At 71.1% G+C, this 52,967-nt stretch carries 64 protein-coding genes and 4 pseudogenes (1 of these 68 running past the window's edge); 35 read left to right on the top strand and 33 right to left on the bottom strand.

Going from position 1 to position 52,967, the window contains the following annotated elements:
* Positions 1–1,105: the 3' portion of a hypothetical protein gene (locus AB0H81_RS15990; protein WP_358374758.1), read on the top strand. 347 nt of this gene lie to the left of the window's left edge; 1,105 of the gene's 1,452 nt are visible here — the last part of the coding sequence; its start codon lies beyond the left edge, outside the window; it ends in the stop codon at positions 1,103–1,105.
* Between the two features lie 12 nt (positions 1,106–1,117).
* On the opposite strand, the gene AB0H81_RS15985 is transcribed toward AB0H81_RS15990, so the two are convergent.
* Entirely contained in the window at positions 1,118–1,927 is an 810-nt protein-coding gene (locus AB0H81_RS15985; RefSeq protein ID WP_358374755.1) for a TetR/AcrR family transcriptional regulator C-terminal domain-containing protein, read from the bottom strand.
* A 102-nt stretch (positions 1,928–2,029) separates the two neighbouring features.
* Positions 2,030–2,629 carry a TetR/AcrR family transcriptional regulator gene (locus tag AB0H81_RS15980; protein ID WP_358374752.1) on the bottom strand — a complete coding sequence of 200 codons (600 nt, stop codon included), beginning with the start codon at positions 2,627–2,629 and terminating at the stop codon, positions 2,030–2,032.
* Positions 2,630–2,712: 83 nt separating this feature from the next.
* Here AB0H81_RS15980 and AB0H81_RS15975 point away from each other — a divergent pair, with 83 nt between their 5' ends.
* The gene (locus tag AB0H81_RS15975; RefSeq protein WP_358374750.1) at positions 2,713–3,558 is read left to right on the top strand and encodes an alpha/beta fold hydrolase; all 846 of its coding nucleotides are present in this window, start codon (positions 2,713–2,715) and stop codon (positions 3,556–3,558) included.
* 106 nt (positions 3,559–3,664) lie between these two features.
* On the opposite strand, the gene AB0H81_RS15970 is transcribed toward AB0H81_RS15975, so the two are convergent.
* Entirely contained in the window at positions 3,665–4,177 is a 513-nt protein-coding gene (locus AB0H81_RS15970; RefSeq protein WP_358374748.1) for a MarR family transcriptional regulator, read from the bottom strand.
* A 59-nt stretch (positions 4,178–4,236) separates the two neighbouring features.
* Here AB0H81_RS15970 and AB0H81_RS15965 point away from each other — a divergent pair, with 59 nt between their 5' ends.
* From AB0H81_RS15965 to AB0H81_RS15955, 3 genes are all read left to right on the top strand, one after another.
* Positions 4,237–4,776 carry a GNAT family N-acetyltransferase gene (locus tag AB0H81_RS15965; protein ID WP_358374745.1) on the top strand — a complete coding sequence of 180 codons (540 nt, stop codon included), beginning with the start codon at positions 4,237–4,239 and terminating at the stop codon, positions 4,774–4,776.
* Between the two features lie 180 nt (positions 4,777–4,956).
* The gene (locus AB0H81_RS15960) at positions 4,957–5,208 is read left to right on the top strand and encodes a hypothetical protein (protein WP_358374743.1); all 252 of its coding nucleotides are present in this window, start codon (positions 4,957–4,959) and stop codon (positions 5,206–5,208) included.
* Positions 5,209–5,239: 31 nt separating this feature from the next.
* Positions 5,240–5,371, top strand: a complete 132-nt coding sequence (locus tag AB0H81_RS15955; protein WP_358374740.1) for a hypothetical protein — start codon at positions 5,240–5,242, stop codon at positions 5,369–5,371.
* A 36-nt stretch (positions 5,372–5,407) separates the two neighbouring features.
* Here AB0H81_RS15955 and AB0H81_RS15950 read toward each other — a convergent pair whose 3' ends face one another.
* Entirely contained in the window at positions 5,408–5,860 is a 453-nt protein-coding gene (locus AB0H81_RS15950) for a MarR family winged helix-turn-helix transcriptional regulator (protein WP_358374738.1), read from the bottom strand.
* 95 nt (positions 5,861–5,955) lie between these two features.
* Here AB0H81_RS15950 and AB0H81_RS15945 point away from each other — a divergent pair, with 95 nt between their 5' ends.
* Both AB0H81_RS15945 and AB0H81_RS15940 read left to right on the top strand, forming a co-directional pair.
* Complete coding sequence (locus AB0H81_RS15945; RefSeq protein ID WP_358374735.1) at positions 5,956–6,882, top strand: NADP-dependent oxidoreductase; 927 nt, start codon at positions 5,956–5,958, stop codon at positions 6,880–6,882.
* An 8-nt stretch (positions 6,883–6,890) separates the two neighbouring features.
* Entirely contained in the window at positions 6,891–7,505 is a 615-nt protein-coding gene (locus tag AB0H81_RS15940) for a hypothetical protein (RefSeq protein WP_358374733.1), read from the top strand.
* Positions 7,506–7,809: 304 nt separating this feature from the next.
* Here the strand turns inward: AB0H81_RS15940 and AB0H81_RS15935 are convergent, their stop codons facing one another.
* From AB0H81_RS15935 to AB0H81_RS15925, 3 genes are read right to left on the bottom strand one after another with little or no spacing between them, the layout of a single operon-like run.
* Positions 7,810–8,682 (bottom strand): aldo/keto reductase family oxidoreductase, encoded by an 873-nt coding sequence (locus AB0H81_RS15935; RefSeq protein WP_358374730.1) that lies wholly within the window; start codon positions 8,680–8,682, stop codon positions 7,810–7,812.
* Between the two features lie 33 nt (positions 8,683–8,715).
* Positions 8,716–9,375, bottom strand: coding sequence for a response regulator transcription factor (locus AB0H81_RS15930; RefSeq protein ID WP_358374727.1), 660 nt, complete (start codon positions 9,373–9,375; stop codon positions 8,716–8,718).
* Entirely contained in the window at positions 9,372–10,529 is a 1,158-nt protein-coding gene (locus AB0H81_RS15925) for a sensor histidine kinase (protein ID WP_358374778.1), read from the bottom strand. Before AB0H81_RS15925 ends, AB0H81_RS15930 begins: the two co-directional genes overlap by 4 nt.
* A 74-nt stretch (positions 10,530–10,603) precedes the next feature.
* Here AB0H81_RS15925 and AB0H81_RS15920 point away from each other — a divergent pair, with 74 nt between their 5' ends.
* Positions 10,604–11,590 (top strand): carboxymuconolactone decarboxylase family protein, encoded by a 987-nt coding sequence (locus AB0H81_RS15920; RefSeq protein ID WP_358374775.1) that lies wholly within the window; start codon positions 10,604–10,606, stop codon positions 11,588–11,590.
* A 117-nt stretch (positions 11,591–11,707) separates the two neighbouring features.
* Here the strand turns inward: AB0H81_RS15920 and AB0H81_RS15915 are convergent, their stop codons facing one another.
* The gene (locus tag AB0H81_RS15915) at positions 11,708–11,881 is read right to left on the bottom strand and encodes a hypothetical protein (RefSeq protein WP_358374724.1); all 174 of its coding nucleotides are present in this window, start codon (positions 11,879–11,881) and stop codon (positions 11,708–11,710) included.
* Between AB0H81_RS15915 and AB0H81_RS15910 the strand changes: the two genes are divergently transcribed.
* Positions 11,871–12,074 (top strand): hypothetical protein, encoded by a 204-nt coding sequence (locus AB0H81_RS15910; RefSeq protein WP_358374721.1) that lies wholly within the window; start codon positions 11,871–11,873, stop codon positions 12,072–12,074. The two genes, AB0H81_RS15915 and AB0H81_RS15910, sit on opposite strands and share 11 nt — an antisense overlap.
* 39 nt (positions 12,075–12,113) lie before the next feature.
* On the opposite strand, the pseudogene AB0H81_RS15905 reads toward AB0H81_RS15910, so the two are convergent.
* Positions 12,114–12,539, bottom strand: a pseudogene (locus AB0H81_RS15905) (transposase); the annotation flags it as partial.
* A 153-nt stretch (positions 12,540–12,692) separates the two neighbouring features.
* On the opposite strand from AB0H81_RS15905, the gene AB0H81_RS15900 reads away from it, so the two are divergent.
* Complete coding sequence (locus AB0H81_RS15900) at positions 12,693–13,097, top strand: type II toxin-antitoxin system PemK/MazF family toxin (protein ID WP_358374718.1); 405 nt, start codon at positions 12,693–12,695, stop codon at positions 13,095–13,097.
* Between the two features lie 668 nt (positions 13,098–13,765).
* On the opposite strand, the gene AB0H81_RS15895 is transcribed toward AB0H81_RS15900, so the two are convergent.
* The gene (locus AB0H81_RS15895; protein WP_358374715.1) at positions 13,766–13,960 is read right to left on the bottom strand and encodes a DUF4236 domain-containing protein; all 195 of its coding nucleotides are present in this window, start codon (positions 13,958–13,960) and stop codon (positions 13,766–13,768) included.
* A gap of 82 nt (positions 13,961–14,042) precedes the next feature.
* Positions 14,043–14,246, bottom strand: coding sequence for a DUF4236 domain-containing protein (locus tag AB0H81_RS15890; RefSeq protein ID WP_358374713.1), 204 nt, complete (start codon positions 14,244–14,246; stop codon positions 14,043–14,045).
* 222 nt (positions 14,247–14,468) lie between these two features.
* Between AB0H81_RS15890 and AB0H81_RS15885 the strand changes: the two genes are divergently transcribed.
* The 3 genes from AB0H81_RS15885 (at position 14,469) to AB0H81_RS15875 (ending at position 16,265) form a co-directional block, all read left to right on the top strand.
* Positions 14,469–14,816 (top strand): hypothetical protein, encoded by a 348-nt coding sequence (locus AB0H81_RS15885; protein ID WP_358374710.1) that lies wholly within the window; start codon positions 14,469–14,471, stop codon positions 14,814–14,816.
* Between the two features lie 2 nt (positions 14,817–14,818).
* Positions 14,819–15,289 (top strand): hypothetical protein, encoded by a 471-nt coding sequence (locus AB0H81_RS15880; protein ID WP_358374707.1) that lies wholly within the window; start codon positions 14,819–14,821, stop codon positions 15,287–15,289.
* 112 nt (positions 15,290–15,401) lie between these two features.
* Positions 15,402–16,265 (top strand): SMP-30/gluconolactonase/LRE family protein, encoded by an 864-nt coding sequence (locus AB0H81_RS15875; protein WP_358374704.1) that lies wholly within the window; start codon positions 15,402–15,404, stop codon positions 16,263–16,265.
* 227 nt (positions 16,266–16,492) lie between these two features.
* On the opposite strand, the gene AB0H81_RS15870 is transcribed toward AB0H81_RS15875, so the two are convergent.
* On the bottom strand, positions 16,493–18,001 hold the full coding sequence (locus tag AB0H81_RS15870) for a right-handed parallel beta-helix repeat-containing protein (protein WP_358374701.1): 1,509 nt from the start codon (positions 17,999–18,001) through the stop codon (positions 16,493–16,495).
* Positions 17,947–18,117 carry a hypothetical protein gene (locus AB0H81_RS15865; RefSeq protein WP_358374698.1) on the bottom strand — a complete coding sequence of 57 codons (171 nt, stop codon included), beginning with the start codon at positions 18,115–18,117 and terminating at the stop codon, positions 17,947–17,949. Before AB0H81_RS15865 ends, AB0H81_RS15870 begins: the two co-directional genes overlap by 55 nt.
* A gap of 59 nt (positions 18,118–18,176) precedes the next feature.
* Between AB0H81_RS15865 and AB0H81_RS15860 the strand changes: the two genes are divergently transcribed.
* Complete coding sequence (locus AB0H81_RS15860; RefSeq protein WP_358374695.1) at positions 18,177–19,121, top strand: TetR/AcrR family transcriptional regulator; 945 nt, start codon at positions 18,177–18,179, stop codon at positions 19,119–19,121.
* A gap of 161 nt (positions 19,122–19,282) precedes the next feature.
* Here AB0H81_RS15860 and AB0H81_RS15855 read toward each other — a convergent pair whose 3' ends face one another.
* Positions 19,283–20,398 (bottom strand): S1 family peptidase, encoded by a 1,116-nt coding sequence (locus AB0H81_RS15855; RefSeq protein ID WP_358374692.1) that lies wholly within the window; start codon positions 20,396–20,398, stop codon positions 19,283–19,285.
* A gap of 356 nt (positions 20,399–20,754) precedes the next feature.
* On the opposite strand from AB0H81_RS15855, the gene AB0H81_RS15850 reads away from it, so the two are divergent.
* The 3 genes from AB0H81_RS15850 (at position 20,755) to AB0H81_RS15840 (ending at position 24,016) form a co-directional block, all read left to right on the top strand.
* The gene (locus AB0H81_RS15850) at positions 20,755–21,984 is read left to right on the top strand and encodes a DUF418 domain-containing protein (RefSeq protein ID WP_358374689.1); all 1,230 of its coding nucleotides are present in this window, start codon (positions 20,755–20,757) and stop codon (positions 21,982–21,984) included.
* 39 nt (positions 21,985–22,023) lie between these two features.
* Entirely contained in the window at positions 22,024–22,713 is a 690-nt protein-coding gene (locus AB0H81_RS15845) for a TetR/AcrR family transcriptional regulator (RefSeq protein WP_358374687.1), read from the top strand.
* A gap of 91 nt (positions 22,714–22,804) precedes the next feature.
* Positions 22,805–24,016 carry a cytochrome P450 gene (locus AB0H81_RS15840; RefSeq protein ID WP_358374684.1) on the top strand — a complete coding sequence of 404 codons (1,212 nt, stop codon included), beginning with the start codon at positions 22,805–22,807 and terminating at the stop codon, positions 24,014–24,016.
* Positions 24,017–24,099: 83 nt separating this feature from the next.
* On the opposite strand, the gene AB0H81_RS15835 is transcribed toward AB0H81_RS15840, so the two are convergent.
* On the bottom strand, positions 24,100–24,417 hold the full coding sequence (locus AB0H81_RS15835; protein WP_358374681.1) for a helix-turn-helix domain-containing protein: 318 nt from the start codon (positions 24,415–24,417) through the stop codon (positions 24,100–24,102).
* Positions 24,418–24,589: 172 nt separating this feature from the next.
* Between AB0H81_RS15835 and AB0H81_RS15830 the strand changes: the two genes are divergently transcribed.
* The 9 genes from AB0H81_RS15830 (at position 24,590) to AB0H81_RS15790 (ending at position 30,752) form a co-directional block, all read left to right on the top strand.
* Positions 24,590–24,934, top strand: coding sequence for an STAS domain-containing protein (locus AB0H81_RS15830; RefSeq protein WP_358374678.1), 345 nt, complete (start codon positions 24,590–24,592; stop codon positions 24,932–24,934).
* Between the two features lie 25 nt (positions 24,935–24,959).
* A complete protein-coding gene (locus AB0H81_RS15825) occupies positions 24,960–25,337 on the top strand; it encodes an STAS domain-containing protein (RefSeq protein ID WP_358374675.1) in 378 nt (125 codons plus the stop codon).
* Positions 25,338–25,504: 167 nt separating this feature from the next.
* Positions 25,505–25,918, top strand: a complete 414-nt coding sequence (locus AB0H81_RS15820; RefSeq protein WP_358374672.1) for a hypothetical protein — start codon at positions 25,505–25,507, stop codon at positions 25,916–25,918.
* Between the two features lie 149 nt (positions 25,919–26,067).
* The gene (locus AB0H81_RS15815; RefSeq protein WP_358374670.1) at positions 26,068–26,829 is read left to right on the top strand and encodes a TSUP family transporter; all 762 of its coding nucleotides are present in this window, start codon (positions 26,068–26,070) and stop codon (positions 26,827–26,829) included.
* A gap of 48 nt (positions 26,830–26,877) precedes the next feature.
* Entirely contained in the window at positions 26,878–27,894 is a 1,017-nt protein-coding gene (locus AB0H81_RS15810) for a YafY family protein (RefSeq protein ID WP_358374667.1), read from the top strand.
* Positions 27,891–28,103, top strand: a complete 213-nt coding sequence (locus AB0H81_RS15805; protein WP_358374664.1) for a hypothetical protein — start codon at positions 27,891–27,893, stop codon at positions 28,101–28,103. The genes AB0H81_RS15810 and AB0H81_RS15805 overlap by 4 nt, the downstream gene beginning before the upstream one ends.
* A gap of 46 nt (positions 28,104–28,149) precedes the next feature.
* Entirely contained in the window at positions 28,150–28,761 is a 612-nt protein-coding gene (locus AB0H81_RS15800; protein ID WP_358374662.1) for a helix-turn-helix domain-containing protein, read from the top strand.
* 111 nt (positions 28,762–28,872) lie between these two features.
* Positions 28,873–29,712 (top strand): prephenate dehydratase, encoded by an 840-nt coding sequence (locus AB0H81_RS15795; RefSeq protein ID WP_358374659.1) that lies wholly within the window; start codon positions 28,873–28,875, stop codon positions 29,710–29,712.
* Positions 29,713–30,221: 509 nt separating this feature from the next.
* The gene (locus AB0H81_RS15790) at positions 30,222–30,752 is read left to right on the top strand and encodes a hypothetical protein (RefSeq protein ID WP_358374656.1); all 531 of its coding nucleotides are present in this window, start codon (positions 30,222–30,224) and stop codon (positions 30,750–30,752) included.
* Positions 30,753–31,013: 261 nt separating this feature from the next.
* Here the strand turns inward: AB0H81_RS15790 and AB0H81_RS15785 are convergent.
* Both AB0H81_RS15785 and AB0H81_RS15780 read right to left on the bottom strand, forming a co-directional pair.
* Positions 31,014–31,513: pseudogene (locus AB0H81_RS15785) on the bottom strand (response regulator transcription factor).
* The gene (locus AB0H81_RS15780; protein WP_358374655.1) at positions 31,510–32,652 is read right to left on the bottom strand and encodes a histidine kinase; all 1,143 of its coding nucleotides are present in this window, start codon (positions 32,650–32,652) and stop codon (positions 31,510–31,512) included. The pseudogene AB0H81_RS15785 and the gene AB0H81_RS15780 overlap by 4 nt, the downstream one beginning before the upstream one ends.
* A gap of 288 nt (positions 32,653–32,940) precedes the next feature.
* Here AB0H81_RS15780 and AB0H81_RS15775 point away from each other — a divergent pair, with 288 nt between their 5' ends.
* Complete coding sequence (locus AB0H81_RS15775) at positions 32,941–33,267, top strand: DUF4158 domain-containing protein (protein WP_358374653.1); 327 nt, start codon at positions 32,941–32,943, stop codon at positions 33,265–33,267.
* 33 nt (positions 33,268–33,300) lie between these two features.
* Here AB0H81_RS15775 and AB0H81_RS15770 read toward each other — a convergent pair.
* Both AB0H81_RS15770 and AB0H81_RS15765 read right to left on the bottom strand, forming a co-directional pair.
* A pseudogene (locus tag AB0H81_RS15770) lies at positions 33,301–34,298 on the bottom strand (alpha-amylase family glycosyl hydrolase).
* Positions 34,299–34,495: 197 nt separating this feature from the next.
* Positions 34,496–35,266, bottom strand: a complete 771-nt coding sequence (locus AB0H81_RS15765; protein WP_358374651.1) for an SDR family oxidoreductase — start codon at positions 35,264–35,266, stop codon at positions 34,496–34,498.
* A gap of 232 nt (positions 35,267–35,498) precedes the next feature.
* Between AB0H81_RS15765 and AB0H81_RS15760 the strand changes: the two genes are divergently transcribed.
* Both AB0H81_RS15760 and AB0H81_RS15755 read left to right on the top strand, forming a co-directional pair.
* Positions 35,499–36,497, top strand: a complete 999-nt coding sequence (locus tag AB0H81_RS15760) for a LacI family DNA-binding transcriptional regulator (RefSeq protein WP_358374648.1) — start codon at positions 35,499–35,501, stop codon at positions 36,495–36,497.
* Positions 36,498–36,855: 358 nt separating this feature from the next.
* Positions 36,856–37,344: a GNAT family N-acetyltransferase gene (locus AB0H81_RS15755; protein ID WP_358374645.1), complete on the top strand. Its 489-nt coding sequence runs from the start codon at positions 36,856–36,858 to the stop codon at positions 37,342–37,344.
* 102 nt (positions 37,345–37,446) lie between these two features.
* Here the strand turns inward: AB0H81_RS15755 and AB0H81_RS15750 are convergent.
* Positions 37,447–38,211, bottom strand: a pseudogene (locus AB0H81_RS15750) (transposase family protein).
* Between the two features lie 114 nt (positions 38,212–38,325).
* On the bottom strand, positions 38,326–39,114 hold the full coding sequence (locus AB0H81_RS15745) for an NAD(P)-binding domain-containing protein (protein ID WP_358374642.1): 789 nt from the start codon (positions 39,112–39,114) through the stop codon (positions 38,326–38,328).
* Between the two features lie 48 nt (positions 39,115–39,162).
* On the opposite strand from AB0H81_RS15745, the gene AB0H81_RS15740 reads away from it, so the two are divergent.
* A complete protein-coding gene (locus AB0H81_RS15740; RefSeq protein WP_358374639.1) occupies positions 39,163–39,519 on the top strand; it encodes a hypothetical protein in 357 nt (118 codons plus the stop codon).
* Between the two features lie 134 nt (positions 39,520–39,653).
* Here AB0H81_RS15740 and AB0H81_RS15735 read toward each other — a convergent pair whose 3' ends face one another.
* From AB0H81_RS15735 to AB0H81_RS15700, 8 genes are all read right to left on the bottom strand, one after another.
* Positions 39,654–40,526, bottom strand: coding sequence for an LLM class F420-dependent oxidoreductase (locus AB0H81_RS15735; protein ID WP_358374636.1), 873 nt, complete (start codon positions 40,524–40,526; stop codon positions 39,654–39,656).
* A 43-nt stretch (positions 40,527–40,569) separates the two neighbouring features.
* Positions 40,570–41,538, bottom strand: coding sequence for an MBL fold metallo-hydrolase (locus tag AB0H81_RS15730; RefSeq protein ID WP_358374634.1), 969 nt, complete (start codon positions 41,536–41,538; stop codon positions 40,570–40,572).
* Between the two features lie 11 nt (positions 41,539–41,549).
* Complete coding sequence (locus AB0H81_RS15725) at positions 41,550–42,776, bottom strand: MFS transporter (RefSeq protein ID WP_358374631.1); 1,227 nt, start codon at positions 42,774–42,776, stop codon at positions 41,550–41,552.
* A gap of 52 nt (positions 42,777–42,828) precedes the next feature.
* Positions 42,829–43,233 (bottom strand): hypothetical protein, encoded by a 405-nt coding sequence (locus AB0H81_RS15720; protein WP_358374628.1) that lies wholly within the window; start codon positions 43,231–43,233, stop codon positions 42,829–42,831.
* 143 nt (positions 43,234–43,376) lie between these two features.
* Complete coding sequence (locus tag AB0H81_RS15715) at positions 43,377–43,667, bottom strand: crosslink repair DNA glycosylase YcaQ family protein (RefSeq protein WP_358374772.1); 291 nt, start codon at positions 43,665–43,667, stop codon at positions 43,377–43,379.
* Positions 43,668–43,742: 75 nt separating this feature from the next.
* The gene (locus AB0H81_RS15710; RefSeq protein WP_358374626.1) at positions 43,743–44,369 is read right to left on the bottom strand and encodes an NADPH-dependent F420 reductase; all 627 of its coding nucleotides are present in this window, start codon (positions 44,367–44,369) and stop codon (positions 43,743–43,745) included.
* 10 nt (positions 44,370–44,379) lie between these two features.
* The gene (locus AB0H81_RS15705; protein WP_358374623.1) at positions 44,380–45,339 is read right to left on the bottom strand and encodes a Gfo/Idh/MocA family oxidoreductase; all 960 of its coding nucleotides are present in this window, start codon (positions 45,337–45,339) and stop codon (positions 44,380–44,382) included.
* A gap of 535 nt (positions 45,340–45,874) precedes the next feature.
* Positions 45,875–47,014, bottom strand: coding sequence for an alpha/beta hydrolase (locus AB0H81_RS15700; protein WP_358374621.1), 1,140 nt, complete (start codon positions 47,012–47,014; stop codon positions 45,875–45,877).
* Between the two features lie 228 nt (positions 47,015–47,242).
* Between AB0H81_RS15700 and AB0H81_RS15695 the strand changes: the two genes are divergently transcribed.
* The 4 genes from AB0H81_RS15695 (at position 47,243) to AB0H81_RS15680 (ending at position 49,378) form a co-directional block, all read left to right on the top strand.
* The gene (locus AB0H81_RS15695; RefSeq protein ID WP_358374619.1) at positions 47,243–47,410 is read left to right on the top strand and encodes a hypothetical protein; all 168 of its coding nucleotides are present in this window, start codon (positions 47,243–47,245) and stop codon (positions 47,408–47,410) included.
* Positions 47,411–47,470: 60 nt separating this feature from the next.
* Positions 47,471–47,734 carry a hypothetical protein gene (locus AB0H81_RS15690; RefSeq protein WP_358374616.1) on the top strand — a complete coding sequence of 88 codons (264 nt, stop codon included), beginning with the start codon at positions 47,471–47,473 and terminating at the stop codon, positions 47,732–47,734.
* Positions 47,735–47,867: 133 nt separating this feature from the next.
* Complete coding sequence (locus AB0H81_RS15685) at positions 47,868–48,311, top strand: response regulator (RefSeq protein ID WP_358374613.1); 444 nt, start codon at positions 47,868–47,870, stop codon at positions 48,309–48,311.
* A gap of 260 nt (positions 48,312–48,571) precedes the next feature.
* A complete protein-coding gene (locus AB0H81_RS15680; RefSeq protein WP_358374611.1) occupies positions 48,572–49,378 on the top strand; it encodes an NAD-dependent epimerase/dehydratase family protein in 807 nt (268 codons plus the stop codon).
* 734 nt (positions 49,379–50,112) lie between these two features.
* Here the strand turns inward: AB0H81_RS15680 and AB0H81_RS15675 are convergent.
* Positions 50,113–50,385, bottom strand: coding sequence for a hypothetical protein (locus tag AB0H81_RS15675; protein WP_358374608.1), 273 nt, complete (start codon positions 50,383–50,385; stop codon positions 50,113–50,115).
* Positions 50,386–50,576: 191 nt separating this feature from the next.
* A complete protein-coding gene (locus AB0H81_RS15670) occupies positions 50,577–51,209 on the bottom strand; it encodes an AAA family ATPase (protein ID WP_358374606.1) in 633 nt (210 codons plus the stop codon).
* Between the two features lie 4 nt (positions 51,210–51,213).
* Between AB0H81_RS15670 and AB0H81_RS15665 the strand changes: the two genes are divergently transcribed.
* A complete protein-coding gene (locus AB0H81_RS15665; RefSeq protein WP_358374603.1) occupies positions 51,214–51,369 on the top strand; it encodes a hypothetical protein in 156 nt (51 codons plus the stop codon).
* Here the strand turns inward: AB0H81_RS15665 and AB0H81_RS15660 are convergent.
* Both AB0H81_RS15660 and AB0H81_RS15655 read right to left on the bottom strand, forming a co-directional pair.
* Positions 51,347–52,168: an alpha/beta hydrolase gene (locus tag AB0H81_RS15660; protein ID WP_358374600.1), complete on the bottom strand. Its 822-nt coding sequence runs from the start codon at positions 52,166–52,168 to the stop codon at positions 51,347–51,349. The two genes, AB0H81_RS15665 and AB0H81_RS15660, sit on opposite strands and share 23 nt — an antisense overlap.
* Positions 52,165–52,967 (bottom strand): MarR family transcriptional regulator (locus tag AB0H81_RS15655; RefSeq protein WP_358374597.1); only part of this gene is annotated, 803 nt, incomplete at its 5' end. The genes AB0H81_RS15655 and AB0H81_RS15660, both read right to left, overlap by 4 nt.

Raw genomic sequence — 52,967 nt, 5'->3', positions numbered from 1 at the left:
CTTCGCGTCGCTGTGGCTGGCGGTGTTCTACGGCGGCGGCGCCATGCCGAACCTGTGGGTGGCGCTGGGTTCGGTGGCCGCCACCGGGCTGTTCCTGCGCCGCGTGCGGGGCGACGGCGGGCGCGGCTGCCTGGCCGGCCTGGCGCTGTGCGTCGCGGGGGTGGCCCTGATGCGGCCTCCCGACAGCCTCTGGCTCGTCCTGCCGCTCGGCCTGGCCCTCGCCTGGCCGGGGTGGCGGCGGGGCCGGGTCGCGGTCGCGCTCGTCGCCGGGTGCGCCGCCGGATGGGCGGAGTGGATCGCTGAGGCGTACGCGCGCTTCGGCGGCCTGGCCGCGCGCTGGGAGGCCGCCGGGGCGGCGAACGAGACGGGGCTGCACTTCTCGCTGGCCGAGCACGCCCGGGCGCTGAACGGCCCGCTCCTCTGCCGGCCTCCCGCCCACTGCGGTCCCGCCGTGACGCCCTGGGTGCTGTGGTGGAGCGCCGTCCCGCTGCTCGTCCTGCTCGGCCTGTACGCGGCCCGGCGCCGTGGCCGCCTGCCCGAGGCCCTGGTGCCCGCCCTGGCGGGCGTGTCGGCGGCCGTGCCGTACGTCTTCCTCGTCGGGTACGCGGCTCCCCGTTTCCTGCTGCCCGCGTACGCCTTGCTGGCGTTCCCCGTCGCGCACGGCGCCCTCGCCCTGCTGGAGGGAGCCCGGCGCGGGCCGGCGCGCCGGGCCGGCGCCTGCCTGGTGGCCGCGGGTCTCCTCGCCCACCTCACCCTGCAGGGCGTCACGCTGGACAAGGTGGTCTCGCCCCGGCTGGCCCGGAGGGAGGCCGACGTGCGGGCCGCCCGGGCGCTGCAGGCCCTGGGCTTGCGCGGGCCGTGCCTGGTGTACGGGCAGAACGCGGTGCAGGTCGCGTACCGCGCGGGCTGCGTGGGGCACACGGTCCTGAACTGGCCGCGGCAGAGCGAGGACCCCGCGGCCGTGCGCGACGCCGCGGCCCGGGGCGAGCGGGTGGTCGCCGTGGCCCGGGGCCGCGCCGTGCCGGCGCCGTTCCTGCTGGCCTGGGAACGGCGGCCGCTGGAGGGCGTCCGGCCCGGACGGTGGTACGCGTACCTCCCGCGCTGAGCGCCGGGCGTGTCAGATGGTGCCGAGTCCGGTGAGGATGAGGGCGAGGCCGGTCTCGAACATCCTGCGGGCCTCCCGCTCCATGTAGGGCTCGCCCGGCGCGGGCTCCTCCACCGGACCCTCCGGCGGCGTGCTCTCCAGCCAGGCCACCGCGGGGAATCGCGCCGCGAAGTCCGGCGCCACCTCGGCCAGCAGGCCCGCCCGGTCGTGCCACCACCGTTCGTCCGTCACCCCGGTCGCGGCCTCGGCCTGCCGCGCCTCGGCGATCGTGCCCGCGGCCCCGCGGACGAACGCGAACAGGGTGCCCACCACGTGCCGCACCCGGCCGGGCGGGAGGCCGCCGCCGCGCAGCAGGCCGAGGAGCGTCTCCAGCATCGCGTACTCGTGCGGGCCGAGCACCGGCCGGGCCTGCGACACCTGCAGCATCCACGGGTGCCTCAGGTACAGCGCCCACAGGTCCCGCGCCCACGCGGTCACGGCCGCCCGCCGGCCCGCCGCGAGGTCGTAACCGTCCGGCAGTTCGGCCAGCGCCTGGTCGTACATGAGGTCGAGCAGCTCGCCCTTGCTCGGCACGTACGTGTAGAGGGCCATGGCGGTGCGCCCCAGCCGCTCGCCCACGGCGCGCATGGACAGCGCGGCCATCCCCTCGGCGTCGGCGACCTCGATCGCCGCGGCCACGATCGCGCCGACGCTCAGGCCCGGCTTGGGTCCCGGCCGGCCGCGCGTCTCCCCGCGTGTCCTCCCGTGCGAGCCCGCGCCGTCGGAGCGCCAGAGCAGCGCCATGGACCGCCGCGCGTCGCCCTGCCCGGCGAACACCACCACGCCGCCCACCTCACCCTTCGCCGACCCGAAGATCTCCGTACGGCATAAGGATATGGGTCGTCAGGGCCGGCCGGTGGCCCCGAGGGCGCCGCGCCGCCGGCGTCAGCCGCCCGAGGCGGGCGCGGCCGATGCCCGCAGGAGGGTGAGGGCCGCCTCCCGGGCCTGCCGGCCGGTGCCGGCCACGCCGTGCAGGTCGGCCACCACGGCGGCGCCCTCCATGAGCACGAGGATCTGCCGCGCCAGCACGTCCGGCTCGGCGGCGCCCGCGCGGGCGGCGATGCCGGACAGCAGCTCCAGGTGGCGGTCCATGTGGCGGGCCGCCGTCTCCCGGGCGGCGCCCTCGTGGTGCTGCACGGCGGCGTTCACGATCGCGCACCCGCGGAACCCCGGCTCGGCGTACCACCCGGCGAGCGCGTCGAAGATGGCGCCGAGCTGGTCCGCGGGCTCCGGCCCCGCCGCCGCGGCGGCCTCGCGCAGCCAGCGCGCCACCCGGTCGCTGCGGGCCTGCAGCGTCGCCCGCACCAGCCCCTCCTTGGAGCCGAAGTGACGGTACAGCGTCTCCTTCGACACGCCCGCCCGGGCGCAGAGCCCGACCACGCCCACCCCGTCGAGTCCCTCTTCGTACAGCACCTCGGTCGCCACCAGCAGGATCTGCTCGCGGGTGCGCGCCGGGTCCAGCGTGACGCCCTTGTCGACTGGCATGCCCTCGATGGTACCGATCGGTTCGATGTCCTGCTACCGTGCAACTTCGTACCGATCGGTTCGATCTCTTGGAGCGTACGCGCATGACGCCGGACCCCCTCGTCACCGACCCCGCCGCCGGCCTGCTGCCCCCGGCCACGACCCCGGCCGTCACCTTCACCAAAGGCGGCGAGACCCTCCTCGGCGTCCTGCACGTGCCCGCCGGGCCGGGACCGCACCCGGTCGTGCTGCTGCTGCACGGGTTCCCCGGCATGGAGCGCAACTTCGACGTGGCCCACGCGCTGCGCCGCGCCGGGTACGCGACGCTGGTGTTCCACTACCGCGGCTCGTGGGGGATGGGCGGGTCGTGGTCGTGGCGGCACGTGCTGGAGGACACCGCCGCCGCCGTCGCCGCCCTGCGCGGGCCCGGCCTGGCCGCGGCCCACCGGCTGGACCTGTCGCGGCTGGTGGTCGCCGGCCACAGCCTCGGCGGGTTCGCCGCGCTGATGACCGCCGCCGCCGACCCGGCGATCGCCGCCGTCGCCTCGTGGGCGGGGTTCGACTTCGGCGCGGTCGCCGCCGCCGTCCGCGAGGGCCGGGAGAAGCGGGCGACGTACGTGGAGGCGTTCGGCGAGGACCTGCTCCCGCTGCGCGGCACCGGCGGCGAGGCGCTGGTGGCCGAGATGGAGGCGGCGGGAGAGGAGTGGCGGCTCGCCCGGCTGGCCCCGCGGCTCGACGGGCGGCCGGTGCTGCTGATCGGCACCAGCCGCGACACGGTCACCCCGCACACGGTCCACCATGAGCCGCTCGCCGCCGCCTTCCGCGCCCGCCCGTCCGGCACGCTGGAGGAGCACCTCTTCCCCGCCGACCACGCCCTGTCGGACCATCGGGTGGCGCTCACCCGCGCCCTGCTGGGCTTCCTGGACCGGCACGTGGGCGCGACCGGCTGAGCGACGCCCGAGGGCACCTCAGCGGGACCGGCACGCCGGCGCGAGCGGCTGAGCTCCGCCCAGGGCGCCCCCCGGGGGGGCACAGGACCGGGGCTCGGGACGGGGCTCAGGAGCCGGCGAGCCCGCTCGCGAGCATGGAGCGCAGGATCCGGCCGAGCGTCTCGGTGTCGCCGGGGCCGAGGTGCGAGGCCAGCCGGGCCAGGTTGGCGGCGTGGTCGGTGAGCGTGGCGTCGATCACCCGCCGGCCCTCGGGGGTCAGCGTGACGCGGAAGCTGCGCCGGTCGGCCGGGTCGAGGCTCCGCTCGACCAGCTCGGCCGCCTCCAGGCGGTCCAGCCGGTTGGTCATGCCGGCCCGCGACATCATCAGCACCGCCGACAGCTCCGACGGGATCATCGTGTACGGCGGCCCGGACCGGCGCAGCGCCGCCAGCACGTCGAACTCGCCGGGACGCAGCCCGTGCCGGGTGAACACCTCGTCCACGGACGCCTCGACCACCCGCGCCGCCTGGGCGAGCCGCCCGAAGACGCCCATGGGCGACAGGTCGAGGTCGGGCCGCTCCCGCCGCCACTGCTCCAGGATCACGTCGATCGCGTCCCGCGCACCGTCCTCGTCACTCACGGTGCCCGATCCTAGTGCCCGATTCTGAGACGTTCCCGGGGCGGTCGTACGATCTTCGGATGAGCACCCCGAACGGCGCGGCCCCGGAGCTGCGCACCACCCGGTTGACCCTGCGCCGTCCCGCGGAGACCGACGTGGACGCGATCCTCGCGATCCACGCCGACCCCGCGACCTGCGCCCACAACCCGTCGGACGCGCTCACGGACCGCGCCGAGGCCGAGGCCCTCTACGGGCGATGGAACGACCAGTGGGAGCGCCACGGCTACGGTTACTGGACCGTCCGGGCCCGTTCGTCCGAAGGGGTGCTCGGCTTCTGCGGCGTCAAACCCATGGACCTGCACGGCAGGGACGTGCTCAACCTCTTCTACCGCTTCGCCGCCGAGGCATGGGGCCACGGCTACGCCACGGAGGCGGCGACGGCGGTCGCCGCGTGGGCGGCCCGACACGTGCCGGACCTGCCGCTCATCGCCCGCGTCCGCCCCGCCAACGCCGCCTCGCAGCGCGTGGCCGTCAAGGCCGGCCTGACCCGCGCCGAGCACCTCGACGGCCCCGGCTACGACGGCTTCGACTGGATCTACACGGCCGCGCCCACCGGCTGACGTCACGTCACAGGCGGGCCACGCGCCTGTGACGCCACCGCCGGCCCACAGCCTCGCCGCCCCGGCGCCGGCGGGTGGCCGATATCGGCCAACGGGCGCCTGAACCGCGGCGGCTTATTGCCGCCGGTTCGTCCGGGTGAAAACGTCGGCGCATCGACGGAGAGCGCCTAGGAGATCACCATGAGCGAAAACCCGTCCCACCCGGCCAACCCGCGGATGGAGCGGATGCAGCGCGTCCAGACGGCGATCGAGAAGACCAGGATGGCCTCGGCCAAGCTCTGGAACCCCTGGGAATCCGTGGTGGAGGACGGCGTCGAGATCAAGAAGATCAAAGTGGCGGCGGGCGGCGGCCAGGTGCCCGAGACGATCCCGCTGGGCCGGAGATTCGCCGACTACGGCGATCTCAAGCTGAGACTCCTCGCCAAATCGTGAGATCGCGCGGGACCGGCCGGGCCGGCAGGCCGTGCCCGACCTGATGCTCGTCACCACGTTGCGGGCCTGGTTCGACCACCCGCAGCGGCACGCGCCGGTCTGGTACCGCGTCAAGGACGATTCCGTTGTGGGCGCCGACGTCGTGACGCGACCCCGCAGGTGATCGCTGAGTTGATCACTCGAATCCGCCGCCGCAGGCTCAGGCTTCACCGGCTCCGGGTGCCTGCCTCCGGAGGCTGTGCGCCAGGTCGGTGAGGGTCGTGATGGCCTGGTCCACCGAGGTGCCGGTCAGCCCGGCGACGGTCTCCTCCGCGAGATCCCGCCACAGTTGCCGCAACCGCAGGATGACCTTCTGCCCGTCGTCGGTCACTCGTACGACGTTCGCACGCGCGTCCTGGACCGCGGGGATGCGGCTGACCAGCCCCGCCGCTTCGAGCTTGCGCACCATGAGGGTGATGCTGGGCGGTTCGCAACCCGCTCCGGCGGCCAGTTGCCGCTGAGTCTGCGGGCCGTTGGCGTGGAGCAGGAACAGCACGGCCTCATGTCCCGGGTGCAACCCCAGCTCCGCGAGCTTGGCGGCGGCTCGCGCCCGGTGTTGCAGGGCGATCATCCGGATCGCCCCGTTCAGCGCCTCGGCCCGTTCGAAGTCCACCAGACCACCTTGCGCCAGAGATCATTACGTGCATAATGATTACGCGCATAACGTTATTCGCATAATCATTTGTCGAGTCCACAAGGGAGATCACCATGCGGGTAGTGAGCTTCACCTCTTTCGGCGATCCTGGCGTGCTGACCGTCGCGGAGGCGCCCCTGCCTCAGCCCGAAGAAGGGCAGGTACGCATCCGCGTCGAAGCCGCGACCCTCAATCCGGCCGACGTCGCCGCCCGTTCTGGCGCTTTCGGCCCGATGCTGCCAGCCGGGCCCCGCTACGTCCCCGGCTGGGACGTGGCCGGCATGGTCGACGCCGTCGGACCGGCCACGTCCGGCTTCGAGCTGGGGGACCGGGTCGTCGGCATGTCCGACTGGCTGGCGACCAAGCGCGGCACGCACGCCGAGTTCGTCGTCCTGGACGCCGCCGCGATCGCGCCCGCCCCGGCCGGGATCCACCCCGCCGAAGCGGCGACGCTCCCCGTCAACGCCCTGACCGCCGACCAGGCGCTGGACCTGCTCGGCCTCGCCGAAGGCCAGACCTTGGCCGTCACCGGAGCCGCCGGCGCGGTGGGCGGCTACGCCGTCGAGCTGGCCCGCCATCGGGGTCTCGACGTCATCGGCATAGGTTCCGCCCAGGACGAGACCTTCATCAGCGGACTCGGAGCGGCCTTCCTTCCCCGCTCGGACGACCCGGTCCACGCCCTACGCGCGATCGCGCCCGAAGGCGTCGACGGGCTGCTGGACGCGGCGGTCATCGGCCCTCAGACGCTGGCCGCGGTCAGGGACGGTGGCGCGTTCGTGAGCATGATGCCGCCCGCCACGCCAGCGGCCGAGCGAGGCATCAGGGTCGAGACCGTCTTCGTGCGGAGCGACGGCGCGCGCCTCCGCGACCTGGTCGCCCTCGTCGAGCAGGGCCTGCTCACTCTCCGGCTTTCCCGGACCTTCGCCTTCGAGCAGGCGGCCGAGGCCCACGAACTGTTCGCCAAGGGCGGCATCCGCGGCCGCCTCATCCTGGTGCCCTGAGGCCGGCCATGAACCATGAGGACGAGTTCGCCCGGGCATGGGCCGATCCACGTAACACCCGCTTCGAACCCCCGCCCGTCGACATCAATCGCGTGCTCGCCGAGCGGTACACGACGGATGAGCCTTTCACCTTCACCCGCGCGATGCTCTGGGACCTCGAGGTCCGCAAGGCGTGGCATCCCGACATCTACCTCCCCTATGTCGTACGGGACCGGAGCGCCTTCACCTGGAACGCCTCGGACGACCTCATGACGTTCAACCGCTCGTCGCAGCAACGGCGCTGGCTGGAGCAGGACGACTTCGGGCTGGTCCTGGAGAGAGTCCACCTGAATCCCGCAGAGCGACGCGTCACCTTCATCGGCGCGGCGCACCTGCCCGGTCCGACCGGCGCCACGCTGCGGGCGGGAACCAGGCAACCGCTCTTCCACATCGAGCACGGGGTCGGCGGCGACGAGAAGGAGCCGCTGAACCTGTGGCGGATCGTCCATCTCACCCAGGAACCGGACGAACGCCTCGCCCAAGCGCTCAGCGGCCGCGTCTCCGGGGGCCGGCTTCCCGGCTTCATCGAGATCTACATGCGTTCAGTCCTGAGCGTCCAGCTCGACAGGCTCGACGCCACCTGACGATCAGCCGGCCAGGGTACGCCGGGCGCCCGAGGGAGGTCCGAGGGGGGTGATTGAGGTGATGATGCTGGTGAGCAGCAGTACCGTTTACCGGTCACTTCGGAGAGCGCTCGAGGGCCGATCGGGCCCGGAATGTCGGTGAGAAGGAACAGCGCCCCGAGGCTCGACATGGGCTCTGGGCGTGAACGCCTGCGACTTCCGGACGCCCATACCCTGCTTGCCCACGAGGTGCACGACGGAGCTGGGTTCATCTGCGTGAGGTGGGCGGGGCCGAACGGCGTAACAGCGATGCCCTGGCCTGTCGTCAGCGGCCGATCTTGTCCAGCTCGGCGAGATCCTCGTCGGAGAGCGAGAGTCCCGCGCCTGCGATGTTCTCACGTAGGTGCGCCACCGACGAGGTGCCGGGGATCAGCAAGATGTTCGGCGACCGCTGCAGCAGCCAGGCCAGGGCGACCGACATCGGCGTCGCGTCCAGCCGGGAGGCCACGGCCGTGAGCGCCGAGGACTGCAGCGGGCTGAAGCCGCCGAGCGGGAAGAAGGGCACGTAGGCGATGCCCTGCTCGGCGAGCTCGTCGATCAGCCCGTCGTCCTGGCGGTGGGCGAGGTTGTACATGTTCTGCACACACACGATCGGCGCAGTCGCCTGTGCCTCGGCGACCTGTTCCGCCGTCGCGTTGCTCACGCCGAGGTGCCGGATCAGGCCCTGCCGCTGGAGTTCGACGAGTGTTTCGAACGCCTCGGCGAGCGAGCCGGGCTGGGGCCCCTGGGCGTCGCCGAGCCGGAGGTTGACCACGTCCAGCGTCTCGAGGCCGAGGTTCTCCAGGTTCTCATGGACGGCCCGGCGCAGGTCGTCGGGCCGCCGGGCCGGTGGCCAGCCCCCGTCATGGTTCCGGGTCGCGCCGACCTTGGTCACGATGTGCAGCGAGTCCGGGTACGGGTGCAGCGCTTCGCGGATCAGCTGGTTGGTGAAGCGCGGCCCGTAGGCGTCGGCGGTGTCGATGTGGGTGATGCCGAGGCCGGCGGCCTCGCGGAGAACGGCGAGTGCGCCGTCGCGGTCGGCGGGCGGGCCCATGACCCAGGGGCCGGCGAGCTGCATAGCGCCGTAGCCGAACCGGGTGACGGTCAGATCGCCCAGGGTCCAGGTGCCGCCGGGAAGCGGGGCGGAGAGCGTCCTCATGCCGTGCCTTTCGTGTTGAGCCAGCTCGACAGGTCAACGGGAGCGGGGCGTCACCAGGCCTGTCTCGTAGGCGAGCACGACGAGTTGGGCGCGGTCGCGGGCGTGGAGCTTGGTCATGGCGCGGCTGACGTGAGTCTTGGCCGTGGTCGGGCTGATCACCATGCGGGCCGCGATCTCGTCGTTGGACATGCCACGAGCCACCAGGGCCGTCACCTCCCGCTCCCGGTTCGTCAGTACCTCCAGGCCCGCGGGGGACGGCTCGGGGCGGTGGGCGACGTACTCCGAGATCAGGCGTCTGGTGATCGAGGGCGACAGGAGGGCGTCTCCCCGCGCGGCGATCCGCACGCCCTGGAGCAGGTCGGCGGGTTCGGTGTCCTTCACCAGGAAGCCGCCCGCCCCGGCACGCAGAGCGTCGAAGACGTACTGGTCCAGGCCGTAGTTGGTCAGGATCACCACATGCACGTCGTTCAGCCGCTCGTCGGCGGCGATGCGCCGGGTCGCCTCGATGCCGTCCATCACCGGCATCTGCACGTCGACCAGCGCCACATCAGGACGGTGCTCCAGGGCCAGGGCCACCGCTTGTTCCCCGTTCGCCGCCTCGGCCACCACCTCGATGTCGTCCTCGGCGTTGAGCAGGGCGCTGAAGCCGGCCCGGATCAGCGCCTGGTCGTCGGCGAGCAATACGCGGATCATGACGTGTGTCCGAGGGGGACGACGGGCTTCGGCTCCTCGCCAGAGGACGGCCTTGCTGAAGGCTGGTCTGCGGGCTCGGTTGCGGACTTGTCCGACGCCCTGGCCGACGGGTTCTCGGAAGGCATGTCTGAGGGCCCGGTCGAGGTCATGTCTGAGGTCTTGGTCGAGGGCTTGGTCGAGGTCTTGTCAGATGTCATGTCTGAAGGCATGGTCGAGGTCATCATCCGGGTCCCGGCCGACGTCTCGGTGGACGTCTTGCCCCGGGTTTTGCCTGAGGTCCTGTCCGGGGTTCGGTCTGATGTCTTGCCTGAGGTCCTGGTGGACGTTCGGTCTGATGTCTTGCCTGGGGTCCTGTCCGAGAGGGCGTCTGAGGGCGGGCCTTCTGGCTTCTCCGGCTTCTCCGGCTTCTCCGGCCGCTCTGGTTCCTCCAGCTGTCCTGAGGTTTTCGTGTCTTTCAGGGCCTCCGCGGCCGCCGGGGCCTGTGACCTTTCCGGATCTTCGGATGGCGTGAGCCGTTGTGAAGCTTCGGGGAGGGGGTGGGCAGCGGGGGAGGAGGGGGTGAGGGCGGAGGAACCGGCCAGGGGAAGCTCGGCCTGGACGGTGAAGCCGCCGCTGGGGCGGGGCTCGGCGCGGAGGTGACCGCCGAGGGCCGTGACACGTTCGTGCATGCCGCGAAGGCCCACGCCCGGCACCGGAGTCTTCGTGAGGGAGGCCCGGCCGTCGTCGTCCACCTGCACGAGCAGCGTCTCGTCGCCGTACCGGATGCGTACCGAGGCCGACGCGGGGCCCGCGTGACGGGCGATGTTGGTGAGCGCCTCCTGAACGATGCGGTACGCGGCCCGGTCTGCCTCGGCCGGCAGGGGACGCCGGTCGCCCTCGATCGTGACGCTCGTGGGCAGGCCGGCGGACCGGGCGCGGCCCACCAGGTCGTCGAGCCGGTCCAGGCCCGTGGCCGGAGGGTCGTCGGCCGAGTCGCGCAGCACCTCCAGTGTCGCGCGCAGCTCCCGCATCGCCTCGCGGCTGGCCTCCTGGATCGCGAGCAGCGCCTCGGGGACCTCCTCGCCGCGCTTGCGCGCCAGATGGACGGCCACCCCCGCCTGCACCTTGATGATGGAGATGCTGTGGGTGAGCGAGTCGTGCAGCTCTCTGGCGATGCGCAGGCGCTCCTCGCCGGCCCGCCGCAGCGCCGCCTCCTCGCGGGTGCGCTCCGCCTCGGCGGCCCGGTGCTCTGGCCGGTGACGTCTCCCGCACCGGCAGGGAGGTCGTCGCGCTCGGCGTGTCCGTGGCCAACCGGTGTCCGTTCTGTGTCGGCGCGCACGCCACCCTGCTGCACGCCACCGGAGAGCACCGGCTGGCGGAGACGATCGCCGCCGGCGGCACACCCGACGATCCCGGGCACGCGGCACTCCTGACGTGGGCCACGGCCACCCGCACGCCCGGCGCCGCCGAGCCGGCCGCGCCCCCGTTCCCGCGCCGGCACACGCCCGAGTACGTCGGCACGGCGTTGACCTTCCATTTCGTCAACCGCATCGCCTCGGCGCTGCTCACCGAAGACCTGCTCCCCGGCGGCCTGCAGAGGTCGCGCCTGGTGCGCAGCGCCGGGGGACGGGCCATGGCCCGCACCGTTCGCAGGCGGCTGACATCGGGGGAGAGCCTCGTGACGCTGGAGGGGCTGCCGGTCGGCCGGGAACGCGGCTGGGCCGCGGGGACGCCGATCGGACGCGCGTACGCGACCCTCACCGCGGTCGCGGGCGAGGGAGAGGCTCTGCTGTCGCCGCGGGCCCGCGCGTTCGTCCGTGAGGCGGTGATGGCGTCCGACGGTTCCCATCCGCCGCTGGGCGGCTGGCCATACCTGGGGTCGCTGCCCGCCCGCGACCGGCCGGGCGCCAGGCTCGCGGTGCTCGCCGCGCTGGCGCCGTACCGGGTGACGGACGCCGACGTGTCCGCCTGGCGGGAGAGCGGGACTCCGGGGAGAACGGTAAGAGCGGGGACACCGGAGAGAGGGGGGACGAGCGACCAGGATCTGGTACGGCTGGTCGCGTTCGGCGCGATGACCGCGACGGCTCATGTGGAGGCCGCCATCACCGCCGCGACGGTCCAGGCGGGGCATGCCGTCACCGCCGCGACGGCTCATGCGGAGGTCGTCATCAACGCCGCGGCGGTCCAGTCGGGGGATGCCGTCACCGCCGAGACCACCCGCGCGGTCCCCGACTGATTCTCGACTCCTCGACCTCATGTGACCGCGAGCGTGTGCTCACCCGAGCCGAAGCCCGCCCGGCACGGTGTGGGGTCATGCTGTGGCCGGCAGGCTCGCGGCCCTCGGATGAACGACTCAGCGGCAGGTCTTGCGATAGGCCAGTTCCGGGATGTGTTCTCGCCACTCGGGAGCGGACAGGCCGCCGTCCTGGCGGCAGATCGCGGCGACGGCGGTGTCCGGATCGACGGTGATCTCACGTAAGGCCCCGTCGGCGGTTGAGACGAGGAGTGCCGTCCGGTTGAATGCCACGGCCGGCGCCGATGAGCTGGACCGGGAGAGGGCGGACGATGACGGTTCCGCCGGGCCGTACCTGGGTCTGGCCCCGTACGACATGGGTATCGACCTGGGCGATCCCAACACTTCCAGCGTCGACTACGACACGGTGGAGAGCACCACCGGATTCGACCTGGTCATCCCCGTCTCCCTAGTACTCCAGCCGTAGATCGTGATCTTCAGGTCTGATTCCCGTGCACGGTGCAGCCCACCGGCAGCGAGACCACGAGGTGAAACGGCGGACCTGGTGCTCGTCCAGTCCGGCCAGGCCCTTTCCGGACTGGAAGGTCTCCTCCACCCGCCATCTCGACCCGGCGACCCGTACCAGCGTGGCCAAAGGCACCGGAGCCGGCGACCAGCAACGGTAGCAAGCCAGTTCACCGGTGGTGCGGTTGCGGCGGATCAGCGGTTGGTGGCTCGCGAACTTCCCCCCGCCCGTGGTGACTTCGGCCGAGCAAGCAACGGCGAGCACGTAGCCGACCTGGCGCTCTTCCAGCGCGGCCCGCAGCTTGGGGTTGCCGCCGTAGACCTCATCGCCCGCGACCCAGCCCACACGGTGCCCGGCGTCAAGGAACCGGAGGACCTCGAACGCCTCCTGCCAGCGGGCAGGGTCTACGCTGTGACTCGCGGCCACCGCATGATCTTCAGTCTTCACACCGATGATCAACGGTGGCCGAGCCCGTCTTCACCGCCCCTCGGTCACGACGTGCGAAGACGGGGCCGCGTCCCTTCCGTGTCCCGCACGGGGCACGCAGCGTTCGCCCGCCGTCTCGTGCCAGGAGGACACATGCGACGCGGTGAAGTCTGGTGGGTCGACTTCGATGAGCGACGCCCGGTCGTCCTGCTCTCGGACGAGGAGTCATCCGGGTTTCAGGCCATGCAGGTCGTTGCGCCAGCGGGCGTCGACATCAGCGGCCTGGGCGTTGAAGTGGCCGTAGGAGCCCCGGAAGGACTGCCCTTCGAAGGCGTGCTGCGGTTCGCGTTCCCGCGTCCGGGCTTTACTCCGTGCACATGGCTGACAACCGTGGCCCGGGACGACCTGATCGAGCGGGCGGGCGTGTTGTCCTCCGCGAAGCTCAGCGAGGTTGGAGAAGCCCTCCGTGCCGCTGGAGAGAGGAGGGAGTGGACCCCGATGACGGCTGCCAGGATCAGCGAGATCAAAGATGCCCGCCGTCTCGAAGGACTCGAGTAGCGGACGCCTGTGCCGCCCAGCTCGATCTCGTCGACGACTGACCGCTGCCCCCTCTCCGCCGCACTCCAGCAACAAGATCACGATCTACGGCTGTAGTACTAGGGAAGGTGACCATCACCAACCGCGGCCCGGGCACCGCCCATGTCCAGGTGTCGATGCGCGGCTGCTTCACCGCCCCCGATGCCGGTCGAATACGACAACCCCCGTAACTGCCCGTCACGGAAACCAGCCCCGAAGAGGGCGAGGCAGCCACCACAGGCGCACCTGGCCGCAGCTTCAAGGCGCAGGCTCGGAAGGGCTTCAATCGAAGCGGTGCCCCCGGCGTGTTCGAAGGCAAGGTGTGGTGGCATGCCCCAGCGCCCTGTGAGCTCTACATCGATGCCGTGGTCCGCGGCACCCGCTCAACCCCGGAATGCGTCGGCGCGCTCGTCCGGATGGACGGCAACGTCTACAGCAACCGGACGAAGTAAGTTGCCTGCGGCAGAGGTGCTTCAAGACACATCGAGGGCTGGTTCCAGAGAACGGCCACCCGGGTCGGCTTCAAGGCCTGCCAGGTCAACCGGAAGACCGGGCGCTACAGCTGGCGCGACCGAGTGGAAATGACGAGGCCGGGGCCGTCCGCGATGACGCGGCGGCCCCGGCCGGCCCTCTCGGGCGGGCGGCGTGCCTCAGTCTCTCGCACGGCTGCTCAGCGTCTTGCGCCAGTGAAACCCGCCCGGCAGGTTCACCGACAGCGTCTTGCGGCCGTCAGCGGTCTTGGTGACCCGGAACAGCCGGTTGCCCCAGCTGTGTCCGACGCCGCCCCGGGACAGGTTCAGCCGCAGCGGCCCCACGTTGATCGACTTCCGGTAGCTCCAGCCCATCGCCGTCCTCCCTGGACTTCTCTTGACTTCAGAGACTTCGGAACGACCACCAGCTACCCGGGAAAAGCGAGATATATCGGGTTTAGTAATGTCCGCGGTAATGCCGCTTGCCGAACGTCTTGCCGAGGTGGAAGCCGCCGGGCAGCCGCAGCGACACGTGCCGGCGGCCGTCGGGAGTGGTCGTGACGTGGAACCGGCGCCCGCCGAAGCTGTGGCTCACGCCGTGCCGTGACAGGTTGAACCGGAACGGCCCGACCTTGATCGACTTGCTGTAGTGCCAGCCCATGTTCCTCCTCCGGCATAGGCGTCGCCCCGGGCGCGCCGGGCCGACGAGCGGTACCCGGACAACGGGCGGCGGCCCGCCGTGGTTCCCGAGAAACCGGCAAATCGGGCAGCGGCCACATTTCTCAGCAGATCTTCATGAACCGGCGAGAATGCTTTGAGACAAGCCGGAGAACGTGGGAGTCACCGCAAGAACCCCCGTACCGAATGGGCTTCCATGACACCCATGAAGATCAAGCTCGTGGCGGCGGCCCTCGCCGCCGGCCTCGCCTCAGCGGCCTGCTCGGCGAGCGAGCCGGCGCCCGCCGCCACCGTCTCGGCCGGCACCACCGCAGGCGCCACAGCGGGCGCAGCGACAGGCAAGGTCTCGGCGAACACCGCCGACGAGTCCCGGATCGCCGCCGCCCTCAAGGCGGCCGGCGTCGACAACCCCGAGCGGTGGGCCGAGGAGGTCGTCGAGTACCGCCCGTACGCGGCCGACGACGCCGATCTCACCTCGTTGCGGCAGAACCTCGCCAAGTACAACCCGGGCGAGGACACCGTCGACAAGATCGTATCGGCGCTGACGCCATGACCGTGACCCTGCGCCAAGGCCTGCTCGGAGTCGCCGCGATCAGCGTCGGCGGCGCCGCCTTCGAGCTGGCGGCCGAACGCCACTGGCAGTCGTTGGAGCAGCTCGTCCCGTGGGCGACGCTGGCCGTGCTCGTGATCGCCCTCGGGGTGTGCGCGTTCGGCCGCTCGCCGCGCGGGGCCGCCGTCGTCCGGGTGCTCGCCGGGGTCGTCCTGCTGGCCGCGCTGTTCGGCGTGTACGCGCATGTGTCCGCCAACCTCGCCTCGGGCCCGCTCGACCAGGCGTACGCGGACACGTGGGACACCCTGAGCCCGCTCACCCAGTGGTGGTACGCCCTGTCGAAGACCGTCGGGCCGACGCCGCCCCTCGCGCCCGGCATGCTCGCCCAGAGCGCGCTCCTCCTCGTGCTGGCCACGTTCGCCTCCCCACGGCGGCCCGGTGTGCCGGCGGAGAGCGTGACGCGGACACCCGCCTGACGTGGTCCCCGGAGAACGGCGGGACGCGGGCGCCCGCCTGAGGTGATCCGCGGCGCGTCCGTGGCAGTCTGCCTCTTGGCGGCAAACGCGGCCGCACCGAGAGGAGCATGCCATGACCATCGCCGTCGAACCCGTGACGGGTCCCGTCGCCGAGCACGCCGAGGGACCCGTGTGGTGCGCCCGCTGGGGCGGCCTGCGCTGGGTCGACATGCTGGCCGGCGACGTGCTGCACCTGGACGCGGACGGGACCGTGCGCCGCCGCCACGCCGGGAAGGTGGCGGCGGTCGTCCGGCCCCGCACGGCCGGCGGCTACGTGGTGGCGGCCGAACGCGAGCTGCTGCTGGCCGACGCCGACGACCTGGACGCGCCGCTGCGCTCGCTGGGGGAGCAGTGGAGCGACCCGGGGATCCGGATGAACGAGGGCGGCTGCGACCCCGACGGGCGCTTCTACATCGGCACCATGGCCTACGACGAGACGCCGGGAGCCGGCGACCTGTACGTGGCCGAGCCGGACGGGTCGCTGCGCGTGGTGGTGCCGGGGGTGACGATCTCCAACGGGTTCGGCTTCAGCCCGGACGGGTCGCTGGCCTACTACGCCGACACCTCGACGGGACGGGTCGACGTGTTCGACTACGAACCGGGACGCGGGCTGTGGGAGCGGCGGCCGTTCGTGTCCGTGGACCCGGAGCGGGGCGCCCCCGACGGCCTGACCGTGGACGCCGAGGGCGGGGTGTGGGTGGCGCTGTGGGGCGGCGGCGCGGTCCACCGCTACGGCCAGGACGGGACGCTCGAGGCGGTCGTGGAGCTGCCGGTGGTCAACGTGACGGCGGTGACGTTCGGCGGGGACGGGCTGGACCGGCTGTTCGTCACCAGCTCGGCCCGCGGTGTGGACCGGGCCGAGCAGCCCGCCGCCGGATCGGTCTTCACGGCCGATCCGGGCGTGCTCGGCCGCCCGGTTCTCGAGACGACCCTGTGACGAAACCCCTGTCACACGACCGCCTCTGTGACGAGACGGCTCAGCGTGCCGACTCCCTGGCCGAAGGCGACGACGATCCGCCCACCCGGGGCGTCGGCCGAGGCGGGGTGCCCGGCCTGGCGGCCCCGCCCCAGCCGCGCCCCGCCCCAGCCGCGCCTCGTCCCGCCGCGCCTCCGTCAGCACCCGCCGACCCTGGGGGAACCGGCGGCCGGGCCGAGGGGGACGGCTCAGGAGGCGCCGGACGGCAGCGGCTCCGTCAGGGGCGCCGGCCGGAGCCCCGGGCGGGGCGTCAGCAGGCCGGCCCGTGAGCGGACGGCCTCCGTGGCGGCCAGCAGCTCCGCCTCGTCCGCGAGCGTGCTGTTGCCCTCGTACGTCACCCCCTGCGGCGGCGCGTCGGCCCCCATCGGGTCGGCGTCCCACACGTTGCCCCGGACCACCGCGCCGTCCTCGTGGGACTCGCCCTGCGGGCCCGCCAGGTAGACGCCGCCCCCGTCGGCCATGACGCTCATCGTGCCGGTGGTGACGTTGCCCAGGATGCGGGTGCCGCGCCCGGAACCGGCGACGATGCCGCAGTGCGGCGTCTCGGCGATGTGGTTGCGGGAGAGCGTGCAGCCGGTGGTGCCGAGCAGCGCGACGCCGGGGGAGCCGGGGTGGTCGAGTCCGACGTGGTGGATCCAGTTGTCCTCGGCCAGCACGTCGCGGGCGCTCCCTGTGACCGTGAGGGCCCCGGCGGACAGCGTGTCGAAGTCGCAGCCGCGCACCGTCACGTCGGCGCCGCCGTGCACGCCGACGCCGGTGGCGCCGAGCCGGGTGAAGCGACAGCCGTCGACCGTCACCCCGGACACGCCGTCGAGCACCACGCACGCCGGGATCGTGGCGGACTCGCGCGGCACGGTCACCGAGCCCACGCCCTCGCCCAGCGACACCGTGTCGATCGGGCCGCCCTCGTAGAAGCCGCTCCCGTGGTAGTGGAGGAACCCTTCCGGGCCGCCCGGCCGGGTCCAGGTGGCGTCCGCGAACGTCAGCCCGCGCAGCGACACGTCCCGCGCGCCGGTCACGCGTAACAGCGTCTCCAGGGCCGGGACGACCACGTCCTCGGGCCGCTCGCCCGGCCGCGGCAGGTAGCGGACGACGTGGGCGCCGGGCGCCGAGCGGTCCAGCACGAACGTGCCGGGGAGCGTGAGGAACGCCGCGTCGTTCTCGATCCGTGTGGGCAGGCCGAGGCCGCGCGAGGTCACGCCCTGCCACGTGGAGTTGTACAGGTCGAGGGCCCGGCCGAACGCGGGCTGCGCCATGGTGATCACCGTCGTGCCGTCCTCGGCGGTGACGGCGGCCACGCCGCAGCGGGCCTCGGTCCACGGGTAGACGCCCCGGTGGACGAACTCGACGTCGCCCGGGTTGCGCCAGCTCAGGGGATCGGCGCTGTCGGTGGTGTAGCCGGTCTCGGTCATGGCGGCCGTGCCGGGCAGGGCGTCGATCGAGGCGCGCTCGGCCCTGCGGCCCGCCGCGTAGAGCTGGCGCGGCTCCAGGCTCCCGACGACGGCAGCCCACACCCCGCCGGTCTCCTCCCGTACGGTCACCCGGCGCCCTCCGCTCAGCACCACCTCCTCCTGGTCCGGGGTGCCGTAGCCGAAGGCCTGGTAGACGACCCGGTGGCCGTCGCGGCCGGAGTCGGCCGCGGTCAGTTCCAGCGGCTCGTCGAGGGGGTAGGTGCCGCCGCGGAGCTGCACGAGCACGTCGCCGCGGCGGCGGCGCGGGCCGCCTCGCGGGCCCGGCCGGGCGTGGCGAACGGCCGCTCGCGCGTGCCCGGTCCGGAGTCGTCCCCGCCGGGGGCCACAAAGAACTCGATCATGGACGGGTCCTCCACAGTCGTATGTTTATGATGTACGCAAGGTGTATACCATAAACGTGATGGCGAGAAGTGACGCGGAAGATCCCGGGCACGGCATGGAGCTGCTGTGGCGTGACGCGGACGGCGGCGCGAGGCGCGGCGCGCGGCAGGGGCTCGACCTCGACCGGATCGTGCGCGCGGCCGTCGAGCTGGCCGACGCCGAAGGGCTGGCCGGGCTGTCCATGCGCAAGGTGGCCGACCGGCTCGGGTTCACCACCATGTCCCTCTACCGGCACGTGCCCGGCCGTGACCAGCTCGTCGAGCTCATGCGCGACGCCGTCCTGGCCGAGCTCGCCGGGCCTGAGGGCGCGGGCGACGAGCCGCCCGCACGGGGAGGGGCGCACGCCCCGGCCGGGGAACGTGGGAGCGCTCGGTGGAGGGAGCGGCTGGAGGCCCTCGCGCGGCAGGGCTGGGAGCTCCGCAGGCGTCACCCCTGGCTCGCGGAGGGGCGCGGTCTCCGCCACCTGCCCGGCCCGAACGCCGTCGCCTACTACGAGCGCATGCTGGCCGCCGTCGCCGGCACCGGCCTGCCGCCCTCGGAGGTGCTCGCCGTGGTGGATCTCGTCGGGCGGTTCGTCGACGCCGAGGCGCTGGTGTTCGTGGAGGCCGCCGAGGCCGAGCGCCGCAGCGGCGTCAGCGACGAGGAGTGGTGGGACGCCCGGCGGTCGCTGTTCGAGCGGTTCGAGCGCTTTCCGACGATCACCCGGCTCTGGGAGCAGGGCGGCTACGACCACCCCGAGGACTCCTTCACCTTCGGCCTGGCCCGGCTGCTCGACGGGATCGAGCTGCTCGTCCGGCGGCGTTCCGGCGCCGAGGAGCGTGATGAAACGCGTGACGAAACCTCGGTGTGCCGGGTGTGTGGCACGCCGGTCGAGCGGCCGCCGTCCGGGCGTCCCCGCGCGTACTGCTCACCGGCCTGCCGCCAGCGCGCCTACCGCGAGCGCCGCGCCACCGAAGGCGCCTGACGCCGCACCCCGCCCCAGCCGCGCACCCGCCCGAGCCACGCATCCGCATAGCCGCGCACCCGCGCGAGCCGGCCGCCCGCGTGGAAGGGCACACGAAACGGCGTGCCCGGGCATGATGTCCCGGGCACGCCGTGTCATCCGTCAGGCGGTGCCGCCGGAGGCTAGCCGACCGTCAAAGTCAGCCCGTACGCCGACAGGGCCTCGTTGACCGGCTGGTGGTAGGTCGTGCCGCCGATCGAGCAGTTGCCGGACCCGCCGGAGGTCATGCCCTGGGCCTGGCTGCCCGAGATGAACGAGCCGCCCGAGTCGCCCGGCTCCGCGCACGCGCTGGTGCGGGTGAGCCCGGTGACCGTGCCCTGCGCGTAGCGCACGGTGGCGTTGTGCTGCTGGATGGTGCCGCAGCGCCAGCCGGTGGTGGAGCCGGAGCGGCAGATGGACGCGCCGACCGAGGCCTGCGTGGAGCCGCGCACGGTCACGTTCGCGCCGCCGGAGCCGCGCACGTACGGCGTCACCGTGTTGCCGGGGGCGGCGACCCAGGCGTAGTCGTTGCCCGGGAACGAGGAGCCCTGGAAGGTGCCCGTCGGGTTCGTGGTGCGGGAGCCGGCCCGGCCGCAGTGGCCGGCGGTGACGAAGCCGGGGGTGGTGCCGCGGGTCACGGAGAAGCCGACGCTGCACCGGCTTGAGCCGATGTAGTACGGCGCGCCGCCGACGATGTTGATGAACGTCTGCGGGGACTCGCCGCTGACCTGCACCTTGACGACGCCCTGCTCGGCGCCCGCCTTCGCGGCGAGCCGGTCGCCGGAGCGCTGGTCGGGGGCGACGACGACGACCGAGTTGGTCGTCACGTCGACGTACCAGAGGGTCGCCTTCGTGCCGGAGGCGGCCTGGTCGAGCCGGTCCTTGACGGCGGTGAGCTGCGTGAGCGTCCGCGCCACCACCACGGGCTGCGCGCCCTGCGCCTCGATGGAGGCCGTGGCCGCCGGGTCGGTGGTGGCGACCATGAGTTTGGAGGCGTCCGCGTTGAGCCAGGACCCGCCGTACGAGGCGCCGAGCGATGAGCTGAGCCGCGCCTCGGTGGCGGCGGCGCGCTGCTCGTTGGCCAGGCGCGTCAGCGCCTGCTGCTCGGAGAGGCCGAGGTCTCGCTGGAGGGCGTCCACCACCTCGCGGGGAGCTTCGTCGCCGGGAGGAGTGGGTGCGGCGACCGCGGGGGTGAGGGGGGTGGCCAGGCAGGCGGCGACGATCGTGGCGCCGACCAGGCCCATGCGCTTACTCCACATGTGCACTCCTTTGTGGGGGGTGCTGTCAAAGTATCGACTGGGTTGGATCCGGCTAGTCGTCAAAGGCCACCTATCACCGTGATATGGAGGCGGACCAGCGAACCGTCACGGACGGCAGCCCTTCCGTGGCCGCCCGTGCCGACCCACCCGACGATCACCGTACGTCACCTTGATCCGGATCCCAACGACCCCGGACCACCCCGGCGAGCCCCTCCCTTTCGCGCCTTTCGTGAAGTTTCCGCGCCCGGGAAGCGGGCCGGCACCGCCTTTGGGCGCGGGCCGCGGCGTCTTTGGGAGGGGAGCGGGCAGACCAAGGTCCGATGTGGCGGGGGCCGCGCCCCGCCTAGCGTCGCGGCATGACGCAGCCGTCCACTCCCCCCACCTCCCCGGCAGGTCGGGGTCATGAGGTCGCCCCGGCCGGCCGGGTTCACGAGGTCGACGCGGTACGCGGGTTCGCCCTCGCGGGCATCCTGGTCGCCAACATCGGCTTCCTGGCCTACCCCGGTGACGCCACGACCGGCGCCATGCCGATCCCCGACGGGCCCGTCGCATCGGTGATCGTCGCCCTGGTCCTGACCAAGTTCTACGTGATCTTCTCGTTCCTGTTCGGCTACTCCTTCACGCTCCAGATGCGCGCCGCCGAACGTTCGGGGGCGAGCGTGCGGGCGCGCACCCTGCGCCGCTGCCTGGGGCTGTTCGTCATCGGTGTCGCGCACGGCTTCCTGCTGTGGTTCGGCGACATCCTCACCCTGTACGCGGTCCTCGGCGTGGTCCTGCTGGCCCTGCGCGGTCTGCGGCCGAGGACGGCCGTCATCACCGGGGCCGCGATCATCGGCACGCTCACCCTGGCCATGCTGGCGCTCGCCGTGCTGTCCGCGATCGACCCGCCCGGCGTCCCGGCCGAGGCGTCCGACCCCGCCGAGGCGGCCCGCGTCCTGGCCCTGGCCACCGGCGGGCCGCTGGACTTCCTGCGGATGCAGGCCGCCCTGTACCCGCCCCTCGCGCTCATGATCTGGGCCTTCCAGGGGCCGACGGCGCTGGCCATGTTCCTGTTCGGCCTGGCGGCGGGCAAGACGCGACTGCTGGAGGGGCTCGGCTCCCGCACGCGCCTGCTGCGCCGGGTCCAGTGGGCCGGATTCGGCGCCGGCCTGCCCGGCGGCGTCGTGTACGCCTGGAGCACGTCCCGCGGCGGCGTCGCGGAGGTCGCCGGCCTGGCCGTGAACACCCTCACCTCGCTGCTCCTCGCCGCCGCCTACGTCGCCACGCTCGTGCGGGTCATCGGCCGCTTCCCCGCCGTGGGGCGCGCCCTGGCGCCCGCCGGCCGGACGGCCGCCTCCAACTACCTCGGCCAGTCGCTGCTGGTCGCCCTGGTCTTCACCGGGTACGGCCTGGCGCTCGGCGGGCGGCTGGCGCCGATCGCGGTCATGGGTGTCGCCGTCGCGATCTACGCCGTGCTGCTGGCGCTGAGCGCCTGGTGGCTGCGCTCGCACCGGTACGGCCCCGTCGAGTACGGCCTGCGCCGTCTCACGCACTGGTCCGCCCACTCCTTGACCGAGCGCTCGGTTGGGAGATATATCAGGTCATAGACATATGTAGGGAACCCGATATTCAGCCGGGAGGCGGTCGTGGCCCGTACCCAGGACCAGCGGCGGGCCGAGACCCGTGCCCGGCTGATCGACGCCGCGGCCGACCTGTTCGCCCGCAAGGGCTTCCACGCCGTCTCCGCCGAGGCCGTGGCCGAGGCGGCGGGCCGCACCACCGGCGCCCTCTACAACCACTTCGGCGGCAAGGAGGGACTGCTGCTGGCCCTGCTGGAGGTGTGGAAGGACCAGACGGCGGCCGAGCTGCTCGCCGGGTTCGAGGACGTCACCCGGCTCGACGAGCGGCTGGCGGCCCTGTTCGAGGTGCTCACCCGCGACGACGGTGATCGCGGTGCGTCATGGCTCCTGCTGGAGATGGAGCTGTGGCTGCACGGCGCGCGCGATCCCGAGATCGGCGAGCCCCTCGCCCGCAGGTACGCCGGCATCCGTGCCCGGCTGGCCGAAGGGCTGGCCGGCTGGGCCGACATGGCGGGGGTGCCCCTGCGGCGCTCGCCCGAGCAGACGGCCACGGCCGTGCTCGGGGTGCTGATCGGCTGCGCGGTGCAGCACCGTCTCGACCCGCCGGCGGTCGAGACGCGGGCCGTCGTCGAGAGCCTGCGCGACCTGCTCGGCCTCCCGTACGGCCCACCGCACGACCGGGCGTCGCCGTACGACCGGTCGTACGGCGACAAGCCACCCGAACAGCCACCCGAAAAGCCGGCCGAACCCGTCTAGACCGTCCCGCCTGGACCGCCCCCGCCGGACCGACCCGCCCGCCGCACCCGCACCCCCACCTCTCCCGACTCGCGCCGAAAGGGGAGCACCCATGCGGATCAACCTGTTAGAGGACGCCTGGGAGCAAGAAGTTCCGCACGAACAGTTCGCCTACCTCCGCCGCCACGCCCCTGTCTACTGGCACGACATCCCGGAGGACACGGGCTTCTGGGCCGTGACCCGCTACCACGACGTCAAGGCGATCAGCCGCGACACCCGCACCTGGTCCACCGAGGTCGGCACGGCGTTCCTCCGTGACCAGACCCCGGAGTTCATCGAGGTCGCCGGCCTCATGCTGCTCAACATGGACCCGCCCAAGCAGACCCGCTACCGCCGCCTGGTCAGCGCCGGTTTCACCCCGCGGACGATCGCCCGGCTCAAGGACCAGGTGCGGCGCAGGGCCGAGCGCATCGCCGACGGCGTCCTCGACAAGGGGGGCGAGGTGGAGTTCGTCACCGACGTCGCCGAGTACCTCCCGCTGCAGATGATCTGCGACCTCGTCGGCGTCCCCGAGGAGGACCACGCGATGATCTTCGAGTGGTCCAACCGCATGGTCGGCTTCCAGGACCCCGACTTCCGCACCACGCCCGAGGACGGCGAGATCGCCGCCGCCGAGATCTTCCAGTACTGCGACGGCCTGGTCGAGGAGCGGCGCAAGCACCCCCGCGACGACATCCTCACCAGCCTGGTCGAGGCGGAGATCGACGGCGACCGGCTGACCCGGGAGGAGATCGACGCGTTCTTCGTGATCCTGTGCGTCGCGGGCAACGAGACGACCCGCAACCTCATCGCGCACGCCATGAACGCGCTCATCGACCACCCGGACAGCTACCGCGAGCTGTCCGCCGGCCTCGGCGACGACAAGCTGTGGCACACCGCCACCGAGGAGTTCCTGCGCTGGGGGTCGTCCATCCACAACTTCCGGCGCACGGCGACGCGCGACACCGAGCTGCACGGCCGGCGCATCGCCGAGGGCGAGAAGGTGGTCACGTTCTACATGTCCGCCAACCGGGACGAGACCGTCTTCCCCGACCCGTACACCTTCGACATCCGCCGTGACCCCAACGACCACGTGACGTTCGGCGGCGGCGGCCCGCACTTCTGCCTGGGCGCCAACCTGGCGCGGCTGCAGATCACCTGCATGATCAGGGAGCTGCTGCGCCGCTTCCCGGCGGCCGAGCACGCCGGGCCGGTCCGGCGGATGCGCTCCGACTTCATCAACGGCATCAAGCACATGCCGGTCCGCTTCGCGACCACCGCCTGAACCCCCTGGCCGGCTGAACGTCCTGAACGTCCCGGTCAGGGTCATGAGCCCGCCCGCATGGTCGCGGGCGGGCCCGTGCGGTCTCAGGTGGGGGTGCCGGTGTGGTCGCGATGGGTGAACATGTCGATGAGCACCCGCACCGGCATGTCCGCCTCCGTGTGGTGCCGGAAGCTCCGTTCGGCGTTGATGCTGTAGTGGTTGCGCCTGCCCACGCGGATGGGGTTGAGGTAGCCCGCCTCCCGCAGGTCCGTGACGATGCCCTGCGCCGACCGCTCGGTGATGCCGATCGTCGCCGCGATCTCGCGGACGCGCACCTCCGGGTTGCGGGCTATCTCCAGCAGCACGCGCGCATGGTTGGTGAGGAAGGTCCAACGGGACTGACCGCCGGTGATGTTGCCCATGAAACTCACTCCGTAGGCCCGGGCGGGGATCCGGGGCTGGATGTCACCCAAGATTTTATAGCGAAAAATCTTTCCTGTATTCTCATACACGCTTACCCTTGGGGGCTACAAGAAGCGCCGCGAAGGTTGGTGATCTCCGGTAGAAAGGGCGACCGGCAAGGGAGGCGACGACGTGCTCAAAGGCGACACTCCGCGCTTCCGGGGCGAGACCCCGGTGGGCGAGCGGGTGCTGTACGCCGACGGGCTCCTGCGCGTCACCTCGGCCGACCGCTCCGGCGCGCCGGCGGTCGCGCTCGTCGGCGAGGTGGACCGCACCAACAGTCCCGCCCTGGCGCGCGTCCTGCGCGAGGCGGCCGGGTCCGGAGGGAGCGTCGTGATCGACGCGGCGCGGCTGTCGTTCGTCGACGTCTCCGGTGTGCGCGTGCTGCTCGGGCTCGTCCGCGAGGGCGCGGCCACGGTGATCGAGGTGCCCGACCAGTTGCGCCGCCTGCTGGCCATGCTCCACCAGACCCTCTAGCCGACCGGCCCAGCGCGAGGATTCGATGACATTGCTGACCCTCACCACCCGGCGGCTGCCCGGCGCGAGCGTGATCGCCGTCGGCGGCGAGGTGGACGCCGTGACCGCCGGCCGGCTCGAGGACTTCATCCGTGAGGCGTGCCCCGGCGTGGGGGAGCGGCTCGTGCTGGACCTGAGCGAGATGCCGTTCATGGCCAGCCCGGGCCTGCGCGTGCTCATCACCGCCGACGCGCTCCTCCGCGACGTCGGCGGGAGCCTGCACCTGGCCGGGGTGCGGCCCGCGCCGGCCCGCCTCCTGGAGATCACCGGCACCACCGGCGTGCTGCGGATCCATGCGACGGTCGACCACGCCCTCACCGCTCCCCTGGACGACCTGGACGACCTGGACGAGCGGGGCGCCTGACGGGCGCGTCCGGCCCGTAACCCTCCAGAGGCACCAAGGCGCGCAGCCGCAACATTTACCGCAAGCAGAACCTCGTGCGCCCCTCCATCAGTACTGTCGGTATATAACGCACTTCGCAGCGTGATCGATAGAGTGGGGTATCAGGCAGTCTTTCGGGGGGATTCGCCATGACCTATCAAGCGCGGCACCACGTCACCGGCTGGGTGGGCTGGGTGTGGTTCGCGGCCGTCATGATCATCATGTCGGGCCTCTTCAACGTGATCTCCGGCCTGTACGCGATCTTCAGCGGCGACTTCTACGTCGAGACGGCCCGGCGGCTGTTCCTGTTCAACCTCACGGGGTGGGGGTGGGTGCACCTCCTGCTGGGGATCCTGCTGTTCGCGGTCGGCGTCGCCCTGCTGGTCGGGCAGACGTGGGCGCGCGTCATCTCGGTCGTCCTCGTCATGCTCAACGCGATCACGCAGCTCATCTGGATCGCCGTCAACCCCTGGTGGTCACTCGTCGTCATCGCGGTGGACCTCGTCGTCCTGTACGCGCTCATCGTCCACGGCCGCGAGGCCAAGGAGATGGCCGAAGGGTGAGAGCCCGCCCGGTGCGCGGCCGTCACCTCCCTGACGCCGCGCGCCGGGCGTCCTCGTGTCCGCGCCCGGGGTAGGGCGAAAGCGGATGAAAGCCGACGTATACCCTCGTCTGGGTTGATCTGGGTTGAGTCGTCGGTCGGGGGCGTGGCGTGCCACTGGAACAGGTGCTGGTGTTGCTGGTGGCGGCGGCCGGCGCGGGATGGGTCGACGCCGTCGTGGGCGGCGGCGGGCTGCTCCAGCTCCCGGCGCTGATGGTGGCCGGCGTGCCGCCCGTCCAGGCCATGGCCACCAACAAGCTCTCCTCGGTGTTCGGTACCGCCTCCGCCGCCGTGGCCTACGCCCGTACCACCAAGTTCGACCGGCAGGTGGCGCTCCCCGGCGCCGGGCTCGCCGTGGTCAGCGCCGGTCTCGGCGCCTCGGCCGCGGCGGCGATCTCCGCGGAGGTGCTGCGGCCGGTCGTGATGGCCGTCCTGCTGAGCGTGGCCGCCTTCGTGACGTTACGGCCGGCGCTCGGCTCCATGCCGCAGCCCCACCTGCGGACCCGGAACCGGATCACGGCCGCCGTCGCCGTCGCGGGCGTCGGCATCGCCTTCTACGACGGCATCATGGGCCCCGGCACCGGGACGTTCCTCATCATCGCGTTCACCACGATCCTCGGCCTGGACTTCGTCTCCGCGTCGGCGTCCGCCAAGATCATCAACACCGGGACGAACCTGGGCGCGCTGTTCGTCTTCGCCTGGCAGGGCCACCTGCTGTGGGGCCTCGGGCTCGGCATGGCGCTGTGCAACATCGCCGGCGCGCAGGTCGGCGCCCGGATGGCGCTGCGGCGCGGGGCGGGGTTCGTGCGGATCGTGCTGCTGGTCGTCGTCGTGGCCATGGTGATCCGGCTCGGCTGGCAGCAGTTCGCCTGACGACTCCGGGGGACCGCGGGTGGCGCGGGCCGTCCCTAGACTGGCGGCATGCGCGCCAGCCGCCTCCTGTCCCTCCTCCTGCTCCTGCAGACGCGCGGGCGCATGACCGCCACCGAGCTGGCCGAGGAGCTGGAGGTGTCCATCCGCACCGTCTACCGCGACGTGGAGGCGCTGTCCGCCGCCGGCGTGCCCGTCTACGCCGACCGTGGCCCGGCCGGCGGCTACCAGCTCCTCGACGGCTACCGCACCCGCCTGAACGGCCTGACCGCCGAGGAGGCGTCCTCGCTGTTCCTCGCGGGCCTGCCCGGCCCGGCGGCCGAGCTGGGCCTGGGGGAGGTGGCGGCCACCGCCGAGCTGAAGCTGCTCGCCGCCCTCCCGCCCGAGCCGCGCTCGTACGCCTCACGGATGCGCGAGCGCTTCCTGCTCGACGTGCCCGGCTGGTACCGCGGCCCGGACGAGGCCCCTCACCTGAGCGCGGTGGCCGAGGCCGTGTGGGACCTTCGGCCGATCCGCATGACCTACCGGCGGTGGGGCAACGAGGAGGTCGAGCGGATGGTCCACCCGTACGGGCTGGTCCTCAAGGGCGGCTCCTGGTACCTGGTCGCCGCCCCGCCCGGCGGGACGCCGCGCACCTACCGCGTCTCGCGGATCCTGACGCTGGAGACGCTTCCCGGCCGGTTCGAGCGGCCCGAGGGCTTCGACCTGGCCGGGTTCTGGCACGCCTACGCCAAGGAGTTCCGCGAGCGCATGTACACCGCCGAGGCCGTCGTCCGGCTGGCCCCCGGCGCCGACAGCCTGTTCGCGTACACGATGGGCGGCGACGCCGTGGCCGCCGCGATGGAGGAGGGCGCCCCGGCCGACGCCGACGGGTGGCGCACCGTGACCGTCCCCGTCGAGTCGCTGCGGCACGCCCGCTGGCTGCTGCTGCGCATGGGCGCGCTCGTCGAGGTGGTGGGGCCGCCGGAGCTGCGCGAGCTGATGGCCGAGGCGGTCGCCGAGCTGGCCAAGATGTACGGGCTGACGGATACGGGTTTCCCGGCGGGTTCGTCTACGGTTGGGGCATGACGAACGACCTGGCTTCCCTCGTGCGGCAGGCGCAGGACGACGACCCGCTGCGGGCGCTGCAGGCCACCACGGCGCTGCGCCACGAGATCGAGCGCATGGAGGCGGTGCAGGTCCGCAGGGCGAGGGTGGCCGGGCTGCCCTGGGCGCAGATCGCCGACGCGATCGGCGTCAGCAAGCAGGCCGTCCACAAGAAGTACGGCCGCCGCTGACCGGGCGCAACCTGAGAGGCGCCTCACCTTCGTTAGGATCGGCTCCATGCGCAAGGACGCCGTGCACAACCGCGAGCGCCTCCTGCGGGCGGCCAGGTCGCTGTTCGCCGACCGGGGGCTCGACGTGCCGCTGGAGGAGATCGCCCGCACGGCCGGCGTCAGCATCGGCACCCTCTACAACCGCTTCCCCACCCGGCAGGCGCTGGTCGACGCGGTGTTCGAGGACCGGGTGACCGCGGTGGCCCGGCTGGCCGAGGAGGCGCTGGCCGCCGACGACGCCTGGGAGGGGCTCGTCGCGTTCCTGACCGGCGTGTGCGAACTGCAGGCCGCCGACCTCGGCTACAACGACGTCGCCGTCCGCGGCGCCGCGGGAGGTGACACCGCCGGCGGCTACCGCCTGATGCGGCGCATCGTCGATCGCGCCCACGCGTCAGGGCAACTGCGCGCGGACGTCACGCTGGAGGACATGGCGTTCGTCACCTGGGGCATCGCCGCGACCGTCCGGGCGACGTTCCGCGTCGCGCCCGGAGCCTGGCGCCGCCACCTCGCGCTGACGCTCGACGGCCTGCGGGCCTCCTCGGCCTCCGAGACCCGGCCGCTGCCCGCGCCGCCCCTGACGCCGGAGCAGACGGCGGCCCTCATGCCCGAGTGCGGCTGACCGGTACGGCCAGGAGGCGGGCTCGCCGCACTGGGGGTTGGCTGAATCGCCGATCCACCGCCGGCGGCCTCGTGGTGTGCACGGCCCCCGGCTGCATGGGAAACTGCTGGGGTGACCGCACGACGTGTCGCCTACCAGGGCGAGCCGGGCTCGAACTCCCACATGGTGTGCAAGCACCACTACCCCGACTGGCACACGGTGCCGTGCGCGTCCTTCGAGGAAGTGTTCGCGGTGGTGGAGAACGGCGAGGCCGAACTGGCGGTGATCCCGATCGACAACTCGATCGCCGGCCGGGTCGCCGACATCCACCACTTCCTGCCGACCTCGGACCTGTACATCATCGGCGAGCACTTCCTGCGCATCCAGTTCAACCTGATGGCGCCGCCGGGTGCGACTCTGGACACCATCAAGGCCGTGCACAGCCACGTGCATGCCCTGGGCCAGTGCCGCCGGGTCATCCGCAAGCACGACCTGGTGCCGGTGATCGCCGGTGACACTGCCGGCGCTGCGCGCGAGGTGGCCGAGGCGGACGACACGACCCAGGCGGCGATTGCGCCGCCGCTCGCGGCGGAGATCTACGGCCTGCACATCCTCGCCCGCGACGTCGAGGACGAGGAGCACAACACCACCCGGTTCGTGGTGCTCAGCCCGGAGTTCGTGCAGGCGCCGCGCGACGAGGGCCCGGTGGTCACCTCGTTCGTCTTCAACGTCCGCAACCTGCCGGCCGCGCTCTACAAGGCGCTCGGCGGGTTCGCGACCAACGGCATCAACATGACAAAGCTGGAGAGCTACATGCTCGGCGGCCACTTCGCGGCCACCCAGTTCCTCGCCGAAGTCGACGGGCACCCCGAGGACCCCGGCCTGAAGAGCGCGCTGGAGGAGTTGGCCTTCTTCACCACGGACGTGAAAATCCTCGGGGTCTATCCGGCCGACCCGTTCCGCGCCGACTGAGTCTCCAGAAGAGCGCCAGCGCCCCCTTCTGGACCACCGTCCATTCGGCGGCCTGGGCTTGTGCATGATCGTGAACTCGCCAGCCATGTCCCAGCCTCGTCGTGTCGGATTTCACAGTGGTTCAGGCCACCCGACTGCATCCGTCATGACCCGCGAAACCCTAGGGCGAGACGCATTTGATCGGGAAGTCACGGCAAGCCGCTCGACGCCGCTCTGCTGGCGCAACTTCTCGTTCGGATGCTCATGCTCCGGCACCAGCACGATCATGAAGTGTGGGGTTAACCGGCGTTGCGCAAGCCGCCCCTTGTTCCTCCGCGGCCGACCCGGAAGGCTCGGCGTCGGGGGCGGCCGCCGTGCCGTCGATTCACGAGGGAGGATCGTGAAGGACATCGGATGGGGCATAGCGGCGGCCGGCGCCATGGCCAGGACGCGTCCATCGCCGATCCGGCACTCTATCTTGCGATCGTCCGCTTCACCGGAGCGGCAGGGTGGTCAGGGAAAGGCATCTCATGATTGAAGCCATCGCCAAGGTCCGTGGCCTGTCCACGGCATTGGTCGCGTGCTCGTACGGAGCAGCGGTGCTGACGCTGACATGGCTCACCCAGGACGGGCACGTCGGCGATGCGATGTACGGGGTGATGGCCATGATCCTCATGGCCTTCCCGCTGTCCCTGGCCGGCGGCTCCTTGTACGGGACGCTGCAGCAACTGATCTACCCGAAGAACCATGACGATCCAACCTATGGGGTGGACTACCCATACGCCTGGGACTACGTCCTCATGGCGTGGCCAGGGGTCGTCATGGCGATCGTGCTGGCGTCCCTGCTGGCATGGCGGCGCACTCGTACGGCGGGGCGCGTCATGGGATGGGTCCTGGCCGCGGCCGTCATCGTGACGGGAATGGGGACCATTTTTGACAGCTGGGGGCCACGCCGGCCTTATGGCTTGCCGTACCTCGTCTACGGACTGATCATGATCATCGGGTTGATCGCCGTGAATAGGAGGTCGGCTGTGGAGAAGGCCGTCACTACCGACGTCTAGTCTGCTCCTGCCCTCCCTTCCTCGGGCAGGGCATGCATGACAGCGAGTTCCCAAGACGACACGCTAAATGCATACAGCGACGGGTTTTGCGCTTGCCGGTGGCGATGATCAGGTCCTCGCGGATCTTCTCGACGGGTTCGCCGGCCGCGCGGCGCCGCAGTACGGTGTGGATCATATCGTCGGTGATCACGGTGGGACGCCGACGACACAGACCGCCGACACGGCGGGAGCCGCCTGCACCGTGGGGGTGTGTCCTGGCGGTCATCCAAGGTCAGCGTCGTGGACGAGAATGGCCGCCTGCACCCGGTTGGCCAAGCCCAGCTTGGTCAGCACCCGGCTGACATGCGCCTTCACCGTCGCCTCTGTCAGCCTGAGCTCCCGCCCGATCTCGGCGTTCGATAGGCCGCGTGCCACAGCCCTGATCACGTCTTCCTCCCTGGCGGTCAGCGCCGCAAGCCGCTTACGAGCGGACTCGGCGTGAGAGGGGGCCTTGCCGACGAATGAGCTGATCAGCCGTTTAGTGATGGTGGGAGAGAACATGGCCTGGCCCGCTGCGACCGTGCGGACAGCGGCGGCTAGATCTCGCGGCGGGGTGTCCTTGAGCAGGAAGCCGACAGCGCCCCGCCGGAGCGCCTCGTGGATGTACTCGTCCAGGTCGAGCCTGCCTCGCCGACGATCACCCTCTCGCCCGCCGCTTCCAGGATCATCCGCAACCCTGATCTGACCAGTGCCTCGTCATCGACGATCAGCACGCGGATCATACGGTGGGAATCTCGGCCCGCACCTGGAAGCCGCCCTCATACCGCGGTCCGGCCTCCAACCTGCCGCCGACCAGCTCGACGCGTTCTCGCAGCCCGACTAGGCCCCAGCCGGAGCCGGGCAGGTCGCCGTCCGTCGCCGTGGGGGGCTGGTTGCGGATGAGGACCTCCAGTTCGATGGGCCAGTATCGGACATACACGTCGGTCTCGGCGTTGCCCGCGTGCTTGTGCACGTTGGTCAGCGCCTCCTGGACCACCCGGTAGGCGGTGCGCTCCGCAGTGGGCGAAAGCGGGCGGGCCTCACCCTCATCGTGGCGGTTGACCACGATGCCCAGGGCCCGGGACTGGTCGAGCAGCCGGTCAAGGTCTGCCAGCGTGGGCTGCGGGCCGCGTTCCGGATCCGGCGAGCGCAGCACACCGAGCACCTCTCGAAGGTTCGTCAGAGCCTCCCTGCCCATGCAGCTGATCAGCGCGGCAGCCTCCGCCGTACGAGCATCGGGAGCGTTGACCTCTAGCGCGCCAGCGTGCAGGACCATCAAGGACACCCGGTGGGCGACCACGTCGTGCATCTCCCGCGCGATGCGTGCCCGCTCCTGGTCGCATGCCTGGTCGGCACGGAGCACCTGTTCGCGCAGCAGCTGTTCGGCTTGATCGCGCATTGCGTCGAGCACCTGGCGCCTGGCGCGGACCCACAGCCCGGCCACCAGAGGCAGCCCGAGCATCGCGCCACCCATGAGCAGCACGTTCGCGAGAGTGCCCGCGACCAGGGCGCGGTATCCCCCGCTTCGGTACGAGATAAGCCCACCGAGCGCGTAGAGCACGACCGTACCGCCGGCGTAGAGCCACAGGTCGCGGCGGCGACGAAGCTGCGTACCCGCGTAGTACGAGGCCACGGCGGCGGCGGGCCACATCACCAGCCAGGTGTGGGCTACGGCACCCACCACGACGAGTGGCCACAGCCGACGCCTGGCGAAGATCGCGGCGAACCCGCAGCAGGCCGCCACGGCTGTGAGCACCGGCATGGGCAGCGCGGATTTCACGCCCATCGAACCGGCCGTCGATGCCATGGACAGCAGGAATACCGTCACTCCAAGCGTCCAGGGCATGATCCGCTCGGCGATCCTCGATGCCTGGTCAATCATGGCCAGAGGTTACAAGCCGCGACGAGATCGGCATCCCCTACGAAAGTTGCGGGTGCAATGCGACTTTCGCCGGGGACGGTTCAGCGGGGCCGCGCGGCACGGTTGAGCGCATGAAGAAGACCGTGGCCGCGAGTGTCGGCCTTCGAGGCGTCGCTGTAGTCTCGGGGAAATTTCCAACGATTTGCCTGACCTGCACTGACGCGGGCCTGTTCCGGTTGTTGATCACTTCCGCTACGGTTCGTACGGTTCTGGCCGGTGGCGGTGTGGGGGTGGTCGACGTCGACCCGGATGTTCTCCGAAGACCAGCTGGAACGGTTGCGGTCCTACCCCGACATCGGCCGCGACGATCTGATCCGGTACTTCACCCTGACACCCGCCGGCGTAGCCTTCATCGACCCCGGCCACGGGCGGGGCCCGGCTGACCGATTAGGCCTTGCCGTCCAGCTCGCCACCTTGCCCTGGTTGGGGTTCGTGCCCGCAGCCGATGTAGAGGGAGTCGATGAATCCCGGGGGGTGACGTGCGCAACCGCGCCGTCGGCTGGCGGGACGGGTTCTAGCCACCTAACCGGCACTTCCCAGAACCCCCGATTGGCTGCATACCCGCTCACACCGTGAAACGGAGTACCGACACCCCGCAGAGATTCACGTTCAGCGCGCACGAAGCCAGATCGCCGTGTCGGGCGGCAGCTGGTGACCGTCCAGCGGTCGACTGGCGAGGAGTACCTCATCATGACTGGGCAACGACACGGGCTGAGCGGCCAAGTTCACCAGACAGGTGAATCCCGCACCACGGTCGAACGCGATCACCCCGTCGGGTGCCTCCAGCCACTGCAAGAGTCCGTCTCCGAGGACGGAGCAGGCACGCCGAAGTCGTGGCGCCGCCCGGTACAGCTCGAGCATCGAGTCGGGATCTCCTGCCTGGGCCTCGACGCTGAGGCCGCGCCACTGTGGTGGCTGCGGCAGCCAGGGCTTGGCGACGCCGAAACCCAGCGCGGGCGTGGTGTCGGACCACGGCAGCGGGACGCGGCAACCGTCCCGGCCGCGGTCTCGGTGGCCCGACCGTTCCCAGATCGGGTCTTGCAGGGCGTCGGTGGGGAGATCGTCCACCTCAGGCAGCCCCAACTCGGGGTTGGTCCAGTTGAGGTCGGGCTGCTCGGGCGCGAACAGGTGGAGGTACCACTCCGCCGATGTGTCCTTGCTGTCAGGGAGGCGGGTCCAGGCGGACCGCCGAACACCGAGTGCCAGTCGTTCGGTGGGAGCGCCCCATCGGGGCCGTGGCCCGGGCGGAACCAATATCGTGCGCGCTCGAAGGATCCGGGGCCTGCGGTGCGGGCGTCGGCGAACCACCGGTGATGGTCGGAGGTGTGATGGGGAACGATGTCGACGATGAGTCGCAGGCCGTGCTCGTGGGCTTCCTCGATCAGGCGTTCCGCTTCGTTGAGCGTGCCGAACTCCGGAGCGATCGCGCGGAAGTCGGCCACGTCGTAGCCGCCGTCGGCCATCGGGGAGCGATACCACGGCGTGATCCAGAGCGCGTCGACACCGAGGTCGGCGAGATAGGGCAGTCGCGACCGGATGCCGGCGATGTCGCCGATGCCGCCATTGCCGTCGGCGAAGCTGCGGATGTAGATCTGGTAGACGTGCAGAACCCTTCACCGGCATCGCCGCAGGCCATACGCATCATACTGGCGGTGTCTCTCAGCGCCCGCCACAACCACAGATCGCCACCGGTGAGGAGAAACAGCCGGTCGACGCCGTTGGCTTGCAAGGCCCTGGCGACCGCGTACGCCACAGGACAGCGGTCCGATTCCGCAACGCCAGATTGACTCATCGGCATGACCTCCTATGCCTCGGGATCGTGTGCGAGCACTGACCGCCCGCCGTCGACAGGCACGGTCGCGCCAGTGATGAAGCCGGCGCAGTCGGAAAGCAGGTAGGCGATCGCGGCCGCGATCTCCCGGGACTGCGCCACTCGGCCCAGCGGGTGAATCAGCGCCATCTCCCGCTCGACGCGGGCGGCGGCCGCGGGCCCCTGGGAGCCGAGGAACTCCGCGTAGCGCTCGGTGGCCACCGAGCCCGGCGCCACGGCGTTGACACGGATGCCGTGCGGTCCGTACTCCACCGCGAGCGCCCGGGTCATCCCCTCGATGGCGGCCTTGGCCGTCGCGTACGGCAGGCAGCCGGGGACCGCCTGGCGTGCCTGGTGTGAGGAGAGGTTGACAATCGCCCCCGGCGTTCGCGCCGCGAGAAAGCGGCGGATCGCGGTGGCGCACCCGACGACAGCGGCGTCGAGGTTGGCGGCGATGAGATCCAGCACGTGTCCGGTCGTGGCGGAGTGGAGGGAGGCGTCCTCGAACACCGCGGCGTTGTTGACCCAGCCGGCCAGGGGCCCCGCGGCCTGCGCGAGATCGGCGGCGCGCGCCGCCACGGTCTCGTCGGCGGCGTCGCCGGTCACACCGATCAGACGTGCGCGGGCGGGATGGCCGGCCATCCACGCCAGCTCCGCAAGGTCGCGCTCGACGGCGACGACGGTGTCGGCATCGCCGAGGAGGTGCTCGACCACCGCCTTACCGATGCCACGGCCCCCTCCCGTCACCACATACGAACGGTTCATGCTCCTCTTCCCTCCGTCATGCGCTCCCGGCCGTCGAAACGCGCCATGCGGCATCACGCGAGCCGGTGCCCTCTCCCGCCCGGACGCCGGCCGTACGGCGGCTTCCGCCCCATGAGACGGGATCAGCGCCGCGCTGTCAATTGTTTCGATCGAAGCACTTCGATAAGGCTCAAGAGCCCTTGATACGATTCCTGCCGACGACAAGGCCGCGCTTTCCGGCAAGGGGTGCTACATGGCGGCACGGGCCACCATCTACGACGTCGCCACCGCGGCGGGCGTCAGCATCTCCACCGTGTCACTGGCCCTCAACTCCCCTACTCGGGTCAGCCAGGCGACCAGGCGCAGGGTGCTAGAGGCCGCGGACGCGCTCGGCTTCGTCCCCAAGCAGGACGCGGTCGCCAAGGCGCGGCGCGGCGTGGGGCGCATCGGCGTCATCGCGCCGTTCACCTCGTATCCCTCGATTGCCCGGCGCCTGAACGGCATCCTGCGAGCCGTTGGTGACCGGCCCTTGGAAGTCGTCCTGTTCGACCAGGAATCGGCCGCGCAAAGCTCCTCGCCGTTGCTGGCCAGCCTGCCCATCACCGGGCGGCTGGACGGGCTCATCATCGTCAGCCTCTCCCTGGAAGAGGCGGTGGCCGACCGCCTGGGCGGCATGCGGCTGCCAACGGTGCTGATAGACGTCCGCCATCCCCGCTTCGACTCCGTGCACACCGACGACACCGCCGGTGGCCGGCTCGCCGCCGAGCATCTAATCAGCCGAGGCCACCACGAATTCGGCTTCCTCGGCGAGGCGCAAAAGTCCGGAGCCTACCTCTCGCCATCACAACAGCGGCTTGCCGGCTATCGGGCGGCCTTGGCCGAAGCCGGCCGCACGCTCACCGACGGTAATGTGCGGCTGACCGGACACGGGCTCGCCCCCGCCTGCACCGCCGCCAAGCAACTGCTGTCGAGACCGGACCGCCCTTCCGCTGTCTTCGCCGCCAACGACACCCTCGCGGCGGGAGCCCTGCGGGCAGCACATGACCTTGGCCTCGCCGTACCCGGCGACCTGGCGGTGATCGGCTTCGACGACAGCGAACTGGCCGAGGCCCTTGACCTCACCACCGTGCGCCAGCCCCTGGAGGAGTCCGGCCATACCGCGATGGAACTGCTCATGCAACGCCTTGACCAGCCCAGGACAGCCCGCGAAGTGGCGCTGCGGCTGCAGTTGATCCCACGTGGCACAAGCTGACCCCGCAGTTGAGAACAAGCATCTCCCGCAGACATTCTCATCGTCATCAGGGCATCGAGGTTGCGAGGCGTACGACGGCCGCCACCCAGATCAGAAGCTCGAAGGCGTAGTGGCTGTGCACATTGATGTGCTCGCGCATGAAGGGGACGCGGCAGGTCTGGTCGACATGGCTGGTCCGATCCTGGGTCAGCGCCGGAATCCCGCCACGAACTGCGGATCTGCCAGGACATCACCTCCACGATGAGCTCGGGCAGATCCACCCGAGACAACATCGCCTAACCACGTTCCGTCACCGCTCGAAGTGGGCTACAGCCGAAAACCCCAACCCTGTACAGGTCCGGGCCCGTACCTTTGGCTGGTGAAGGAAACCCTGACGTATGTGGAAATGACCGCCCTTGATCAGCTCAAGCCGACCGCTCCCGTGCCAGGCCTGGTTCTAGAGCCCTTGGATCGGGACTCGCCACTGGTCGTGGACATCCAGGCCAGGATCGGCGCTTCCTACGGCTGGAGGAGCGCGAGCCGGACCGAGGAGGAATGGCAGGTCTGGTTCGCCGAGGCGCCGGACCGGACGTTCTGGCTGCTGTCCTTCGAGGGAGAACCGGCGGGCATGGCCTCTTACGATCTTCATCCGGGGGGTGAGGTGGAGATCGAGACCTTCGGACTCCTGCCGGAGTTCGTCGGCAAGGGTCTGGGAGGATTCGCATTGACGCTCGCAATCCAGCGGGCGTGGGAGTTGGCTCCCTCGGTGAAGAGGGTTTGGTTGCACACATCGACGTTGGACCATCCGCATGCTCTTCCCAACTATCACCGTCGAGGTTTCGCTACCTTCAAGACCGAGGAACGCTGATCGACGCCGAGCTGTACTCGCCCAGGTCCTGGACCGACGATCTAAAGGCTGTTGCAGAAGGTCGCGAGTGGGCAGGTCAGGGCGGGTCTGCGGCTGTCGTGGTCATGCTGACAGGGCGAGGTTGTGTATGTGGGCGACGGCCTGGACGGCGTGGTGGAGACTGTGCCCTTCTGTCGGCAGTCGCGAAGGATCTTGTAGTTCTTCATGCGGGCGAAGACGTGCTCGACGCGGGCGCGGATGCGTCGGTGTTCTGCGTTGTCTTCTTCCTGTGCCCGCAGCAAGGACCTGCCTGCTCGTCGGCGGTGTGGCACGATCAGGCCGGTATTGAAGTAGGCGCCGTCGGCCATCACGCTGACGCCGTCGCAGTGGGCTGCCAGCCCTGAAGCCCGCCAGGCAATGAGCGTCGGCCTTGTTCCCCGCTACCGGTTGGCCGGTCGCCACGACCAGGTGCGTGTCGGCATCGATGATGACCTGCACGTTCGCGGAGAAGCGGTAGTTGCGGCTGGAGGCGCCGAGGACGCGGTCGCGTACGGGGATGAGGGTGCCATCCACGATCCACAGCCGGTCAGTGGCCTCGGCCAGTCGAGGCGCGGGCTCCAAAGCGAGGGCCAAGACGTTGAATGATGTGGCAGACGGTGGCCGGGGAGATTCCGAATAATGGCGCGAGCTGCCGCATGGTGAGGTTGGTGCGTAATAGACGGCCACCAGTAGCACCCGATCGGCCAAGGGCAGGCACCATGGCCGGCCACCATCGGGACCGTTGCCGCCCCGCTCACGCACCACCTTCACCAGCCGTTCGAACCGGCCCATCCCCAGGCCGGTGAAGGTCTCCACCCACAAAGGATCAGCTCGTAACAGCCCGCCCATATACGAGAAATGCCCGCCCCGCCCTCTTCTGCAACAGCCTTACGTGTATGGGTCGGGTGTTACGCGCCGATCCGTTATGGGTGGAGACCTTCACTGGGCTGCGGATGAGCCGGTTCAACCGGCTGTTGCGTGTGAGTGCGGGAGCGAGGCGGTGAGGGCTCCGGCAGGGGGCGCGGACGAGGGCGTCCGTGGTGTCTTGCGCTGCCGGATCGTTGCGCGGCTGGGGCCGCTGCTCGCGCTGGAGCCGGTGACGCGCCCCGCCCAGGTGGCGGAGCGGCTGTGGATCGTGGACGGCACCGCGCATGAGAAGAGCGACAGCACGGCATCGAGGATGGGGCGGTCGGCTTCGCCGTTCATGCGCCGGGCGTAGGACAGGTCCTTGGCAGCCCATTCGGCCGAGAAGTTGATCGGCTCCGGCGGGGTGCGAAGGCTGCTCCACGCCATCTGGCTGATGATGCCACCGGGCCGCTCGACCAGGGCCTGACCGACCTGGTCCAGGTCGAGCCCGGCCGCTTCCGCCATGCGGATCGCCTCTCCGAAGGCCGCCATGTGCGCGGCTGCAGCGCGTTGAGCACCAGCTTGAACCGGGTCCCGGCGCCGGCCGGGCCTAAGTGCCGGACCTGCCCAGAGATCGCCGGCAGCACGCCGTCGAAGCGCGGCTAGCCGGTCCGGGTCGCCGCCGACGAGCATGACCAGGTTCCCTGTCCTGGCTCCCTCGGCTCCTCCGGTGAGCGGCATGTCGAAAAAGCTCAGCCCGCGTTCGGCGCACCGGGCGGCGAGTTCGGCCGCCCAGTCCACCGACAGCGGCGCCGCGGAGATGAGCACGGTATCGGGGCGTGCGCCCGCCAAGATGCCATCGGTTCCGAGCCACACCTGGCGGGAAGAGGTGTCGTCGGCGGTCACCTCAAAGACCACCTCGGCTGTGGCGGCTGCCTGCGCGGGGCTGGCCGCTTGCGGAAACTCGGGGAGGAGGTGGCCGCCGCCACCGTGGCCCACCTGCGCGCTGCAGCGGGGACCGATCCCGACGCGCCCGATGTGACGTCGGTGATCGGCGAACTCATCGTGAAGAGCGCGGAGTTCACCAGGATGTGGGAACGCTACGACGTCCGATCGCGTACCAACGGGCGCAAGCGCTTCAACCACCCGTCGGTGGGTCGGATGACGTTGAGCTACGAGGTGCTGGAGGTGGCCCACAGCGACGGACACCGACTCGTCGTCTACCAGGCCGAGCCTGACACCCCCGACCACGACGCGATGCTGCTGCTCCGGCTCACCGGTACCCCGCAGACCGTCGAGGAATCTGCCTAGACGGTCACTGGTACCGCCGCGTACGGAGGTGGATGCGGAGCCGAGCGGGCACCGGCGACGCGGGGCGCGGTTCGACCGAACCTCCGTATGTGGCGAGGGACCGGCTGTCGTGAGAGGTGACGTTCCGCGGGGTCTTACGTACCGACGTGCCGCTGGTAGGTCTTGGCGGTCTCCTCCAGCAGGGCCACGTGCTCGCGCAATGTCAGGCCCAAGCCGTGGGTCTCCACCGTGACATGGGTCGCGCCCAGCGCGCGCCAGGCCTGGAGGTAGGAGAGCTGGCTGTCCATCGACCCGTCGGAAAGGCTCACCTTGACCTCGATGCCGACGTCTCGCCTATCCCGGCCGACTTCCTGCGCGGCCTGATGGATGTGCCGCAGCATCTCCTTGGCCTGAAGGCCGGGTTTGACCAGGGGCAGCCAACCGTCACCTTGCCGGCCGACTCTGCGCAGTGTCGCCTCGGAGTGGCCGCCGAGCCATACGGGGATGTGGCCGCGTGCCGGCCGGGGATTGATACCGGTGTCGTGGATAGTGTGCCAGCGGCCTTCGAAGGTGACTTCCGGGTCGGCCCAGAGCGCGCGCAGCACGGTGATCTGTTCCTCGGCGCGTTTGCCTCGGGTGGTGAAGTCCTGGCCGAGTGCCTGGTATTCGACGTCGTTCCAGCCGACGCCGATACCCAGGCGTAGCCGACCGTTGCTGAGCACGTCGATCTCGGCGGCCTGTTTGGCGACCAAGGCGGTCTGCCGCTGCGGCAGGATGAGGACGCCGGTGACGAGTTCCGTGGAGGTGGTCACGGCGGCCAGGTAACCGAACAGGACGAAAACCTCGTGGAAGGCGTCGGCGCTGGTGTATCCGCGCCAGCCTGGCCGGTTGCGTGTGCCCGCGCCCAGGACATGGTCGAAGGCCATGATGTGGTGGTAGCCCAGGTCCTCCACCGCGGTGGCCCACATCTTGATCGCCTCCGGGTCGGCACCTATCTCGTTGTGCGGGAAAATCGCACCCAGTCGCATGGTCGTCAATCTCCTGGAAGGTGCCGGTCAGGTCGGTTGGAGGTCAGCGGCAGATGCGGGGAAGCTCGGCCGGGTCGGTGGAGGTGATCTCCGCGGCCACCGCCTTGATGTTCTCCTCCATCAGCGTCGGCAGGGACGCGACCCGCGGGTGGCGGGGGTAGGCGCGCGCCATCGCGCCGGTGATGGCGCGGCGCTCGACGCCGGTGACGCGGCGGCCCGCCGGGGAGCCGGCCCGTATGGCGCGCTTGACCAGGTTGCGGAAGTCCTTGATGTAGTTTTGCTGCCGGGCGATCAGGTCACGGGCGGAACCTGGGGCTCCGTGGCCGGGGTAGGCCGTTCCTGCCGCGAGGGAGGATCTGCGCAGCCGGTCGAGCTGGGCAAGCCAGCCGCAGCTCTGGCCTTCGATGAGAGCAGGGGTCACCCGGTTGCTCAGCAGGTCACCAGGAAACAACGATCGGCTGTGCGACTCGTAGTACACGGTGGCCGCGTCGGATTCGGCGGCGGGGAACTCGGCGGTGCGCAGCCTCAGCCCGGCGATCGTCAACGTGGCGCCCGCCCGGAAGACCTTGGTGGGGTTGGTAAGCCGCTTGGGGAAGTCGGACCCGGGCAGGGATCGCGTCAGGGCGTAGAGTCCACGTTTGTCCTGGCGCATAGCCTTGGCGCTGGCCTTGGAGGCGTAGATCGGCGCTCGGGGGAAGGCTCGGTGGAAGACGCCCGCTCCTCCGACGTGGTCGGGGTGGACGTGGGTCAGCACGATGGCCGCCACCGGCTGACCGGCCTCTCGGATGCGGGCAACGGCCATGCGGGCATCGGCGGGCGAGCGCAGGGTGTCGACCAGGATCAAGCCTTGCGGTGCCTGCACCCAGTAGGTGTTCACCGAGCCGGGGTTGGGCGAGGCGAAGCGATCGACGTAGAGGTCCGCCTTCACCAGTGTCGTGGGTGGTTCCAGCGCCGCTGCCGGGCGTTCTGCGGCAACTGACCCGGCGGCGAGCACAGCCACCAAAGTCGCCATGGCTGTCTTTGTCATTTCTTCGAGCCTTCCGAGATCGCCGGTTCAGGCTGGCCGGGTAGCTGTCCGCTCGCGCTCCAGCGTCCGGTCAGCCAGGTCAGCGGCAGGCAGGCCAGGCACATCAGCACTCCGACGACGACGACCGCGGACAGGCCGCTGCCGGTCAGGGTCCAGCCGCCGAGCAGCGCTCCGACCGCGATGCCGGCGTTGACGGCCGAGGCGGGCAGGCTGGCGGCCAGGTCGCGGGCCGGGCCGGCCAGCGTCGCCACCCGGTACTGCAGCGCGGGCACCAGCCCGAACCCGACCAGGCCCCACACCAGCAGCGCCACGGCGGCCAGGGCCGGGACGGCCCCGGCCAGATACAGCAGGCCCAGCGCCAGCACCAGCACGACGTTGGCCGCCAGCAGCGTCCGGGGGGCGTCGCGGTCGGCCGCCCAGCCGCCGGCGAACGTGCCGATCGCCGTGGCCACGCCGTAGGCCAGAAGGAAGCCGCTCACCTGCGCGCCGGAGATGCCGGTGACCTGCAGCAGGAAGGGGGTGATGTAGGTGAAGACGGTGAACTGCCCGCCCAGCAACAGCACGCCGACCGCCAGCATGACCAGCACGCGGGGCGCGAACGCGGACCGGGCCTGCGCGCGCAGCCCGGGCGCGTCCGCGGGGGCGGCGACGGCCGGCATCAGAAGGAGCAGGCCCGCCAGGACGACGGCGCCCACGACGACGATCGCGACGAACGCGCCGCGCCAGCCGAGCGTCCGGCCCACCAGCGTGCCGATCGGAACGCCCATGGCGGTGGAGACGGCGATCCCGCCGAGGACGACCGAGATGCCCTGGCCCATGCGGTGGGCGGGCACGACGGCGCCGACCGCGGCGAAGGCCGCCCCGACGAACGCGCCATGCAGGGCGCCGGCCGCCGCCCGGGCCACGAGCAGCAGCCCGAAACCGGTGGTGACGACCATCGCCAGGGTGGCCAGGAGGAAAGCCAGCATGCAGGCCCACAGCAGGGTCCGGCGGGGCAGGCGGATGGTGGCCACGGTCAGCGCGGGTCCGCCGAGGCACAGGCCCAGGGCGTAGGCGGTGACCAGGGTGCCGGCGGTGCCGACGCTGACGCCGGTGTCGCCGGCGATGAGGTCGAGGACGCCGACGATCACCAGTTCGGTGCTGCCGAGGACGAACGTGGCCAGGAAGAGCACGAGCAGGGCCAGGTTGGCCCGGGTCCTGCTGAGAGCAGGTGAGAGGTGCACGATCAATCTCCGGTTCAGATCGTTGGGGACGGTCCGGCGATGCCGGTGGGGGTCAGGCGGCCTGGATGAGACCGACCGCAAGGGCGATGAGCGCGGCGGCCAACAGCAGGGCGCCGATGCGGGTGAGCGCCGTGCCTGGCGAGCGGCGGCCCTCCTTGCCGATGCCCAGGTGGAGGAAGAAGCCGCCTGACTGAGCCAGCACCCCGGCCAGCAGGACCCCGCCGCAGGCCCACTCCAGGCCGTCGCCGAACCCGGCGCGCGGCAGGTACAACAGGTAGACGAGGGAAAGGACCAGCAGCACGCCGGCGTGGGCATGACCGGCGCGGAAGAAGCGCTCTCGCAGGCGGCCCAGCCGGTCGCGGTCGGTGGTGACGAAGCGCAGCAGCGCGTGCCCGCCGAACTCGACGGTCACGATCGACAGGAGTGCGATGACTGGCAGGATCTCGGTCGGCTCCATCAGTGTTTCCCGGTCCTCGTAAGGGCCGCCTGAGGTGCGGTGTTGTCGGAACGTCTCATCAAGTCTCCTTGCATGGAAAAGAAGGGCGGCTTGCCGGCGTGGTCGTAGGAGGGCGGGCGGGGGACAGAGCGGTGGTGACGCCGTCAGCCGCGGGTGATGTTGCCGGCTCCCACGAACGGCAGCAGGCGCTCGGCCTCCTCGGTCACCGCCCTCATGTCGGCCGCCCGCAACGGCCGGAACGGGACGAGGCGCAGCGTGCCGTACTGGAGAGACCAGATACCGGCGACGAACCCGCCCACGAGGAAGGTCGGCAGCACCCTGGCCGCGCCGGCCATCACCCGTGCGCGGTCGGCATCACTGATCACGCCGGTCCGGTCGGCGTGGCCGAGCAGCAGGCTGTCGAAGGCGGGCAGGAACCGTACGGGAACGTCTATCTAGTCAAGCGTCCCAACGTCGAATGGTGCGTCGACAAGCGGAACGGGGCGGATCGCGGTGGCAGCTCCAGGGCGCTACGACGGGATGCCGAGCGCCGCGCGCAACCGTTCGGCGGTCATCGGCCGGTTGAAGATCGGTGATTCCGGCTGCTGGAGAGGTCCGCCCTCGGCGAGGGAGCCGGTGTCGACCGGGTCGAACCCGGTCGCGTCGATGAGCCCGGCAACGGTCGCCTTGGCGTCAATGTGATCACCGGCCAGCGGCAGGGCGAACCGGCCAGGCGTCCCGGCAGGCCGGCCCTCCTCGCGCAGGTACCGGTAGTTCAGCGTGTTGAACGTCTTGACCACCTTCGCCTTCGGCACGAACGCCGCCAGCACCTCGCTGGACGTGCTCCCCTCCGTCGCCGAGCTGCGACGGCCGGGGAAGTAGTTCGTGGTGTCGACCAGTACGCGTCCCTGCCACCCCGAGCGCGGCAGGGACCGGTACCGGGCGAACGGGATAGCCACGAACACGACGTCGCCGAACTCCACCGCCTCGGCCGGACTGCCGGCGCGGGCGAGCGGGCCGAGCGCCTCGACCTGCGCGCGCAGCGTTTCCGGCGCCCGGCTGTTGCTCAGCAGGACCGTGTATCCGGCCGCGGTCAGCAAAGTGGCCACGGTGCCGCCGATCTGGCCTGCGCCGATGACTCCGACGTGCAATGACATCCGTGATCTCCTAGGTGTGTGAACGGGGTAGCTGATGGCGGGCCTGTTCCAGCAGGCGCATCATGGCCAGGCTGTCGTCAAGCGGCATGATCGGACTCTCCGTCCGTCCTTCGGCCAGGGCGCTCTGCACCTCCAGGACCTCGGCGACGTAGCCGTCCACGGGACCCAGCACGTATTGCTCGGCTGGAGCCGAAGGACCGCTGAGGATGATCGTCCTGGGCGCCCAGAACGGCGGGAGGATGTCGGCTCGCAGATCGGTGCCGATCACGTTCGCGCTGTTGGGCAGCCGGCGGAGCAGGGAGACCTCCGCCTCGGCGCGGACCCACCCGGGGAAGGTCAGCGACATCTTCGCCTCGGCGTCCACCTCGCCCTTCAGCGAGCCGGTGACCCGTAGGCCGGTGGGCGGCCCGAGCAGCAGGTGCGCCAGCCCGAGCGGGTAGCCGCCCAGCTCCAGCAGCGCCCCGCCCCCGGTCTCCTGCTGCCACAGCCGGTGGCCCGGGTCGTACGGGGCGGCCACGCCCAGCGAGGCACGCACCTCGCGTATCTCGCCGAACCGCTCCTCGGCGGCGATCCGCCGGATGAGCGGGTTGAAGCGCATCCACATGGCCTCCATGAGGAAGACCCCGGCGTCGCGGGCCAGGGCGACCATGCGTTCGGCCTGGGCGAGGGTCGCCGTCAGGGGCTTCTCGCACAGCACCGCCTTGCCGTGGGCGATGGCCGTCTCGACCACTTCCAGGTGCTGGGCGTGCGGCGTGGTCACGTACACCACGTCCACGGCCGGGTCGGCGCACACCTCGGCGTAGGAGCCGTAGGAGCGTTCCGCGCCGAGGAACGACGCCAGCGCCGCCGCCCGGCCGAGGTCGCGGGCGCCGACGGCGCTCACCCGCATCCCCGGCTGCGACGCGATCACCGCCCCCAGCGTCCTGGCCATGGCGCCGGCCGCCGCTATGCCCCATCCGATGTCCTTCACGATCCTCCCTCGTGGATCGACGGCACGGCGGCCGCCCCTGACGCCGAGCCTTCCGGGTCGGCCGCGGGGGAACAAGGGCGGCTTGCGCAACGCCGGTTGACCCCACGCTTCATGATCGTGTTGGTGCCGGGGCATGAGCATCCGAACGAGAAGTTGCGCCAGCAGAGCGGCGTCGAGCGGCTTGCCGTGACTTCCCGTTCAAATGCGTCTCGCCCAAGGGTTTCGCAGGTCATGACGGATGCAGTCGGGTGGCCTGAACCACTGTGACACGGGCGGCGAACACGCGGTGTGCCTTGCGCTCGGTCGGGGCGGCATCGGTGAGGGCAGCGCTCTGCTCCAGCGCGGCACGATGGAGCGCCAGCAGTCCTGCCCCCAAGAGGGCGGCCTTGCCGAGCGAGGTCGGCGAAGTCCTTGGCTCTAGGCGTCATCGATTTCCGACACCGGTAAGAGCACCGGCCGGCCTGGAGTTCGGTCCGCTTCGTGCCGCTCAGGTAATGATCTCTGAGCGGCACGAAGCCGTAGCCTTGATGCTGGCCTACCACATCTTCACCTCAGGAAACCTCGGCGACGGTCCGTCCAGCAGAGGCTGGCGCTGGCCCTTGAGGTGCAGGTCGAGGAAGGCGGTGACGTACGCGCGGGTGATCTTGATGGAGCGCTCACCATCAATCGGAGCCTTGGGCAGCCCGAGCTGCGGCTGAAGCACCGCGTAGTCTGTGAAGCTCGTGTGCTCGGCCCCGTTCACGGTCAGCCACCGCTTCCAGTCCCCGGTCACGTGCGGCCAGAACGCGTCCCACGAGCCGTCCTTGCCACCGGATTTCGGCTGGTGCCTGGGATTGCCGATCATCATGAAGGGCTTGTCCAGCGGCTTGGCCGGTGTGCTGGGGTAGTAGGTGCCGTCGAGATTGACCGCGGCCTTGATCCGCGTGGAGAGGGGCAGGAGCTGGGCGGCGCTTTGCCCGCCGACCGAGTGTCCCACCATCGCGATCCTCTTCTCGTCGATCAACCGGTTCCAGCGCTTGCTCCGGGCCAGTTGGTCGAGGACGAACTCGGTGTCCGCGGCCCTGACCTGGGCCGCCTTCGCGCCCGTCTCGGGTGTCTGACCGGCCTTTCCGGCCTCGAAGGTGACGGTGCGGCCGCCGGGGAAGGTGGTTGCCACCGACTCGTAGGTGTGCTCGATCCCCGCCACCAGATAGCCGCGGCTGGCGAACTCCTCGGCCAGCGACGTCATCGTCGCCCGAGGCAGCGACATGCCGGGGGACAGGACGACCAGCGGCCAACCGCCCTTGCGCTTCAACGCGGCAACATCGGCGCCGGCGTGCGTCGTGGTCTTGGCGAGCGTGTCCGCCGGCAGGTCCTTGAGCTGCGGCACGCCTCTGATGATCAATTCGGACTCCTGCGGGGTGACGTACGGCGCAATCCTGCCTCCGGCCTTGCGCGCCGGGTACCAGATCGAGACCATCAGCTCGCGTGCGTTCCGGCCGGCAACCCAGGGATCAGGGCGGCTGGTGTCGATCAGGTGCAGGTCCGTTTTGCCGACCCGGTGGTCGCCGGTCGGTGCCGGCAGGGCGGTCACGGACGGGGCGGTCACGGACACGGCGGCCTGGGCCGGAACCGTGCTCAGGGCGGCCAATACTGTGGAGAGCGCGAGAATACTCGGGGACAGGGTGTTCCTCATGCGCTCAACCCTGCCGTGCGGCTCCGCCATACCATCCCCTACGAAAGTCACACGGCACCCGCAACTTTCGTAGGGGTATGTCCGTCTTGTTGGGCTGGCGGCCTCTCCTCATGATCGACCGGGCCTCGGTGATCGCCGACCGGCTCACGCCCTCGGCCCTCGGCGTGGCGGTGTTCGTGCTGTTCCTGGCGGCGACGGCCGGCTCGATGGGTAACGTCGGAGGTGCCCGTGCCGGTGTTCACGGTCGTGGCGGCGGGTGCGGCGCTCGTGTTCCACCGCAGCGAGGGCTACCGGACGCTGATCGCGGGCGCGGTCGTCAACGTCGTCCTCTTGGGCGGCGCCATGCTGGGCTGCCGCTGGTCGTCGGTCTGGGGGTGCGCGCCAGGCGGCAGGTAGTCGACGCGATGCGCGCGCAGTCCGAGTAACTGCTGCGCGAGCAGGTGCTCCGCGCCCTCCATGCCTGCGACCAAGAGCGGGCCCGCTTCGCGCGGGAGATGCACGACGTGGTCGCTCGACCGGTCGCGGGTCCTCGGTATCGCGGTCAACCGCCACGACGAGGGCGAGAGACCCACACTGCCGCCCACCACCGAACGCACCGCCTACCGGGTGGTCCAGGAGACGCTCACCAACGTGTACAAGCACGCGGGTGGCGCCGAGACCGAGGTCCACATCCGGTACGGCACAGCCGAACTGAACTTCTCCTCAACCGGCCTTGGCTGACCGGCGCCGTCCCGCCCGGTTCCGGGTGTGGCCTGGTCGGACTGCGTGAACGCGTAAAAGTCGTCAGCGGCAGGCGGGAGGCCGGGCCGCGGGCGGCGGGCGAACTCCAGGTGCTGGCAGGGATCCCCACGGCATGATCCGGGTACTGATCCTCGATGAGGAGGCCCTGGTCAGGTCCGAGCTGGGGATGATCCTCGAAGCGGCGGGCGACATCGCGGTCGTCGGCGAGGCGAGCGACGGTGAAGCGGCCGTGAGCGCGGTGACCCGGCTCATGCCGCACTTCGTGCTCCTGGACGTGCCGATGCCCGGCGCCGACGGCCTGACCGCCGCCGCCCGCGTGCTCGCCGCTCCCGGCTCACCTACGTTGTGTCTGGTCCCGGCCATGGCATCGCCCTGGTGTAACCGTGATGGCGAGCTGCCACTGAAGGGCGTTGTCGACGCGCCGCGCCTTCGGATCTTGCGCCGGTACTACCAGGCGTCCACGCGATGTCCCACCGGCATCGTCAGGTCCGGTGTGCGATCACGGTGGGGATCGTTTCGGCAGCCTCAACAGGACGAGCTGGCGGATCGCCACTGAACGTCCTGGGCTGGGCGCCCACACCCAGGCAGAAAACAAGGACGCCATGGCCGGAAATACGTCGAGCCGTTCTTCTGTTTCCTCGCGCACGGACTCCGGCCGAGTTGGACACCTGCCACACCACGCAGGGAGTGACCGCCCGCGCCAGCGGTCCGCCGTCACCACCAGCACCTCGCATTCCCCGCTGCCGTCATCAGCAGCAGGGCCGTTATCGAACGCATCGCCGAGAACGGCGGTAAGTGCAGTAGCAAGGAGTTGGCATGAACGTTCTGATCGTCGGTGCTGCCGGGTACATCGGCGGCGCCATTGCCACCGCCGCTCAGCGTGCGGGCCACGAGGTCGCCGGTCTGCGTCACCCTGGCGGCCACACTTTGCCGGAAGGCGTGAAGGCCGTGGACGGCGACCTGACTGACGCGGCTTCGCTGACGATCGCCGCCAAGGGCTTCGACCGGGTGGTCCACGTCGGGCCGCCGCTCGGCGAGGAGACCGACTTGGCAGGCGTGGATGCCCTGACAGCGTCCGGTGTCCCGGTCATCTACACGACCGGCGCGGCCGTCCTGGGCAGCGAGCCGTCGGACGAGGACACCGACCCCGACCCGCACCCGCTGATCCGCTGGCGGGCAGAGGCCGAGCGACGCGTCCTCGCTGCGGGCGGCCAAGTGGTCAGACCCGGCATGGTGTACGGCAACGGCGGCGGGCTCATCGCCGGCCTGCTGGCACCCAAGGCCGCCGAGCAAGGCGTCGGCGTCTACATCGGCGAGCCCGGCGTGCGCTGGCCGGTCGTGCACGCCGAGGATCTGGCCGACCTGTACGTCACCGTCCTCGACAGGACCGAGCCGGGGATCTGGCACGGCATGAGCGAGACCGTCCGCCTGGACGAACTCGCGGCGGCCCTCGGCGAAGGCCGTACCGCCTCCTGGCCCCTGGAGGAGGCGCGGGCCGAGATAGGCGGCATCGCCGATCTGTTCGTCCTGGACCAGCAGATCTCCTCCACGAAGACGAGGAATCACCTCGACTGGCACCCCGCCCACACCTCACTCCTCGACTGGCTGCGCACACAAAGCTGAACCGAACCTGCCCCCCCGGCCCAGCCAGGCCGCGGCTCCGCGACCCGGAACCGAACCAAACCCGAGCTGATCCGAACCGCGACCTGGAACCCCACGACCGGTCCTGCCTTCGGCCGAGCCGATCCTCCACCTATCCACGGGCTGGTCTGGACGAGCCGGGCCAGCCCAGGGCAATGGTCCGGGGCCCGGGATGACCACGAGGCCAGGCAGGCGCCGGCGAAGAACACGTATGTCGACCAACTGCAGTGCGCCGCGACCGGCACCGCCGGCGTCGCGCTGGTCGGCGACGACGCGGGCATCGGCAAGACGTGCCTGGCGACCGAACTGGTGGCCGAGGCGCGCGAGCGCGGCTTCCACGTGCTGCCCGGGCAGTGCGCCGAGCTCGGCGACGCCCACCCCCTACGCCTGCGGCCAGCCGGTCGATCTCGGTCTGGCGGCTCAGGTGGTGGCCGCCTGCCGCGCCGGATGCGCCTCCTGCCAGAAGACCCTGATCCCTCTCCTGGAGGCCGACCGGGCCACGGTCGCCGTCCTGGCCGGATCCGTGTTCACAATGTGGCCTCCCGACCTCCCGAATCTCCATGGGGTAGTCCGGACGTGGCAGCCGCTCGTTCGGGACGCCCGGCTCACCAAGGACGGCCGCCGGGCCCTCGCCGCGCGCAAGGCCATGAGCGACTCCGACGTCCACGAGCTCCTGGATGACGCGCTCGACCGCTGGGGCGCCGGCGGCGCCGAGGTCAACTTCCTCCCGCTCGCGGCGCATGAAGGTTCGGGACCACGGTCATGTCCCGCGGCCGCCATCCGCATCGGTCGCGCAGGTCGTCGGCCCCCGCGGTCGGTGTCTCAGGCTCCAGGAAGAGGACCGGCAGAGGCCCGTGGCTGGCTTGCATGAGGCCAAGGACGAGCGCGTAGATCGGCGGCCCGTCATTGTCGTGGTCGTCCTCGTTGTCGTTTGACACCTCTTGGCGGCTGCGCATGAACATCGCCGGCCGCGCGATCGAGGGGATCACCCACATGGACGTGGAGGGGTGGGACGACATCGAACCTGGCCGACCAGGTCCCCCCAGTCCTCCGGCAGCGACACGAGCTTCGGCGCCTGCCAGAGAGTGAGGCTGTGCTGCTGTGCGGCCCGGTTACATCCACGGGCTGCGCGAACCTCAGGTTGTCGCCGTTCTGCTGTCGGAAGTCCTCAAGTCCAACCTCACCAGCGACGTGTTCGACGCCCTGTGCGGAGTCGATCCGGATGCCGCTGCACGAGTACGCGCCCACCGCCACCGTGCGCAAGGACTCCCGGTAGTTGCGAGACGAGCCGCTGCTTGGTGGGGGCGAGGGTGCGGTTCAGCTCGGTAAGGGCGTTCAGATCGAAGCCGCTGGCCTTGAGCGGGATAACGATGTTCGGCGCGCCGACGAGCGCGGCCACCGACAACAGGCCGAGCGAGGGCCCGCAGTCGGTGATCTCGACATCGAACGGCTCTGAGGTGTTGTTGATAGCCCAGTCGATGACCTGCTCGACGCCGGGTGGCGGGGCGAGCTCCACCTGCTTGAGTGACGTGTACGACGGCACGACGTACAGGCCCGGTATGCGCGTCGGGTAGGTCACCTGGTCGGGCTGGGCGGTGTAGAAGCCGCCGACCTTGCGGGCCGCCTTCACCTCCTGGGCGAAGCGTCGCCGGAACTCCGCGTCGCCCGCCAGTTCCACCAGCCGGTACGGTCCCACCTCGGGCTCGTCGCCCGCCCGCAGCGCATGGATCACGGCGGTCACCGGCTCCGCTGCCCGGCCCCGGCCCCGGGCAGGGGCCGGCACGACCGGCAGAGCGCCGCCGGTCTCGCTCATCGAGATGCTCGTGATCGGGCCGGGCGCGGAGACCGTGCGCCGCTGGCTGGCCGGTGTGCCCGGCATCGACCTCGACGAGGCCGCCAGGCTGCTGCCCGAACGGGTCTGGCAGTCCGTCCGGGGGCCGGAGTCCTGGCTCACCGGTGGATCATGGCCGTGATGTCGGCGAACAGGCGGTCGTGGGCGGCGGCGGCCTCGGGCGAGGTCAGGTCCATGTTCTGGATGAAGCCGTGCTCCAGGCCGGCCTCCTGCCGGTGCCTCACCTGTGCTCCGGCCTCCGCCAGCCGGCGGGCGTAGGCGTCGCCCTCGTCGCGCAGCGCGTCGTGCTCGGCGGTCACGATCAGCGCGTCCGGCATGCCGGACAGGTCCGCGGCGAACAGCGGGCTGGCCTGCTCGCGGCCGGCGGGATCGGGCGTCCACAGCGCGACGGCCCAGTCGAGGAAGTCGGCGTCGAGCGCGTGACCGGAGCCCTTCTCGGCGACGCTGGGCTGCGAGAGCGTCAGGTCGGTGTTGGGGCAGACCAGGACCTGCAGGGCGGGCAGCGGCTCGCCCGCCTCCCGCAACCGCAGGCACGCCATGGTCGCCAGACAGCCGCCGGCGCTGTCCCCGGCCACGGCCGCGGGCCGCGCCCAGCGCAGCACCGCGGCCACGTCCTCGATGGCCGCCGGGAACGGGTGCTCGGGCGCGCGCCGGTAGTCCACGGCCAGCACCTCGACATCACAGGCGTCGGCGATGCGCCGGCAGGTGCGGTCGTGGGTCTCCAGGTCGCCGATGACGAAGGCGCCGCCGTGCGCGAACACGACCACGGGCCGCGCCCGCTCCGAGGGCCGGTAGTGGCGCAGCGGAAGCCCGTCCGGCCCGCGAAGATCCTCCACGCGGGCCAGCTCGGGCCCCCGGGGGCGGGTGGCGGCCCGCAGGCGCGTGCCTTCGCGCAGCGCCGTCACGTCGGGAACGGTCATGAGGCAGCCTCTCGTCTCGCCGGTGGCCGATCAAGGTCAGCGGGTGGGGGAGGGGCGGCCACGCCGCTGCGCAGAGCCTCGCGCTGGGCCGGGCTCAGGCGGTCCGGCCGCGTCGTGACGGTGTACGCGCCGGTCCCTGTGCGCTCCAGGGCGAGCGGGTCGGCGATGTCCGGGCGGCGCCCGATCGCGTCCAGGGCGTCGGCGGCGCGCCCGCGCGGCCAGTCCAGCGCCGCGGCCAGCACGTCCTCCTCGAGCGGCCGGCCGGCGTGCACCAGCGCGGCGAGCGCCGTCAGCGCGTCGAGCACGACGGACTCGCTGAGGCCGCCGCCGTCCATCTGGTCGCTGATCCAGGCGAAGAACCGGCCCATCCGGCCCAGCCGGATGGCGGCGGGCGTGCCGGCGCCGAAGACGTCGATGCCGCGCCGGGCGGCCTTCGCGAGCTCGGCGTGCGCCCCGATGTCGGCCCTCCAGGCCCGCCGCCAGACGTCGTCGCCGATGACGTAGCGCTCGCGCCGCCCGCCGGGGTCCGTTGCGCGCCGGACCAGCTCCATCGCCTCCAGGAAGGCGATGGCCTTGGACACCGACGCCGGGCTGACCCGGAGCCGGCGTACCAGCTCGGCCGCCGTCAGGCTCCCCGCCTCGGAGATGATCAGGCAGGTGAACACCCGGGAGGCCATCCGGGGCAGGCCCGTGCCCGCCAGCAGGGTCGCGAACTCGTCCACGAAGCCGCGCACCTCCTCCGACGACCGCCCGTCGATCGGCGGCTCCGCCGCCGTCGGCCCGCCGGCCGGTTGGCGCC

Origin of the sequence: Nonomuraea sp. NPDC050691 (assembly GCF_040654455.1) — a bacterium.
Lineage (GTDB): Bacteria > Actinomycetota > Actinomycetes > Streptosporangiales > Streptosporangiaceae > Nonomuraea.
Note: the sequence above shows the minus strand (reverse complement) of the source record. Positions and strands in the feature narration are given on the sequence as shown.

Bases quoted from the DNA above. Each gene is read 5' to 3' on its own strand.
- AB0H81_RS15980 (WP_358374752.1), bottom strand. From the start codon at position 2,629: ATGCCAGTCGACAAGGGCGTCACGCTGGACCCGGCGCGCACCCGCGAG.
- AB0H81_RS15975 (WP_358374750.1), top strand. From the start codon at position 2,713: ATGACGCCGGACCCCCTCGTCACCGACCCCGCCGCCGGCCTGCTGCCC.
- AB0H81_RS15965 (WP_358374745.1), top strand. From the start codon at position 4,237: ATGAGCACCCCGAACGGCGCGGCCCCGGAGCTGCGCACCACCCGGTTG.
- AB0H81_RS15960 (WP_358374743.1), top strand. From the start codon at position 4,957: ATGAGCGAAAACCCGTCCCACCCGGCCAACCCGCGGATGGAGCGGATG.
- AB0H81_RS15945 (WP_358374735.1), top strand. From the start codon at position 5,956: ATGCGGGTAGTGAGCTTCACCTCTTTCGGCGATCCTGGCGTGCTGACC.
- AB0H81_RS15940 (WP_358374733.1), top strand. From the start codon at position 6,891: ATGAACCATGAGGACGAGTTCGCCCGGGCATGGGCCGATCCACGTAAC.
- AB0H81_RS15935 (WP_358374730.1), bottom strand. From the start codon at position 8,682: ATGAGGACGCTCTCCGCCCCGCTTCCCGGCGGCACCTGGACCCTGGGC.
- AB0H81_RS15930 (WP_358374727.1), bottom strand. From the start codon at position 9,375: ATGATCCGCGTATTGCTCGCCGACGACCAGGCGCTGATCCGGGCCGGC.
- AB0H81_RS15900 (WP_358374718.1), top strand. From the start codon at position 12,693: ATGCGACGCGGTGAAGTCTGGTGGGTCGACTTCGATGAGCGACGCCCG.
- AB0H81_RS15895 (WP_358374715.1), bottom strand. From the start codon at position 13,960: ATGGGCTGGAGCTACCGGAAGTCGATCAACGTGGGGCCGCTGCGGCTG.
- AB0H81_RS15890 (WP_358374713.1), bottom strand. From the start codon at position 14,246: ATGGGCTGGCACTACAGCAAGTCGATCAAGGTCGGGCCGTTCCGGTTC.
- AB0H81_RS15885 (WP_358374710.1), top strand. From the start codon at position 14,469: ATGAAGATCAAGCTCGTGGCGGCGGCCCTCGCCGCCGGCCTCGCCTCA.
- AB0H81_RS15875 (WP_358374704.1), top strand. From the start codon at position 15,402: ATGACCATCGCCGTCGAACCCGTGACGGGTCCCGTCGCCGAGCACGCC.
- AB0H81_RS15865 (WP_358374698.1), bottom strand. From the start codon at position 18,117: ATGATCGAGTTCTTTGTGGCCCCCGGCGGGGACGACTCCGGACCGGGC.
- AB0H81_RS15860 (WP_358374695.1), top strand. From the start codon at position 18,177: ATGGCGAGAAGTGACGCGGAAGATCCCGGGCACGGCATGGAGCTGCTG.
- AB0H81_RS15855 (WP_358374692.1), bottom strand. From the start codon at position 20,398: ATGTGGAGTAAGCGCATGGGCCTGGTCGGCGCCACGATCGTCGCCGCC.
- AB0H81_RS15850 (WP_358374689.1), top strand. From the start codon at position 20,755: ATGACGCAGCCGTCCACTCCCCCCACCTCCCCGGCAGGTCGGGGTCAT.
- AB0H81_RS15840 (WP_358374684.1), top strand. From the start codon at position 22,805: ATGCGGATCAACCTGTTAGAGGACGCCTGGGAGCAAGAAGTTCCGCAC.
- AB0H81_RS15835 (WP_358374681.1), bottom strand. From the start codon at position 24,417: ATGGGCAACATCACCGGCGGTCAGTCCCGTTGGACCTTCCTCACCAAC.
- AB0H81_RS15825 (WP_358374675.1), top strand. From the start codon at position 24,960: ATGACATTGCTGACCCTCACCACCCGGCGGCTGCCCGGCGCGAGCGTG.
- AB0H81_RS15820 (WP_358374672.1), top strand. From the start codon at position 25,505: ATGACCTATCAAGCGCGGCACCACGTCACCGGCTGGGTGGGCTGGGTG.
- AB0H81_RS15810 (WP_358374667.1), top strand. From the start codon at position 26,878: ATGCGCGCCAGCCGCCTCCTGTCCCTCCTCCTGCTCCTGCAGACGCGC.
- AB0H81_RS15805 (WP_358374664.1), top strand. From the start codon at position 27,891: ATGACGAACGACCTGGCTTCCCTCGTGCGGCAGGCGCAGGACGACGAC.
- AB0H81_RS15800 (WP_358374662.1), top strand. From the start codon at position 28,150: ATGCGCAAGGACGCCGTGCACAACCGCGAGCGCCTCCTGCGGGCGGCC.
- AB0H81_RS15790 (WP_358374656.1), top strand. From the start codon at position 30,222: ATGATTGAAGCCATCGCCAAGGTCCGTGGCCTGTCCACGGCATTGGTC.
- AB0H81_RS15780 (WP_358374655.1), bottom strand. From the start codon at position 32,652: ATGATTGACCAGGCATCGAGGATCGCCGAGCGGATCATGCCCTGGACG.
- AB0H81_RS15775 (WP_358374653.1), top strand. From the start codon at position 32,941: ATGTTCTCCGAAGACCAGCTGGAACGGTTGCGGTCCTACCCCGACATC.
- AB0H81_RS15765 (WP_358374651.1), bottom strand. From the start codon at position 35,266: ATGAACCGTTCGTATGTGGTGACGGGAGGGGGCCGTGGCATCGGTAAG.
- AB0H81_RS15760 (WP_358374648.1), top strand. From the start codon at position 35,499: ATGGCGGCACGGGCCACCATCTACGACGTCGCCACCGCGGCGGGCGTC.
- AB0H81_RS15735 (WP_358374636.1), bottom strand. From the start codon at position 40,526: ATGCGACTGGGTGCGATTTTCCCGCACAACGAGATAGGTGCCGACCCG.
- AB0H81_RS15730 (WP_358374634.1), bottom strand. From the start codon at position 41,538: ATGGCGACTTTGGTGGCTGTGCTCGCCGCCGGGTCAGTTGCCGCAGAA.
- AB0H81_RS15720 (WP_358374628.1), bottom strand. From the start codon at position 43,233: ATGGAGCCGACCGAGATCCTGCCAGTCATCGCACTCCTGTCGATCGTG.
- AB0H81_RS15710 (WP_358374626.1), bottom strand. From the start codon at position 44,369: ATGTCATTGCACGTCGGAGTCATCGGCGCAGGCCAGATCGGCGGCACC.
- AB0H81_RS15700 (WP_358374621.1), bottom strand. From the start codon at position 47,014: ATGAGGAACACCCTGTCCCCGAGTATTCTCGCGCTCTCCACAGTATTG.
- AB0H81_RS15690 (WP_358374616.1), top strand. From the start codon at position 47,471: ATGCCTGCGACCAAGAGCGGGCCCGCTTCGCGCGGGAGATGCACGACG.
- AB0H81_RS15685 (WP_358374613.1), top strand. From the start codon at position 47,868: ATGATCCGGGTACTGATCCTCGATGAGGAGGCCCTGGTCAGGTCCGAG.
- AB0H81_RS15680 (WP_358374611.1), top strand. From the start codon at position 48,572: ATGAACGTTCTGATCGTCGGTGCTGCCGGGTACATCGGCGGCGCCATT.
- AB0H81_RS15670 (WP_358374606.1), bottom strand. From the start codon at position 51,209: ATGAGCGAGACCGGCGGCGCTCTGCCGGTCGTGCCGGCCCCTGCCCGG.
- AB0H81_RS15665 (WP_358374603.1), top strand. From the start codon at position 51,214: ATGCTCGTGATCGGGCCGGGCGCGGAGACCGTGCGCCGCTGGCTGGCC.
- AB0H81_RS15660 (WP_358374600.1), bottom strand. From the start codon at position 52,168: ATGACCGTTCCCGACGTGACGGCGCTGCGCGAAGGCACGCGCCTGCGG.